We start from the raw sequence: 55,982 nt of genomic DNA, 5'->3' as shown, positions 1-55,982 counted from the left end.
GATCGACCAGTCGAAGCTTTTCAGCCGCGCGCGCACCACGGAGCAGACGAAGGCGAGATTGAAGACGACATGGGCCAGGATGATGGTGTGCAGGCCCAAGGTGAGATCAAGCATCGAGAAGAAGCTGAGCAGCGCGATCGCCAGCACGATGTCGGGAATGATCATCGGCGCAAAGATCAGCGCCTCGAGACCTTTGCCGTATTGCCGGCGTATTTCGACGCCGATCGCCAGCAGCGTGCCGAGCAGCGTGGCGATGGCGGTCGAGACAAGCGCCACGATCAATGTGTTGAGCGCGGCAGAAAGGATTGCGGCGTTTCCGATTAGCGAGACATACCATTTCAGCGAAAAGCCCGACCAGACGGTCGGCAGCCCGCCTTGGTTGAACGACAGCGCCACCAGCACGGCGATCGGGATGTAGAGGAAGGCCAGGACCAGTGAAAGCACGAGCCAGAGCGCGCGCCTCGTGGCGAGGGAGCGCTCAGCCATCGGCGCCTCCTCTCGCTTCGGCGGTACGGCCCGAGGCGCGATCAGCAGCCAGGGCCTGCGCCGTCAGCACCAGCAGCATGATGGCGATCAGCACCATTGCCAGTGCCGCACCGAAGGGCCAGTCATTGGCGGTCAGGAACTGCTCGTAGACGACATTGCCGATCATCTGGAAGCGCCCACCGCCGAGCAGAGCAGGGGTCACGAAATTGCCGATCGACAGCACGAAGACGAAAACAGCACCGGCGGCGATACCCGGCACGGTCACTGGCAGGATGACCCGGCGAAATGTGGTCACGGCCGACGCGCCGAGGTCGCGCGAGGCCTCTGCGAGCTCCGGATTGAGCCGCGACAGCGGCGCGTAGCAGGCCAGGATGACGAAGGGCAGATAGTTGTAGACCAGACCGGCGATGACGGCGCCTTCGGTATAAAGCATCGACGGCGGCTCGCCGGTGTAGCCGAACCAGCGCAGCAGTTGTGTGATCAGCCCTTCGCGGTTGAGCAGCACGATCCAGGCATAGGTACGGATCAGGTAGTTGGACCAGAAGGGCAAGACGGCAAAGAACAGAAACACCGGCTGCCGTTGCCGGGGTGCTGCCGCGATCGCATAGGCGGCCGCATAACCGATCACCACCGCGACCAGGGTTGCCGTGCCGGCAATGCGCGCCGAATTGAGGAAGATGCCGGCATAGAGCGGGTCGAACACCAGCCCGAAATTCTCCAGCGTGAAAGTGTAATCGATGCCGCCATAGATGCCGCGCCGAAAGAAGGCGAGCGCCAGCACCAGCGCGCATGGCACGACCATCAAGGCGGTGAGCCAGGCCAGCGCCGGCGTCATCAGCAAGAATGAGCGAAGTCTTGTTTGGGACAAGATTGCGGTACCGCATTCAACGGTCGGCGGCGAAAACCCCGCCGTCGACCGGGATTTCTGATTTTGATGTCGGTTATTGCGCGGCCTTGATTTCGCTGACGATCTTCGAGTAGTCGCGTTGGGCATCGCCGACATCGCGCAACTGCTCGAACTTGACCAACGCTGCCACCGGCATGCTCATATTGGGAAATTTGGCGAGAAAATCCGCCGGCAGGCTTTCCATGGCCGGCTTGTTCGGTACCTTGTAGTCGATGTTCTGGGCCGCCCAGGCGTGGTTCTTGGCGTCCAGCATGAAGTTGATGAACTGGAAGGCGGCGTCCTTGTTGGCCGATGCCTTCATCACGACCATCGTATCGACCCAGAGATCCGAGCCTTCTTTCGGTATGGTGTATTTAATTTGTGGATTCTCGGCGATCCCGTAATTGCACCAGCCATCCCAGGCCTGAACCATCAGCGCCTCGCCCGAGACCAGCTTTGAATAAAAGGTCGTGTCGTCATAGGCCAGCAAGGTCTTCTTGGCCGAGATCAGCAAGTCCTTGACTTCGCCGAGCTTTGCCGGATCGGTCTCGTTCACCGAATAGCCCTTGGCGAGTTGGCCGGCGGCAAGCAGCCAGCGGTCGGTCGCCAGCATCGTCGTCTTGCCCTTGAGCGCATCGGACGGGGCGAGAAGGTCGTTCCAGCTGACCGGCTCCGCCTTCACCAGATCCGAACGGTAGCAAAGGCCGGTGGTGCCCCAAGTGTAGGGCACGGAAAAATTGTTGCCGGCGTCGTGCGGCAGCTTCGCCGCCTCGGGATAGAGATTAGCGAGGTTAGGGATCTTGGCATGGTCGATCGCCTCGATCAGGCCGAGCTTGTTCAGCACTTCGGCGAAGGGCGAGGAGACGAAGACCACGTCATAGCCCTTGCCGCCGGACGCGACGAGCTTGCCCATGATCTCCTCGTTAGTGGCGTGAACCACGACTTCACCGGAGACACCGGTCGCCGCCTTGAAAGCTTTCATGGCATCCGGCGCCATGTAGCCGTCCCAGTTGGAGATAACGAGGTCGGAGGCAGCCGCCGGCGCTGACAGCGCCAGGCCAAGGCCAAGTGCGATCAAGGACTTCCTTAACGGACGGTGCCGCAGGTGGGTGGTGGTCATGACAGACTCCCATTCTGGTTGATCATCGAACTAGTCGTCGGACCAGCGCCTGCAGCCGTAGCCGCTTTGATCCTGTTCCCCGGTCTTTTATTGCCGATTGATCTCACAGTACTATTGCAGAAAAAAGTACGTCAATCCATAATTTGTCAAACTACGGTGAATCCCGGCCGATCGCATCCGCAAGGGCAATCGGCCAAATCTCAGCCGCCAAATCCTTCACGAGAATTGCCATGCAAGTTGCAGCTCGACGTCCCCGTACCAACCATCTCGACCTTGCACAGCGCATTCTCGATGTGGCCCGGAAACGCGGCTTTGAACCCGGCGCTCATCTCCCGGAGCAGCAGATCGCTTCGCTCTGCAACGTATCCCGAACTCCGGTGCGGGCCGCGCTGCGTCTGCTCACTGAAAAAGGCGTGGTTCGATGGGAGGCTGAGTCCGGCTATCGCTTGGCGGTAGACCTCACGAGCCAGGCGACCGTCGCCGCCGACCTGCCGAGCGCCGAGGAGGATGAACTTGCCGACATGATCCTGCGAGACCGCTCGGCGCGCCGGCTGGACCAGACGGTCACCGTCGGCGCGCTGATGCGACGGTATAATGCCGAGCGCAGGACGGTACTAAAATCGCTGAAGAAACTGGCCGAGGAAAATCTTCTGGACCGCGCGCCGGGGCAGTCCTGGCTTTTCAGGAGAGCGCCGGACGATCTTGGCGCACAAGGGGAGAGCTATGAATTCCGGCTGTTGCTGGAACCCGCCGCCCTTCTGGCGCCTGGATTCCGGCTGGATGGGACGCGCGCGGCAGCCTTGCGACAGGGCATGGAAATGCTGCTGGCTCTGCCCGACGCGGCATTCGATTCCAGAGAGTTCCAACGGCTGGACATCGATTTTCACGGGATGATCGCCGGTGGCTCCGCCAACCGCTTCGTCGCCGAGGCGTTGGCCGATCATCTCAGGCTGCGCCGGCTGCCGGGAACGTATGCCGGCGTCAATGTCTTCCGGCTGAAGCAATCATTGCGCGAGCATCTGACCATACTCGACCATCTGGAGAGCCAGCAGTACGAGGTTGCAGCCGATCTGCTTCGGGTCCATCTGCGGCTTTCACGCAGCCAGCGACCGCAGGCGGCTAGTCGCGGGGCGCCCGCGCTGTTCGGCATGATCAGCCGGCCGGAATAACGAGGATCATGCGCAAAGGCAGCCCGACCATCGCACTGTTTCCGGAAGCGAGCTTCGGCGCTGCGCTGAATTGCGTTGGCATAGCGCAGGCCCTGCGCGCTCGTGGCGCCCGTCCGGTGTTCATCTGCCATGCCGGCTTTTCTGGCGTGTTCGCCGACTATGGGTTTCAGGAATACCAGTTGCCGACTGACGATCCGTTGACCGACAGCGAACGCCAGAGCTACTGGCAGGCCTTCGTGCGCCGTCATCTGCCGCATTTCAGGCTGAGCCCCATCGATCAGCTCGAAACCTACGTTGCCCCGACCTGGCAAGCAATCGTAGACACTGCGGTCAACGCCGAGGCGCCGCTGCGCCAATTGCTGGCGCGGCTGAAGCCGGACGCCGTGGTGCTCGACAACGTCGTCATGTTCCCGGCATTGGCGACAGCCGGCTGCCCGTGGGTGCGCGTCGTCTCCTGCGCCGAAACCGAGCTTCCCGATGCCAATGTGCCACCCTATCTGTCCGGTCTCGCCGCCGACGACCCGAGCCGCGCGGCGTTCGAGGCGCGCTACCTGGCAGCGGTCGCTCCGGCCCATGACCGCTTCAATCGGCTTCGGACCGACGCCGGTCTTGCGCCCTTGCCGACGGGTCTTTTTCTGGAACCTTCGCCCGCCCTCAATCTGCTGCTGACCCCAACGATTGTGCGAAGGCAGCGCGCCGAGCCGCTCGACCCTGCCAGCTTCGTCTATCTCGAAGGCTGCGTTCGCTCGGAAGGGCCGTTCGACGTGCCGGTTTTTCCGCGCGATGGCGGACCGCTGGTTTATGTCAGTTTCGGTAGTCTTGGCGCCATGGATGTCGGCCTGATCCAGCGGATGCTCGCCGTTTTCGACAGGCTGCCGGCCCGCTTCATTGTCAATGCCGGAGGTCTGCGCGACAGCTATCGCGCCGTTCCGGACAATGTCTATCTCGATGCCTGGTTTCCACAGCCTTCGGTCGTGGCGAAATGCGACCTCTTCATTCATCATGGCGGCAACAACAGCTTTTGCGAAGCACTGCGTTTCGGTGTGCCGTCGCTGGTCATGCCCTATTGCTGGGACGGGCATGACAATGCGCAACGTGCCGAGGAAACCGGCGTCGGGCGCCACATCAGCCGCGATGGCTGGACGGAAGACGAATTGGCGCGAAGCATTCTCGGCCTGATGGCCGATGCTGCAATGCGCGCACGCCTCCGGGAGAATGCAGTGCATATGGCGCTGACACCCGGAACGGACGTGGCTGCCGAAGCCATTCTCGCTCTCGCAAGGACCCGACCTGATGCTTGACACCACAACAACGGATGCCTCGACCATGAACGGCACCAACGACCCGAAAGACTGGTTGGCCGCTCACGCTGTCAGCGAGGTCGAGTGCCTGGTGCCCGACATGAACAGCGTGCTGCGCGGCAAGGCCCTGCCAGCGGCCAAGTTCCTCAAGGCGATCGAGGACCGAGCACTCTATCTGCCGAGCAGCGCGTTCCTGGTCAGCATCGACGGCCGCTATTCCGGTTCCGTCGACGAGGGGTTCGCCTACCAGGACCCCGACATGCGGATGGTGCCGGATGTCGCAACACTCTGTCTGGCGCCCGGTGGCGGGCCAGGCAAGGCCTATGTCTTCGCCGATGCGTTCCACATGGACGACCGGCCGTGGATGGCTTCGCCGCGGCACGTGTTGCGGGCCGTGCTCGATCTATATCGCCAGCGCCGCTGGCGGGCGGTGGTGGCGCCGGAGCTTGAATTTTATCTCACCGCGCCCAATCCCGATCCCGATAGGCCGGTGACGGCGCCGGTCGGGCGCAATGGCCGCTCCGAAAGCGTGCAGCATCCCTACGACATGGCGGCACTGGAGCAATTCGAGCCGGTGATCCGGCGCCTCTATGACTATGCTGCGGCAGCCGGACTGCCGCTCGACACGCTCATCCATGAATCGGGCACGGCCCAACTGGAGATCAATTTCCTGCATGGCGACGCGCTGCCGCTGGCAGACAAGGTGTTGCTGTTCAAGCGAATGACGCGCCAGGCCGCGCAGGAAGGTGGCATGCAGGCGACCTTCATGGCCAAACCGATAGCCGCACAAGCCGGCAGCTCAATGCATCTCCACATGTCTGTCGTCGACGAGGCCGGCAACACGCTGTTTGCCGGGCGCGACGGCGCCGACACCGAGATGTTCGGGCATTTCATCGGCGGCCTGCAGAAATACATTCCCGAGGTGATGCCGCTGTTTGCGCCGAACGTGAATTCGTTCCGCCGCATCCGGCCGAACCACAGTGCACCCGCCAACATCGAGTGGTCGCACGACAACCGCTCCTGCGGCCTGCGTGTGCCGGCAGGCGGGCCCACCGCGCGGCGCGTGGAAAATCGGCTGCCCGGCGCCGATGCCAATCCCTATCTGGCGATAGCCGGCTCGCTGCTTTGCGGTTATCTCGGCGTCGAGGAGAAGATCGCTCGTTCGACGGAAGCGTCGGGCAATGCCTATCGCAGCAGGAGCACGCTGCCCAAAACCATGGAAGAGGCGCTCGACCGCTTCGCTGCGTGCGATCCGGTTCGGGCGGTGCTCGGCGAGGATTTCTTCCAGACCTATTTGCGCGTCAAGAGCGTTGAGCTCGACCTGTTCCAGAGCGTCGTCACCTCTTGGGAACGCGACCATCTGCTGCTCAAGGTGTGATGATGGGCTTCAATTCTGGGGGCTTCAACTCCGGCCTGGATATCGGCAAATCCTACTATGTCGCGACGGCCAATCCGGCTCCGGACCATCCGGCGCTGCAGGGCGACGTCGACGCCGATCTGGTGGTGGTCGGCGGCGGTTGTACCGGCCTCTCCGCAGCCTTTCATGCAGCCGAACGCGGCCTGAAGGTAGTGCTGCTCGAAGGCGGCAAGATCGGCTGGGGGGCGTCGGGGCGCAATGGCGGCCAGATGATCCCCGGCCTGCGCAAGGGTGCCAAGGGGCTGGTCAAGCTATATGGGCCGGAACGGGGGAGGGCACTGTTCGATCTCGCCTTCGAGGCGCGGGCCCTCGTGCTCGGTCTGATCGAGCGCCATGCCATCGATTGCGACCTCAGGCTCACCGGCCATCTGGCCGGTGCGGTCAACGGTTCCGACCTGCGCGACCTCGAAGAAGAAGCCGAGTGCCTTTCTACGGTGATGAACTTTCATGATGTCGAGATGCTGTCGGCAGCGCAGGCGCGCGGAATGGTGAACACACCTTATCACGGCGCGATGTACGAGAAGCTCGGTGGCCATATGCATCCGCTGAACTACACGCTCGGTCTTGCTCGCGCCGCGGCTGCGGCGGGCGTCACCATCCACGAGAATTCGGTGGCGCTGCGGCTGGAGCGGGAAGCTTCCCCCCGGGTTTCGACGGCCAAAGGCTCGGTCCGGGCCAGGCATGTCGTACTGGCCGGCGATGCGCTGCTCCACGGGCTTGAGCCGCGCGTCAACAGTCGCATTATGCCGGTCGGCAACTACATCATCGCCACCGAGCCGCTGGGCGACGCGAGCGACGTCATCCCAAGCAATGTGGCCGTCTCCGACACGCGCTTCGTCGTCAATTACTACCGGCTGTCGGCGGATGGACGCCTGCTGTTCGGCGGCGGCGAGCGCTATACGCCGTCGCCGCCCGCCGACATTGCCGGCTTCGTGCGGCCGCACATGGAAAAGACCTTTGCGCAATTGCGCGGCCGCCGCATCGATCACGCCTGGGGCGGGCTGGTCTCGGTGACGACATCGCGCCTGCCGCATGTCGGTCGCTATGGCGACGTCTATTTTGCGCATGGCTATTCGGGCAAGGGGGTGATCCTGTCGACGCTGTCGGGCAAGCTGCTCGCTGAGGCGATCACCGGTGATGCTTCGCGGCTCGATCTGTTTTCGACCCTAAGCCCGCTGCCGTTCCCCGGCGGCACGGCGCTGCGCGGCCCGCTCTATGTGCTCGGCATGCTTTGGTACGCAATGCGTGACCGCATCAAACATTGAGCGCAGGCATGCGCAATGAGGCCGAGCGCCGCCACCAAGCGATTAACGGCTGATTTCGCGGCGGCGTCCGACTTGATCGATGCTTGAATATGGTCCGCAGGCCATGGCCGCGAGTCGGTTCGTGCCCTGCTCCCGAAGCCTGAGCGCCGATAGACCTGCCTGTTATTTCCTCAGCTAATAGATCGATATGATTGCAGGATTAACCGTTTCATAGCCCAGGCGCGGCTCCGATTTGTCTTTCGAAATCGGGCTGGAGACAGTTCCGGTTGAACTGCAATCCAATTTTGTTTCCCTGTTTTTCTTGATCGTGCTGCCCGACAGGTCGGCACAGCACGACGTTACTGGTGTACTGACCACCCTCTTTTTCTCGTGCGCAACGGCGGCGGTGGATACGGCAATCACAATTGCCGCGCAAACAATCGTCAATCTCATTGTTTCCCCCTTAGAGCACCGCAAAAATGTGGTCGACTGCCTTGAGACGCCGGCGAAGGCGGTATTCGCGCCTGGCCGGCCCATGCAGCTTCCGACTGCACAAGATTGTAACTACATTAGCTGCAGCGCAAGTAACCATTTCGGACTAGGGAACGGTCCCCTTCGATCGAAAGCGCTGGGCTGCCGGCGAAAAAGCAGGCGTTCTAGCCGTTCTCGCCGCCGAGCGCCTTCCAATTTTGGGACAGAGGTTGGCTGATGCCCTTAAACTCACGGCTACGCATCGGTTGGATCTATGCAGCGACAAGGCCAACCTTGGCAAAGCCTCTACATAGTCACCTTCGGGCAGCACCAGTCTTGGAATTCACGCCGTCAAGCAAGGCGAGCAGGCCTTTCAGAATTTCGATTGGCGGCGGCGGACAACCTGGAATGTGCAGATCGACAGGCAAGGCCTCGGACACTCCGCGCACCACCGCATAGCTGCCGGAGAAACAGCCGCCATTGCCTGCGCAATCTCCCAGTGCGACCACCCATTTTGGGTTGGGGGTTGCGTCATAGGTCAGCTTCAATGCCTCGCGCATGTTTTTTGTGACCGGCCCGGTGACGAGCAGTACATCAGCATGGCGCGGCGATGCGACGAACCGGATCCCAAAACGCTCGATGTCATAGAAGGCGTTGTTCAGCGCGTGCATCTCAAGTTCGCAGCCATTGCAGGAACCGGCATCGACCGCCCGGATCGACAGGCTTCGCCCCAATCGTTTGTGAGCAGCCCCATCGAGCGCGCGTGCGAGTTCGTCGACTGCCGTGCTGCTTGCCAACGGCGGACGCTCGGTGAGAGGGGGGCGTATCAGGCTTTCAAAAAGAAGCTTGCGCATGACAGCGTGCCTTCAGAGATCATGGCCCGAATAAGAGCAGTTGAACGATTTGTTGCACAGCGGAAAGTCGGCAACGATGTTTCCTTCGATCGCCGCTTCAAGGAGCGGCCATTGAAACCATGACGGATCACGGAGGTGACAGCGCTCGACCAAGCCGCCCTTGCCAATGCGCAGCCAGGCCAGAATGTCGCCGCGGAAACCTTCGACGAGCGCCATGCCTTCATGCGATCGGTTTGTCTGCGCGAAATCGACACGGATCGGTCCGTCTGGCAGTTGTCGCAGGACTTGTTCGATCAGAGACAGGCTCTGTTCGACCTCGTGGATACGAATCCATACACGGGCGTTCACATCGCCTTCCTGGAGGAGAGGTACATCGAAGGCGAGTTCGCCATAGGGTGGATAAGCGAGATTGCGTCGGGCATCGAAGTCCCGACCGGAGGCCCGGCCAACGTAGCCTCCGGCGCGATATTGACGAGCGAGTTCCACCTTCAGCCGGCCAGTTGCGACAGTCCGATCCTGCAGCGATGCCGTGTTGTCGTAGAACTCGACCAGCGCGGGAAACCGCTGCCTGATCTCTGCGATCAGGGACCTGAGCGCTGTCGTGCCCTCATCGCTCAGGAAGCTTGCCACGCCTCCGGGCACGATGCAGTCGCGCATCAAACGATGACCGAAGGCAGCATCGCTTGCCCGCAATACGCGCTCACGCAGCACCCCACAGTGGGCATGCATAAGCGCGAAGGCGGCATCATTGCAGATAGCGCCTATGTCGCCCAGATGATTGGCCAGGCGCTCCAACTCGGCCATGAGCGCTCGCAGCCAGACCGCGCGTGGGGGAACCTGGACACCCAGCGCCGCCTCGACCGCGCGGGCAAAAGCGAGGGAGTATGCCACGGTACTGTCGCCAGAGGTTCTGCCCGCCAATTTGGCTGCACGGTCGATATCGGACCCCGCCATCAGGCCTTCTATACCCTTGTGCGCGTATCCGAGGCGCTGCTCCAGCCGGACGACCGTTTCACCGCTTGCCGTGAACCGGAAATGGCCCGGCTCGATGATGCCGGCATGCACGGGCCCGACCGGGATCTGATGCAGGCTCTCCCCCTCGGCAGGCAGGAAACTGTACGGGAAGGCAGTCGCAGCAGACGTCCGGACGCGGGTACTCAACGGATAGCTGACACCCCAATGGCCATGATCAAGCCACCGTCTCGTATCAGGCGCGCCTTGTGGCAGGAGCCCGAACAGGTCAGCAGCCGCACGTTCGAGCCGCAATGCGGGCGGATGCAGCCGGCCGACCGATGGGTAGCGGCCACTGGGGCATTTCAGGCTGACAACGCCGATGTCCCCGGCGCTTTCATCGAGAAGTGCCATGTGGACGGCGCCTGGCTCACCCCATAGGCCGAGCAAGCTCCAGTGGCCCTCGGCCAGTTGCTCGACGGCAAAGCCCCATTTTTTCGGAGTCACCACGGCGCGCGACCACGGGAAATGATTTTCGACACGTTGGCCAGCAAGGATGAGGTCGATCAGCGCAGGCATGCTCTTTTCTCTCCTCTGCTCACCCCAGGATACTTGCGACGTGCTGGAACCATGTGACCAGCGGTGGCGGCAGATAGATGCCGGCGGCAAACACCAACGCCAAGTGGGAATACATCGGAATGTAGGACGCCTCGGCGGGTGCAGTGCTGCCGCGCGGTTCGCCGAAAGCGACGCCGGTCAGTCGAAGCAGCAGGGCGCCGAAAGCGAGCAGAATCCCGAAAACCAACGGCATCGCCAAAAGAGGGTGTCTTGCAAATGTCGAACTCACGACCAGGAAATCGCTCATGAAGATACCGAGCGGAGGGAGGCCGGCAATGGCAACGACGCCGATGACGAGCGCCCAGCCAAGGGCAGGATGTGTTTCCGTCAGTCCCCGGATTTCGGCGATGTTCTGTGTCCCCTTGACCTGGGCAATGTGGCCGACCGTGAAAAAGATCGCCGACTTGGTCAGGCTGTGCATGACCATGTGCAGCAGCCCGGCAAAATTGGCGAGCGGGCCTCCTATGCCGAAGGCGAACACGATGATGCCCATGTGCTCGATCGAGGAGTACGCGAACAGGCGTTTGATGTCGCGGCGGCGGTAGAGCATGAAGGCCGCGAAGACAAGCGACGTCAGTCCCATCGTGATCATCAATGACCCAGGTGCGATCGCTTCCGGGCTTGCCGCGAGCAACAGCTTGAAGCGCAGCACGGCATAGAGTGCGACGTTTAACAGCAAGCCCGACAGCACTGCCGAAATCGGCGTTGGACCCTCAGCATGCGCGTCTGGCAGCCAGGCATGTAAGGGCGCAAGGCCGACCTTCGTCCCGTAGCCGAGCAGCAGAAAGATGAAGGCGACATTGAGCAGAGCCGGATCGAAGCGCGCGGCGTGAGCGATGAGCACCGTCCAGACCATCGCATTCGTCCCCTCGCCAACAACCGGCTGTGCAGCCATGTAGACGAGGATGGTGCCGAACAGTGCGAGCGCGATGCCGACGCTGCCCAGAATGAAATATTTCCAGGCGGCCTCCAGCGCTTCGTGCGTGCGGTAGATGCCGACCATGAGCACGGTGGTCAGCGTGGCAAGCTCCACCGCCACCCACATCAAGCCAATATTGTTCGACACGAACGCCAGGTTCATGCCGAACATCATGACCTGGTACATTGCGTGATAGAACCGCAAGTTCGGGACTGTCAGCCGCCCGCTCTCCAGTTCGTGGGCAATGTAGGAAGCGCTGAAGACGCTGGTGGTGAAGCCGACGAATGTGTTGAGCACGATGAAGACGATATTGAGATCGTCGACGAGCAGATACTGCCCAGGCTGCGGGCGGTCGGTGACAAGAAGCGACAGTGCGGCGAGCACGGTCAGCAAGCTCGCAGCGACATTGACGCCCGCCGATATCCGGTATTTCGGCAGCGCCGCCAGAAGTGCGGCCGAGAAGACCGGTATCAGCAAAATGGCGGCCACCGCATCGAGGGAAAACGCGGTCAACGGTGTTCTCCCCTGTAGTCGTCGAGCGCGCCGACATCCACCGAGTCGAACCTCTCGCGGATGCGGAACAGGAAGACTCCGATGACGATGAAGGCGATAAGGATCGAGAAGGCGACACTGATCTCGACGACCAGAGGCATGCCCTTGGCCCCCGTGGCGGCGAGGACCAGACCGTTCTCGAGCGACATGAATCCGACAACTTGGCTGACGGCGTTGCGGCGGGTGACCATCACCAGCAGCCCCAGCAAAATGATGGACAGCGCGAAAGCCAGGTCCTCGCGGGCGAGGGGATCAGCCTCGGGAGTGACGCGCAGCATCAGGACCATGGACAGGGTCACCAGGCCTATCCCCGCAAGCATCGTCGTACCGATGCCGACGGCGGTCTCGACGTCACGATGGATGCCGAGCCGCTGAATGATGCGATGAAGCCCGACAGGAATGACGATCGCCTTGAAGACGAGGGCGATCGCCGCCGTGACGTAGAGATGATGCGCGTCCTGAATGTATGCCTGCCAAGCTACGGACAGGGCCAGCACGATTGCATGAAGCGCAAAAACGTTGATCAGAGCAAAGAGGCGATCCTGATACAGCATCATGAAACTGACCAGCACCAGGCCGCCGGCGAGCAGGTGAGCGATGTCGAAGGTGAGGCCGTTCATCAGAGGCTCCGTGAGACGAACAGCAGGAGCGTGCCGAGCAGGGCCAGCATCAGCGCTGCCCCGAGGAAATCCGGGACGCGGAAGACGCGCATCTTGGCGATGGCAGTCTCAAACACGGCGAGGAGAACGCCACAGACGGCAAGCTTGCCGACATAGGCGACGACACCCGGAGCAAGGGATTCCAGTCCTGCCCCGGCGCTCGCCAGGCCCCAAGGTAGGAAGACGCAGGAAATCAGCGACACATAGAGCAGAAGCTTGAGGAAGGCGGCAAACTCGATCATCGCCAGATGGCGACCGGAATATTCCAGCACCATCGCCTCATGAACCATGGTGAGTTCCAGATGGGTCGATGGGTTGTCCACGGGTATGCGGGCGTTTTCGGCGATCGCCACCATCACGAGGGCGATGAGCGACATCCCGAGCGACACCCGCAAGCCAACCTCCGGTGACCCCATGAAGGCGGCGACCGTTGAGAGTTGCGTAGCACCCGCGACGAGCGCCAGGCTGAACACGATGAGCAGCATGGCGGGTTCGGCCAGCGAAGCGATCATCACCTCGCGGCTCGAGCCGATGCCGCCGAAGCTCGTGCCGACGTCCATGCCTGCCAGCGCCAGGAAGAACCGGGCGCTTCCCAGCAGTGCGACAATGGCTATGAGATCGGCGGTCCAACTGAATGTGAGGCCGGCGGCGAATGTCGGGATGAGCGCCGCGCCGACCCAGGTGGTGGCAAAGATCAGATAGGGCGTCACGCGAAACAGCCAGGATGCGTTGTCCGCCAGAACGACTTCCTTGCGCATCAGCCGCAAGAGATCGCGGTAAGGTTGGATCAGGGAAGGACCCTGGCGGCGCAAGAGCCGTGCCTTCACCTTGCGCACGAATCCGGTCAGGAGCGGCGCCAGCAAAAGCACCAGCGCCATCTGCGCGCCTTGAACGGCCAACTCGAGAATCACGGCCATAGTGCGAGCACCAGGAGCAGGACAATGAGAAAGAGAAAGACGAGGGTCAGGTAGCGCCTGATCGTCAGGAACTGCAGATGGTTGAGGTGGTCGGTCGCAAAGTCGAGGGCCCGGCCGATAGGCAGGTACAGCGTCTCCCAGATCACATCATGCATTTCGACATTCAGACGAGCCGGACCGGTCTCGCCAGGTGCCGGCATTTCGACGGTTTCCCTTGCACGGAATACGAACGTGCCGAAGACGCGGCGGATAGGCTGCGCGAAGCTGACGGCCGTGTACTGCGAGCTCGGGACCACATCCGGGAAGCCACAACCCCAGGCGGGACCCCGACGGAGTGCATGTGATGCAAAGCGATGGATCACATATGCCGCAGCGGATGCGGAAAAGGCGATGAACAGGAACACCAACAGGCCGTTGTAGGAACTGCGGCTCGCTGCAATCGGCACGATAGACAGCCAGGGCTGGGCCATCTGCACAGGCATCCGACTGCCGATCAGTGGCAGTGTCACCGATGAGAGGCCGTCTATCACAAGACCGGGCAGAATGCCGGCCAAGAGACAAAGGGCAGCGAGAATGAACATTGCCGCCAGCGAGTAGCGGTCGACCTCATGCGCCAGTTCCACCGCGGCCGAGCGTGGCCGGCCGAGGAATGTAATCCCGAACGCCTTCACAAAGCAGGCCGCGGCCAGTGCCGCTGACAGCGCCAGCAGACCGCCAACGGCGGGCACCATGACCTTCAGTCCCCATTGTGACAGATCGGGGCTCTGCAATATGGCCTGAAAGGCCAGCCATTCGGAGACGAAGCCGTTGAAGGGTGGAAGTGCCGAGATCGCGACGCAACCGACGAGAAAGGCAAAACTTGTAAAGGGCATGCGGTGGATGAGACCGCCCAGCTTCTCCATATCCCGCTCTCCGGTTGCCGTCAGCACGGCGCCCGCGCCGAAAAACAGCAGGCTCTTGAAAAAGGAATGGTTGAGGACGTGGAACAGCGCGGCGGTGAGCGCCAGCGCTGCAGCCGATGGCATGGCGTTCGCCTTGAAAGCGAGCGCGAGACCAAGGCTTACGAAGATGACGCCGATGTTTTCAATGGTGCTATAGGCAAGCAGTCGCTTCAGGTCCTTTTCCATCAGCGCGTAGAGGATGCCGAGAACCGCCGTCAGGCCGCCAAGGAAAAGCACGGCAACGCCCGACCACCATGCCGGCTCACCGAGCAGATCGAAAATAACGCGTATGAAGCCATAGACTGCGACCTTGGTCATCACGCCGCTCATGAGAGCCGAGACGTGGCTTGGCGCGGCCGGATGGGCGAGTGGCAGCCAGACGTGCAGCGGGACGAGTCCGGCCTTGGAGCCGGCGCCCAGCAGCATGAGAACCAGGACGAAAGCAGCGGCGAACGGGGTGGGATCGCCGGCTCGCATCGCGTCGAATGTGTAGGTTCCATCGGATCCGGCGAGCAGGCCGAACGCAAGCAGCAGCGCGAGTGTGCCGAAGCTCGCCATCACGAGATAGATGTAGCCCGCCCGCGCATTGTCCTGCTTGCGATGGTGCGCCATGACGAGCGCCCAGGAGGCGAGCGACATGAATTCCCAGGAAAGCAGGAAAGTGAAGGCGTCGTCGGCCACCACGACAAGGTTCATTCCGGCTAGGAAAGCCGGGAAGAACGGCAGCACCCGATGCGGCGCAGACTCATGCCTGCCGTAGCCGAGGCCATAAAGACTGGCCATGGAGCCGCCGAAGTTGACGACGATGAGGAAGAAAGTCGACAGCGCGTCCAAACGGAAATGAGCGCCAATCCATGGCAATCCAAGAGGCAACACCACAGTCGACGGGGTGACGGGATTGTCGGCGACGCGGCTCGCGAGAACCATGAGCACGGCCGCCGATATACCTAGCGTCAAGCCGTAGATCAGGCGTGTTCCCGAGTCGGATCTGCGGCTTTCCGCAATCGCAAGCACCGCAGTCCCCAGGAGCGCAGCGACGCCCCACAGGAGGACCGCGGCCCCCGAAATCACGCCACGCTCCTCACGGGGAGTTTGGCATCCGTATCGACTCCGCCAAGGATTTTGGCGGGGTCAAAATCCGCTTTCAGTCGCACGCCGCGCCCGCCGATTTGGCTGGAGGCGCCTTCAGCGATCAATTCCACACCGGCGAGGTCAAGTGCCCCGATCAGCTTCATGAGAGAATCGACGTTACCCCTAATAATCGACTCGCTGGCTTCCATGCGTTGAATTGTCGGCACGGAAAGACCGGACAATTCGGCAAGCCTGCGCTGGTCGATGCCAAGGAGCGCCCTCGCGGCACGCAACTGTGGAGCAGTTATCACGGTCGCATCCCCCTTTTGATCAGCTTTGAGATATTATCTCTACGTCTTGCAGCATATATTAAAATGCGGCGCATTCAATTAGTGATGCGTGACGCATCTGTCTTGAGGCTGTAGAAAACCGGGCGATACGCCCTGCCTCGAACCAAAGCCATGCGGCCATTCCCGTCACGGCCAGTCTTGTCGCCAGCCATCTTGGATTTGCGCGTGATGGGGCTGGCAATGGGCCCTTATCTCGGCCGGCCACTCGATTGGAGCCGCCGCGGGCGCGTCGGCTATCTCTTCGACCTCACTCTACGTTAAGAGTGGGTATGGCTGAGTTCGCTTGCTTTTGCCGTTGGGCCGGTCTCATCGTGTTCGTGCTTCAGGATCGGCCAAAACAGATAGCTGCCGAAATCCAGGAACAGCGCCTTCGCGAATGTGCTACCAAATCTGGCATGCGGCAAAGCTCTGCAGCGCTACTGCCAAAGCCGCCTCATGCGAACGGAGACGTCCTCCAGGACTGGCATGGAGGCCAGCACGAGGAGAATGGCCGCGAGAAACAACGTCGCCGCGAAGCCGACATGCTTGAAACCCACAGCGCCGACGACGCCGCCAGCAAAGAACAATGCTGGTCGTCACGCTCTCGCTTTATGCCATCCAGAACGCCCTGCTCAGCCGCAGCGGCGCCGGTCTGCGCTAGGAGGCCCGGATGTCCTCCCCGCGATCAACCACCACCAGCCGGCTTGGCCGCTTCGGCCTCGGGCTGACGGCCATGATGGTGCTGGCTTTCCTCATGGCGCCGCTGATCATCATCGTGCTGTTCTCGTTCAAGAGCAGCGGCGATTTCACCTTTCCCATCACCGGCTGGTCGCTGAAATGGTACAGCGAGTTCTTCTCGATGCAGACCTGGATGGATGCCCTGCGCAACAGCCTGGTTCTGGCTGTCTCGACGACACTTTTGGCGACGCCGCTAGGCACCATGGCCGCGCTCGGCCTCGCGGCGCCTAATCTGCCAGGTCGGCGCACGATCTCCGCCTTGCTGCTGGTGCCGATGATCGCGCCGGTGGTCATCGTCGGCGTCGGCATGTATTTCGTCTTCTCGATGGTCGGCCTGACCGCGACCCTTCCCGGCCTCATCCTCGGCCATACCTCGCTCGCCGTTCCCTTCGTCGTGGTGACCGTCTCGGCCGTTCTCACCGGTCTCGACAGGCGGCTGCTCTGGGCGGCCGCCAGCATGGGGGCGCCACCCTTCCTCACCTTCCGCAAAGTCACGCTTCCGGTCATTCTGCCGGGCATCGCGTCGGGCGCGCTGTTGCCTTCGCCACCTCGCTCGACGAAGTCGTGGTGACGATGTTCCTCGCCGGTCCCGGACAACGCACCTTGCCGCGCGAGATGTTCACCATCGCGCGCGACACGCTGACGCCGACCATCGCGGCTGCTGCCACAGTGCTGATCGCCGCCTCGATCGTTTTGCTGATTGCGTCCACAGCGCTCGGCCGCTCGAATCGATAGCGCCGGCCGTCCCGACGGCTTCTGGCCACGGGTTTGTCGATCAAACGCATGTTGCCCAAAACTGCACAGCGGCTCGGGACAGCGGCTCGGATTGAAACAGGAGCGCAAAAGCGCGTCAGCGGATCGTGGTCTATCGCGTAATAAAGCCTTTCAGGAACGCGGCCAGCGATGGAAGTCGAGTTAATCCTGATCGTCCAGCAAAGCGATGGCATCGAACGGTTGTTCGCGCGGCACCCGGATTTCGGCGCCGATACTTTGAAGGCTGGCAAGGAGTGCCGACACCCTTTCGGGCTCTTCCGGGTTCTGTTTCAGCACGCCGCCGGCAAGTCGGGTCAGCGGGCTATGGAGGAATTGCCGCTAGCGGGCAAAGGTGATGCGGATCGCTCCATAGGGTCCGAAATCGGCAGCGATAGTGTCACTGTGGCGACACTCCACGGGCCGGATGAACGAGCCCGACAGCACGGCCTGTCCGGCGGATATCTGCATGCCGTACTGATGCAGCCGGTTGGCCAGCCAGGCGATGCCCTTCGCCGGATGATCGAGCACCCCGGCGCCGAGCCCGGTCTCTTCGACCTCGCCATTGCGCGACAGGATGGCGCCGATCCAGCGCAGGTCGGCCTCGCGCGGTGCGGCACGACGGCCGCCGACGACGACGCCGGCATTGGCGGCATTGTCGGAGATGGTGTCGAAGAAGGTCCGTATCCTGCCGCTCTCCTTGTTGACGCGCTCGATACGGGTGTCGAGGATCTCCAGCGCCGGCGTGATGTAGTCGGTGGCGTCGAGCACGTCGTCGATCGACACGTCCGGACCGGCCAGCGACGCCTTCATTACGAAGGCGATCTCGGCCTCGATGCGCGGCTGGATGAAGCGGCCGGCTGGAACGGTGCCGCCGTCATCGAAGAACATGTCGTCGAACAGCACACCGGAATCCGGAATGTCGATGGCGAGCGCCGACTGCATCGCCTTGGAGGTCAGGCCGATCTTCCAGCCTTTGATCGTCAGGCCCGAGGCCACTTTTCGTTTCACCAGCGCCGCCTGGACGAGATAGGCGTCATCCATCGTCGCCCCGGGGAAATCAAGGCTGAGCAGCCTGATCTGGCGGCGGTCGCGCTCGGCCTCGAACAGCCTCGCGGCCGCGTCTTCGACCTGTTCTGGCGTCATCATCGGCCGGTCCCTTCGTCGACGACGCCGTTGCTGAGCAAGCCAATGCCGTCGGCCTCGACCTCGATCACATCGCCCGGCTTCAGCCAGATTGGCGGGTCGAACCGGGCGCCGGCGCCGGTCGGCGTGCCGGTGACGATGATGTCGCCCGGCGCCAGCGTGGTGAAGGTCGAGATGTAGTTGATGATCTTGCGGAAGGAAAAGATCATGCGGCCGGTGCGGTCCTGCTGGCGAACCTCGCCATTGACGCGCGTGGTCAGCGCGATGTCAGCGATCTGTGCCTCGTCGGTGAACGGCACAAGCCAGGGGCCGATAGAGCCGGTCCGGTCGAAGTTCTTGCCCTGGGTGACATTGAACTTGGCGTGGCGCACCCAGTCGCGGATGGTCCCTTCGTTGCAGAGCGAAAGTGCTGCGATATGGCCCAGCGCATCCGCCTCGGCGATCCTGCGGCCGCCCTTGCCGATGACGATGACGATCTCGCCCTCATAATCGAGCTGCGGCGATTCCCACGGCCGCACGAGGGGCGTGCCATGGCCGACGAAGGAGCGCGGGAAGCGGATGAACAGCGACGGGTTCGAGGGTGCGGCCTGTCCGTCCTTGTACTCCTCGTTGCGGTCCGGATAGTTGACGCCGACGCAGATGATCTTTTCGGGCGAGGGGACGGGTATCTCGTAGGCGATGGCGTCGAGCGGGAAATCGGCGGCGAAAGCGTCCGCCTCTTCCGTCAGCCGTCGCAGTGCGCCGGCCTCTATCACCTCGCGCAAACTCGGCCACTGTGCGTGTCGCGCCGACAGGTCGACGACGCCCTTGTCGGTGATTGCGCCGTAGCGCGTTTTGCCGCCAACGGTGAAGGTGGCGAGACGTGCCGCGCTCATTTGTTTCCCCTGCAGTTAGCCGACGTCACGGCGCGACGATCGGCGAGGCCGCCAGATCGGACTTGCGCGGCTCGACGCCGGCAAAGGTGCTGCCTTCCTCGAACCAGCTCTTCGGCGCCGGTGCGCCCCACAGCGTCTGGCGCTGCGGGTCCTTGAGGTCCCATTTGATCGGCTCTAGGTCGGGATCTACCGTCTGGTAGTCCGAGCAATAGATCTCGATGCGGTGATTGTCGGGATCACGGATATAGAGGAAGAAGGCGTTGGAGATGCCGTGCCGGCCGGGGCCGCGCTCGATGTTCGGCAGCCAGCCGGTGGTGGCCATCAGGTCGAGCAGATCGATGATGTTGAGCGGCGTCGGCACCCAGAAGGCGACGTGGTGCAGGCGTGGGCCAATGCCGTTGGTGAAGGCGATGTCGTGGACACCGCCCTTGCGGTGCGTCCATGCCGCCCAAAGTCTTCCGGTCGCGGCATCCTCCGTGTACTCGGTCACGCGGAAGCCGAGCTCGTTGTAGAACGCCACCGATTCATCGACATTGGGCGAGAAGCAGTTGAAGTGGTCGATGCGCAGCGGCTTGACGCCCTTATACAGCGCATACTTCTGATGGATCGGCGGCAGCCGCTCCATTCTGGAATAGAATTCGAGCGGAATGCCGTGCGGGTCGCGGGTGCGGAAGGTACGCGACTGGTAGGGCCGCTCGACCCATTTCACAGGCAGGCCCCTGGCTTTGAAGAAGTGCTCGGCCTTGTCGAGATCGTCGTCGGAAAACAGCTTGAAGCCGAGGTCGCGGGCTTCCGGCGCGGCACCTTTCCTGAGCACGATGCAATGGTGGCCGCGCTCTTCCATGGCGCGCAGATAGATGGCGTCCTTGGTCTCGTCGGTCACCTGCAGGCCGAGCGTGTCGACATAGAACGCGCGCGACTTACCGAGGTCCGTAACAGCCAGCTCGACGTGGCTGAGCCGCACGATGTTGAATGCCGGGTAGAGATTGGGTGTGGGCAAGGGCATCGTTGGGGTCTCCGGTCAGCCGCCGAGCTTCTGGATGGAATGCGGCGCCGTGGCGAACGCGATGTTCTTGGTTTCCATGTAGAAATCGAACGACCAGTCGCCGCCGTCGCGGCCGATGCCTGAGTTCTTGGCGCCGCCGAACGGCGTCGGCAGGTGGCGCACATTCTCCGAATTGACCCAGATCATGCCGGCGTCGAGCGCGTCGGTGAAGCGGAAGGCGCGGGTGACGTCCGAGGTCCAGAGATAGCCGGTCAGGCCGTATTGCGTGTCGTTGGCCAGCGCCAGCGCCTCGGCCTCGTCCTTGAACGAGATGGCGGTCAGCACGGGTCCGAATATCTCTTCCTGGGCGATGCGCATCTTGTTGGTGGCGCCGACGAACAGCGTCGGGCTGACATAGCAGCCGCCGCCCGGACCGGCGAACTTGCCGCCGCCGGCGGCGACGACAGCGCCTTCCGACTTGCCGATCTCGATATAGGACAGCACCTTTTCCTCATGCGCCGGATGGATCAGTGGGCCAACCACGGTTTCGGGGTCGAGCGGATGGCCTATCCTGATGCGCTTGGCCTTCTCCGCCACCAGCGCGGTGAACTTGTCGTAGATGCTTTCCTCGACCAGCAGGCGTGAGGACGAGGTGCAGCGCTCGCCGTTCAGCGAATAGATCATGAAGACGGCAGCGTCGGCGGCCCGCTCCAGGTCGGCATCGGCAAAGACGATGACCGGGTTCTTGCCGCCGAGCTCGAAATGCACGCGCTTCAGCGTGTCGGCACCCTGCTTCATGATCATCGAGCCGGTGCGGCTTTCGCCGACGAAGCCGATCGCCTTGATGTCGGGGTGTTCGGTCAGCGCTCTGCCGGCGTCCTCGCCAAAGCCGTTGACGAGGTTCCACACGCCCTTCGGCAGGCCGGCCTCCTCGGCGATCTCGACCAATAGCCGTGCCGTCAGCGGCGAGAACTCGGCTGGCTTGTGGACGATCGTACAGCCGGCGGCGAGCGCCGGCGCGATCTTCCAGGTCGACAGCATGAAAGGTGTGTTCCACGGCGTGATCACGCCGACCGGGCCGACCGGCACGCGCGTCGTCATGTTGACCTGGTTCGGTGCGCGGATCGCGTGGCCGTCGCGGGCCTCCGGCGCGCGGTCGGCGTAGAAGCGGAAGTTCTCCGCGCCGCGCAGCGCTGCCTTGGCCATGAACTTCAATGACTGGCCGGTGTCCATGCATTCGACGAAAGCGATTTCCTCGGCCCGCGCGACGATGGCGTCGGCTATTTTGTGCAACTGCTTCTTGCGGGCGTCGCCTGATATCGCCGCCCAGTCGCGGAAGGCAGCCTTCGCCGCTTTGGCGGCGCGGTCGATGTCGGCGGCCTTGCCGCGTGCCACCTTGGCGATCGGCTTCAGGTCGATTGGCGACAGCGTCTCGTATGTCGAGCCGTCGGCGGCCGGCACGGCTTCGCCGCCGATCTGGTTGAGCACGCCAGCGCTTCTGAAGCGCTCGAGATAGGCCTCGGCCTTTCTCAGATTGTCGTCCAATGCCGCCATGATATGGGTTCCTGTCACTTGCCGCCCAGGCGCGGGTGGATGGCATTCTTCTTCCAGCTTAGTTCGGCATCGATCTCGCGGATCTCCAGCGACAGCGCGAAATGCGGCGTCGTGAACAGAGATGCGAGATGATCCGAAACAGTAGTGAAGATCGCCTCGCCGGTGCGTTTCTTTTCCTCGGCGCTGCGGCCCTTGCCGATGCGGAAGTTCATGTCGATGAACCCGTTCTCCGGGAGGCGATCGGCGATCGCGTATGCCTCGGCGCAGAAAGCGCGTACCCTCACCGCGCCATGTTCGAACAGGCCGGTTTCGAGGATGGTGCGAGCGACCAGCGTGCAAAGCGCGCTGATGTCGACCTTGGCGTCGAGATTCGCCGAATATTCGATCGCCATATGTGGCAAGGTTTCCTCCACCTTGTAATTAACATGTGAATTACATCTTGACGGCGGAATGTCAAGTGTCGTTCTCTATGCAGGTACAGCTCCCGATGGTGGGATTGCCGCCCCCGGCAAAATCGCGGATATAGCTGCGATCCGAGCCTCATTGTGTGGTGCGAGTCGTACCGGAATTGGAATTTTTTGGAGACCTGACCTTGCTACCGCCCAGCACCCGCCGCTCCCTGCCCATGGCTCTGCTTCGCGCCCGCGAAGTGATCATGGCGCATTTCCGGCCGATGCTTGCCCGCCACGACATCACAGAGCAGCAATGGCGTGTGCTGCGTGTGCTTGCCGAAGCCGGGCCGCTCGAGGCAACCGAACTTGCCCATCGCGCCTCGATCCTTCCGCCCAGCCTGACCCGTATCATCAAGGCGATGGAGGAACGGCAGTTCATCACCCGCAACAAGGTCAAGGATGACGGTCGCCGGGCGCTGCTCGCAATCAGCCCGGCCGGGCTGGTGCTGATCGAGGATTTGTCGCCCGAGCGCATCGCCATCTACGATGCGATCGAGCAGCGCTACGGCGCCGAACAGCATGAGCACCTGCTCGACCTGCTCGAAAGCCTGATTCAGTCGGAATCATCCGAAAACCAGACCTGACAGCCTCTACCCGCCAAAACTGCCGAGTGCGCTCGGCTGCATGTAGTTGCGGCCGACATAGAGCAGCGCCGCCTCGTCGCTGCCGTGGCGGATGTCGACGACGCGGCCGAACATCACATTGTGCGTGCCAACCTTGTTCACGTCGCCGATCTCGCAATCGAAGCTGACGATGGCGTCGAGCAGCGCCGGCATGCCGGACGGCATGGTCTGCCATCTTGCCGCATTGTAGCGCTCGCTCATGTCGCGGATCGTGCCGGCGAACTTTGCCGCCAGATGGGTGTGTAACTGCGTCAGCACGTTGACGCAGAAACGCTGGTTGGCGAGGAACAGGCCGGTCTGCGCCGAGCGCTCGTTCATGCACACAAGCAGCGTCGGCGGATCGTCGGAAACGCTGCACATGGCGGTCGCAGTGAAGCCGCCGCGGCCGGCCGGACCATCAGTCGTGACGATGTTGACCGGCGCACAGACCCGCGCCATCGCCTCACGGAACTCCAGCCTTGCAACTTGTGGCTCCATGGCCGGGACCTCAGCTTGCGCCAGCCGGCAGCGGCGGCAGCCAGGTGTCGCCGGTCCAGCCCTTTTCGTCGTAGTCGGCCATGCAGGTGTCGACCAGTTCCTCCATCGCCCTCAGGCGCCCGCCGCGCTCAGCGCCCTTCAGCACCTGCAGCCGCACCTCTTCCGGCGCACCGGCATAGTTGAGCTCATAGAGAGCGCGTGGCGGCCGCCGAACTCGGTGCCGGTCGCATCCCACAGCAGCTTCATGATCTTGATGCGTTCGACATGGCCCATGTCATTGGAGCCGCGCACGTACTGGGCAAGGTACTTGTCGATCTCCGGATTGTCGAAATCCTTTGCCGAGGACGGCAGGTAGATCAGCCCCGAAGCGATGACTCGGCGCACCGTATCGATAACGCGCGGATAGGCCTCCGACATGAAAGTGCGATAGGCGAGCGCCGCTTCGAGATTGGGCAGCACGGCGCCGTTCGCCCATGGGATCGGGTTGTGCGCCATGGCGTTGGAAAAGCTCCAGAACATGTGGCGCAGCGCAATTACTTCGCCGAGGGCCGCCTGGTTGCCGCGGAAGGCATCCCCGCCCGTCGCGCGCAGCGCCTTCGCCAGCAGGCCTGCGAGGAAGTCGAGCTTGACAGCGAAGCGCGTGCAGCCCTGAAAACAATAGCCGTGCATGAAGCCCGACGCTGGGTGGAAGGAGAGGATCTTCTGCGCATCGCGCAGCACCAGCACGTCCTCCCAGGGGATGAAGACATTGTCCAGCACCAGGATCGCATCGTTCTCGTCGAAACGAGACGACAGCGGATAGTCGAAGGGATGGCCGACCGTGTTGGCCGTCTGCTCGTAAGAGACGCGGCAGAACATCTTTATCCCCGGCGCGTTCATAGGCACGATGAACATCACCGACAATGACGGGTCCTCGGTGACCGTCGCCGAGCTCTGCGCCAGGAAATTGTAATGGGTGAGCGCTGACGACGTCGCCACCACCTTGGCGCCGGACACCCAGATGCCGGCGTCGTTCTCCTTCGTGATGTGCACGAACACGTCCTTCACCTGCTCGGCCGGCTTGTGGCGGTCGATCGGCGGGTTGACGATGGCATGGTTCATGAACAGGGCCGCTTCCTGGGCGCGTTTGTGCCAGGCGAGTGCATTGTCCCTGAACGGGCCGTACCACTCGGCATTGGCGCCGAGCGTGTTCATAAGTGCTGCCTTGTAATCGGGCGTGCGCCCCATCCAGCCGTAGGACATGCGCGACCAGTCGGCGATGGCGGTCTGCTGTGCGGCGAGATCCGCGGCGGAATGGGCGACGCGGAAATATTTGTGCGTGTAGCCGCCAGAACCGGTGTCGGTCGGCGAGGTCAGCACCGCCTGCCGCGCCGGACCGTGCAAGGCATCGTAGAGGCGGGCCAGCGAGCGCGCCGAGTTGCGCATCGCCGGATGGGTGGTGACGTCGGCAATCCGCTCGCCATTGATATAGACCTCGCGCCCGTCGCGCAGGCTCTGCAAATATTCGGCACCGGTAAACGGCCGTTTCGTGTCGGCCCGGAAATCTTCCGATCGCATCATGATCCTCCTTTAACGCGTCAACTGTAGCGATCGTCGTGACAAAGGTTTATGGACGAAAGTATAGAACCACTTGGATTTTTTCGCCGTGATGAGCCAGACTGCCATTCCCGAATTCTTCGTCTACGGCGAACCGGCGCGTGCGCTCGACGTCGGATTCCTGCATGTCGAGACTGTTCTTGCACGTGCGTCCGTGCATCGCGGCCAGGTTCTCGCGCACAAGCACCCGCAAATGGCGCAGATCACCTTCTGGACCGGCGGCAGCGGCATTTATCGGATCGAAGACGAGACCTGGAGTTTTTCGGCGCCGACGGTGAGCTTCATGCCGAGCGGCGTGGTACACGGATTCAGCATCGAGACGGGCGCCGACGCCGTCGTTGTCTCGGTCGCCGATGCTGCCCTTGCGGCGATCGCTGAGCAGTCCGCGCTGCCGCTCGACCAGCCGGTCTTCGTCACCGGACGCGGTGAAACGGCCCTCTGGGAAAGGTTGGGTGATACGGTTACGATGATCCAGGCGGAATATGCCGACAGGTTGCCCGGTATGGAGAAAATCCTGCCGCCGCTGATCGCCGTGGCATTGTCGGGCATCGCCCGCCTCGATGCGCAGTCGCATGCTGTCGCGGTGCCGGCGACGGTGGCGCTGGGCGGCCGGCTGCGGCGTCTGATCGACCGGCATTTTCGCGACGACTGGCCGGTCGAGCGCTATGTCGCCGCGCTCGGCACCACGCGCCATCTGCTCGACAAGGCAGCGCGGCAGGTGCTCGGCGCGGGCGTACGCCAGGCGGTTGGTGAGCGGCGGCTGGTCGAGGCCAAGCGCCTGCTGCTGTTCACCGTGCGCCCGGTCGAGGACATCGCCTATGAGACCGGGTTCAACGACCCGGCTTATTTCTCGCGCTTCTTCCGCGCCGCCGTCGGCCTCTCGCCGGCGGCGTGGCGACGCCTGCGGCTCGGTCAGGACTGAGCGTCACCGTCGCTCAGGCGGCTGCCGTCAGTCCGGCGTCGAGAGCCTCGGCGATCTTTGCCACATCGGCGGACGAGATCACCAGCGGCGGCGACAGGATGATGGTGTTGCCGGAGACGCGCAGCATGACGCCGGCCTTGTAGGCGGCCTCTGCGGCGGCATTCATCGTCTTCTTGTCGGTCGGCTTCTTGGCGGCACGGTCGGAAACCAGTTCGAGCGCCGCCATCAGCCCTTGGTAGCGCACATCGCCGACCAGAGCGTGCTTCGTCTTCAGCGCTTCCAGCGCATTGCCGAGTTCGACACCGCGCGCCGCCGCATTCTCGTTGACGGCAAGCCGCTTGGTCTCGGCGAGTGTGGCCAGCCCCGCCGCGCAGCCGACCGGATGGCCGGAATAGGTGTAGCCGTGCCCGATCGAGCCGAAGCTGGTCTTGTCGGCCTCGAAGACGTCGGCAACCTTGGCGCTGATCAGCGTGGCGCCGAGCGGGAAGTAGCCTGAGGTGATCGCCTTGGCGATGCTCATGAAATCCGGCTTCACTCCGGAGAGCCGCGAGCCCGACCAGGCGCCGGTGCGACCGAAGCCGGTCACCACCTCGTCGGCGATGAGCAGGATGTCGTGACGGTCGCAGATCGCCCGCACCATCGGCATGAAGCTCTCATGCGGAACGATCACACCGCCGGCGCCGAGCACCGGCTCCATGATGAAGGCCGCGATGGTGTCGGCGCCCTGGAAGGCGATCTCGTCTTCGATCGCCCGCGCGCAGAGTTTCGCCAGCTTCGCCGGGCCGGTCTCGTCGAATGGGTTGCGGTAGGTCCAAGGCGCTGGCGTGTGGAAAACGCCGGGCATCAGCGGCTCGTAGTTGCGGCGGAAATTGGCGTTGCCGTTGACCGAGGCGCCGCCGAAATGCGTGCCGTGATAGCCCTTCTTCAGCGCCAGGAACTTCGTCCGGTCGCCCTGGCCCCTGATCTTCCAGTATTGCCGCGACAGCCGCAGTGCCGTCTCGACCGAGTCCGAGCCGCCGGAGGTGAAGAAGGTCCGTACCATGCCCTCGGGAGCGAACCAGTCGCACAGCTCATAGGCAAGCTCGATCGACGGTCCGGTCGAGGTGCCGCGAAAGCCGGAATAATAGGGCAGGGCGTCGAGTTGTGCTGCGATCGCCTTCTTGATCGGATCGCAGCTGTAGCCGAGGTTGACGTTCCACAGGCCCCCGACTGCATCGAGGACGGTGCGGCCTTCGGCATCGGTGACCGAGACGCCTTCGCCCTTCATGATGATCTTTGGCGGCGTCGCGCGCATCTCGGCCGGATGCGCCATCGGATGCCAGATCGGCTTGGCGTTGTTCTCGGTGAGGAAGTTGATGTCGCGCATCGGTGGGAACTCCGTTTCTTGAATTCTTAGGCCGCAACGCCGAAATGGCCGAGCGCCTCTGCATAGCCTTGCCCCGGTTGGGCGACGTCGAAATGCACGGCCAGCATGCCGGCGGCGACCGCGCCGTCGACGTTACGCTTCTGGTCGTCGACGAAGACGCAAGCCGCGGGCGGCAAGTGCAGTGCTTCGCTCACCATCGCATAAGCGCGCGGATCGGGCTTCAGGATATGCGTGTAGGTGGCGTCGATGATGGTCTCGAACAGCGACAGCAGCGGCAGGCGCTCGCGAAAGCTGTTGCCGTAGAACAAGTCGAGCTCGTTGGAGAGGATGGCGAGCCGGATGCCAGCTTCATGCGCCACACGGATCGCTCGTTCCGCCTCTGGCCGCACCACCGCTTGCGGGTCGGCGCCGCGCGCCCGCTGCACGAAAGTCGACATGTCGTCCCAGTCCTCGCCGACGAGACGGCCGACTTCACGCGTGCGCGTCTTCCAGTAGTCGCGCTCGCTGATCTCGTCGGCTTGCATGGAACGCCACAGCGGGTCGGATTCCGAATCGAACGGCCCGCGCCAGCCGAGCGTGCCGGGCGTCAAGTCCAACGCGCGTTCGGTCAGCGCGTGCGTCTCGAACAGCGTGCGGGTGACGACGCCGCCGAAGTCAAGCACCAGCGCCTTTGGCAATGGCCCGCTCATGCAGCTTGTGTTCCTTCCGGCGCGCCCAGCGGCACAATGCCTTCGGCGACCCAGCGGTCGAAGATCTCCAGCGCCTTGGCGCTGAAGGCGGCGTCGTTGATGTGCCCTGATATCTCGTGCAACTCGGCATTGCCGGGCACGCTCGAGCGCATCTCCTCGACAAAGGCCGACAGCGCCTCCGGTTCGTGCAGCGGCTCGCCCTCCTGGTCCCATTGCTGGATGCCGCCTGCCGGCAGGATGAAGGCGGTCGGCCCGGTTGCGGCGGCGAGCTTCTCGCCGATGGCGCGCGCGATCTCCTTGCGGGTTTCGCCGTCTGATGTCACCGAGGCGAGCAGGCGGTTGTGCGCATGGTACGGCCGTTCGAAGAAACGGGCAGGCACTGCTTGCCAGGTCGGAAAATCCACCATGTCGACGGCGCCAGGTGCCACGATCTGAGGGATGCCTTGCCGACCGGCATTTTCCAGCCGGTCGGAGCCCGAATTCACCACCGAGCCGGTCAGCTGGTTGGCGAGTTCCTGCAGGCTGAAATCCATCACCGCGACGAAGCCGCGCTGCGCGGCGATCGCCTCCAGCGCCCGGCCGCCCATGCCGGTGGTGTGGAAGACGATGACTTCATAGCCGCGCTTCTCCAGCTCCGGCTTCAGCGTCACCATATAGTGCAGGCAGCTTTTTCCCAGCGAACTCATGCCTATCCTGGGCCGCGTCGCGTCCGGCTTAACGACGGCGCGCGCGGCACCCACCACCGCTCCGCAGGCCTGCGACAGCACCGCCTTGCAGGCACTGTTGAGGCCATAGAGACCGCCCGCCCACAGGATCATCATCAGGTCTGTGGCGATCCGTTCTGGTGGCAGCAGATGTGAATAGGCAATGGTCGAGATGACGAATTTCGGCACGCCGAGCGGCAGCGCCAGCGCGACGTCAAGCGCAAGGTCGGTGCCCATCGAGCCACCGAGCGCGATGAAACCGTGGATTTCGCCCTTGTCGCAGAGTGCGCGGGCAAGCCGCGAGGCGCCGAGCGCCATCAGCGTCATCGCCGAATTCTCGTCGCCGCTGGCGATGATCGCCTCGATGGTCGTGTCGGCAGCTTGAGCCACCGCATGCTTGTCATGCGCCGGCTGGTAGGGCGGATCGCCGAGCACGCTCACATCCATCATCACGGCGACACCGCCGACCGCCTCGATGCGCTCGCGCATGAAGAGCAATTCGTCGGCCTTGGTGTCACCGGTGCCTATAACCAGGATTCGGCGTGTCTCCTCCACAGTCAATCTCCTTGCAGGGGTATTTGTTGTCATGCTCGCTTGAGGCCCGGCTGGCCCTGCCGTCCGAAAAGCCGCTCGCTGATAACGCGCGCAGCCGCCGCCACACTGGCGCCATAGCGCTCGATCTCGCCCTTCTGGACCCGCACCTTAGGCGCCGCGACGGCGATGATGCCAATGGCAAAACCGTCGGCGCCGAGGATCGGCGCCGCGACGCTGAGCACGCCCTCCTCGAAGCCTTGCGAGCCGGTCGAGTGCCCGCGCGCGCGGGCGGCGGCGACATGCTCGGCAAGTGTTTTCGCGTCGCGTATTGTGTGGGGCGTGAAGGCCGGCAGCGGTCCGGCCAGAACAGCGTCTCGGATACGCTCTTCCGTGAACGCCAGGAACGCAATGCCAGAAGCCGTCGCATGCATCGGCAGCACCTCGCCGAGTTGCACGCTGACGCGATTGGCCCTGGTCGATTCGACGACATGGACTGTGATCAGGCCGCGCTTCGAATATTCCGACAGGTGCACCGTCTCATCGGTTTCCGCCGCCAGCGCCTCGACCACCGGCACCGCCATGCGCAGGAAGGGGAACTGGGCTTCGCGCATCAGCGCCAGCCGCGCGACACCGGCGCCCAGCCGGTAAAGACGCGTGGCTTCATCCTGCTCGACCAGCCCATGCGCTATCAGGGAGACCAGCAGCCGGCGCGTTGTTGCCTTGTCATGGCCGGCGCGCCGGGCGAGGTCAGCCAACGCCGTCTCGGGCTCGCCGCGACCGAGCATTTCCAGGAGCGTGATGGCCTTGCTCACCGTACCCATGCGTATCTGATCCTCCATCTGATACTTAACGTGCGAATTAACTTGACAGGAAGCCGGTTCCTTTGCAAGTCTATATTCGAAATGTCGTTGCAAATAATGAAACGACAAGGCGGCCCGAAACAGGGCCTCGACATTTCAGGGACACTTGGCTTCCGCAGCGCGGAATTGGAGGGAAAGATGACGACAATTGAAGCCGGCGAAGCGAACCGGCTGAGGAAGAACAGCCTTGGCGTTGGCGCCATCACCTTCATGGTGATCTCGGCAGCGGCGCCTCTGACGGCTGTGGCTGGCGGCACGCCGCTCGGCATGCTGATGGGCAATGGCGCGGGCTTTGCCGGCACCTATCTGATCGTGACGCTGCTGCTGCTGTTGTTCGCGGTCGGCTATGTCGCCATGTCGCGCCATGTCGGCAATGCAGGCGCCTTCTATGCGTATGCGGCGCGCGGGCTCGGCGGTCTCGCCGGCGGCGCCACGGCGCTGATCGCAATCCTGTCCTACAATGCCATGCAGATCGGCGTCATGGGCCTTCTCGGTGCCGCGACCGCCGGGCTGTTCGCCGGCTGGGGCATCAACTTGCCCTGGTGGGCGTGGAGTTTCGTCGCCATCGCCATCGTCGCCGTGCTCGGCTACAGGCAGGTCGACCTGTCGGCCAAGATCCTGACCGTTCTGGTGCTTGCCGAATACGTCGTGGTGCTGATCCTCGACATGGCGATCGTCAAGACCGGAGGCGATAGTGGACTGTCAGCGGCGCCGTTCAGTTGGAGCCAGATCACCAGCGGCGCGCCGGCGATCGCCATCCTGTTCTGCTTTGCCGCGTTCATCGGCTTCGAGGCAACGACGATCTATGCCGAGGAGGCGCGCGACCCCAAGGTCACCATTCCGCGGGCGACATATTTCTCCGTCATCCTGATCGGCGTCTTCTACATGGTCACCGCATGGCTGATGGCGGTCGGTGCCGGCGTTGACAAGCTGCTGCCGGCGCTGCAGGGGCTTCAGGATCCGACCACGTTCCTGTTCGGCCTGTCCGACCGCTACGCCGGAACGATGCTCTCGCACGCCATGAGCATCCTGTTCGTGTCGAGCCTGTTTGCCGGCGTACTGGCGTTCCACAATGCGGTCGCCCGCTACATCTATGTTTCCGGCCGCGAGAAGCTCCTGCCGCGGACCATCGGCGTGACCCATTCGACGCACCAGAGCCCGCATGTCGCCTCGGTCATCCAGAGCGTGCTTGCCGCTGTCGTCGTCGGGCTCTTCGCCGTGCTTGGCCTTGACCCGGTGCTGGCGCTGTTTTCGTGGCTGACCAACGTTGCCACTCTCGGCGTCATCGTGATGATGGCGGTGGCCTCGCTCGCCGTCGTGATGTTCTTCCGTGCCAACCCGTCCAGTCAGGAGAACGCGGTGAAGACCACAATCCTGCCGGGGCTGACCTTCATCGCCTTCGTCATCATCATCTACCTGATCGTCATCAATTTCGGCGGCCTGTCCGGTGCTGGCGGGTTCCTCGGCGTGTTCCTGCCGGCGCTGGTGCTGATCGCGGCCGTGGTTGGCCTTGTGCTGGCGAGCGCGTTGAAGAGCCGGGATCCGGTGGCCTTCGCCGAGCTTGGACAGCCTTTGAAGGACTGAGATCAAGAGGGGCGGCGCATGACGCCGCCCCCTTCTTCACCCTAGGGGAGTAGCGGCGTTGAGCTTTGCCGAGAGCATCACCGTTGAGGCGCTGGAAGCCGATCCGTATCCGATCTATGCTGAACTGAGGCGCAACGCGCCGGTCGCTTTCGTGCCGGCGGTCAACCTCTGGTTCGTCACCCGCTGGAAGGATGTCGAAACGGTCGCGAAGTCGCCCGACATCTTCTCCGCGGTTGTCGGGACATCCCCGGTCGAACGCTCCTTCGGCAAGCCGACCATCCTGACCACCGACGGAGACGTCCACAAGGATCTGCGCCAGGGCGTCGACCCGAAATACCGGCCGCGCACCGTCGCTTCCTATGCCGGGGATCTCGTGCGCTCGATCGCCGGACCCTATCTCGACCGGATCGCCGAGCAGGGTGCGGCGGAACTGATGGCCGAGTATTTCGAGCCGGTGTCGACGCTCAGCCTGGCGCGCTCGCTCGGGCTGGCCGACATCGACATGCCGACCTTGCGGCGCTGGTTCTATGGCCTTGCCCAGGGCGCCATCAATTTCGAGAACGATCCGAAGCGCCAGGAAATCGCCGATGCGATCAGCGCCGAGGTTGGCGCCGCCATCCTGCCGACGCTGGAGAGGCTTGTCCACGCGCCTGACGACTCCGCCCTGTCGCACATACTGCATGACGGCATGCCGCAGGGTGCGACCCGCGCCATCGACTTCGTGATGCCGAGCATCAAGGTCATCCTGCTCGGTGGCATGCAGGAGCCCGGCCATGGCGCCGGCTCCATACTTGCCGGCCTGCTTTCGCATCCCGAGCAGATGCGGCAGGTGCTGGACGATCTGGAAACCTTGGTGCCGAAGGCGGTCGACGAGGGTTTGCGATGGGTCGCGCCGATCGGCACGCAGACGCGCCAGACGACGCGCGCGGTCGAGCTCGGCGGCGTGACCATCCCGGCGGGCGCGCCAGTCGCCGCGCTCGTCTCCTCGGCCAGCCGCGACGAAATCCGGTTCTCCGATCCCGACCGTTTCGACATCCTTCGTGATGAAGGCAACCACGCTGCCTTCGGCTTTGGCCATCACTTCTGTTCGGGTCGGTTTTTTGCGCGCGAGCAGATGTGCCTCGCGGTAAGGCTTCTGCTGGAACGGTTTCCGGATCTGCGGCTGGTGCCAGGCAAGGAACCGGTGTTCCGGGGCTGGGAATTTCGCGCGCCAACCACCCTGCATGTCGCCTTCGGAGCCGGTACCCAATGATCAACCAGAACACCATCGATATGCTGCGCAAGGCCGAGGTCGGTGTGCGAAACCTCTTCATCGATGGTGCGCAGACCGCAGGTGCAAGTGGCGCCACGCTGCCCGTGATCTCGCCGATCGATGGCCGCCCGTTCGCCAGCATCGCCGACGGCAACGCCGTCGATGTCGATCGCGCCGTGGCGTCGGCGCGCAAGGCGTTTGAGAAGGGCTCGTGGTCGCGCGCCGCCCCCGCCTTCCGCAAGAAGATTCTGACGAAGTTAGCCGAGCTGGTCGAAAAGCATGTCGATGAACTGGCGGTGCTTGGCGTCCGCGACAACGGCACCGAGATCGGCATGGCCTACAAGGCCGAGCCGTTATCGGCCGCGGGCACCATCCGCTACTACGCGGAGGCTATCGACAAGGTCTATGGCGAGATCGCGCCGACGGCCGAGAATGTGCTCGGGCTGATCCACAAGGAGCCGCTCGGCGTTGTCGGCGTCATCGTACCCTGGAATTTCCCATTGATGATCGGCGCCTGGAAGATCGCGCCGGCGCTGGCTGCCGGCAATTCCATCGTCGTCAAGCCGCCCGAGGTCGCTTCGCTGACGCTTCTGCGGCTGGCTGAGCTCGCTGCCGAAGCCGGGCTTCCCGCCGGTGTGTTTAACGTCGTTACCGGCCGTGGCGCGGTTGCCGGCGAGGCGCTCGGCCTGCACATGGATGTCAACGCCATAGCCTTCACCGGCTCGGGGCCGGTCGGCCGGCATCTGCTTGAGTATGCGGCGCGTTCCAATCTGAAGCGCGTCTTCCTCGAACTCGGCGGCAAGTCGCCCAACATCGTCTTTGCCGACGCCCCGGACCTGAAACAGGCCGCAATCGTCTCGGCCAACGGCATTTTTCGCAATTCCGGCCAGGTCTGCGTTGCCGGCTCGCGCCTGCTCGTCCAGGCGTCGGTCTACGACCGCTTCATGGACGAGCTCCTCGCAGCGACCACGCGGCTGAAGGTCGGCGATCCGCTCAATCTGACGAGCGACGTCGGTGCGGTATCAAGCGCCGAGCAGCTGGACAAGAATCTCGGCTTCGTCGAACGGGCGACAGCTGAAGGCGCCCGTCTGGTCACCGGCGGCGGACGGATCCTGGCCGAAACCGGCGGCAGCTACATGGCGCCGACGATCTTCGAGAACGTGACGCAAGAGATGCAACTCGCCCGCGAGGAGGTGTTTGGGCCGGTGCTCGGCGTGATGCGCTTCGAGACCGAGGAAGAGGCGGTGCGGCTTGCCAATTCGACGGTCTATGGCCTTGCCTCGGCGGTGTGGACCGCCAACCTCTCCACGGCGCATCGTATGGTGCGCAACATCAATGCCGGCGTCGTCCACGTCAACACCTATGGCGGCGCCGACATCACCGTGCCGCTCGGCGGCGTCAAGCAGTCCGGCTTCGGTCGCGACAAGTCGATGCATGCGCTGGACAAATACACCGATCTCAAAACGGCCTGGATTTCTCTCGGCTGACCGTTTCTCGCTAAGCGCTGCCGAGGATGAAATCGGCACAGCGGTCGGCGATCATGATCACCGGCGCGTTGGTGTTGCCACTGATGAGCCTGGGCATGACCGAGGCATCGCAGATCCGCAGGCGCGGCACGCCGCGGACGCGCAACCGCGGATCGACCACGGCACTGTCGTCATTGCCCATCCGGCAGGTTCCCGATGGGTGGTAGACCGTCTTGGCGTGTTCGAGGATGTGGCCGACGATCGCCTGGTCAGGAAGATCCGCGGCCGCGCCCGGCGAAAGCTCCTCCGCCACCATGGCCTGCAGCGCCGGCTGGCGCAGGATGGTGCGGGCGATCTTCATGCCGGCCAGCAGCAAGGCGAGATCGTCCGGATCGGACAGGAAGCCGGTGGTGAAGCGGATCGGATCGGCCGCATCGCGCGAGCGCAGCCTGACCGTGCCGCGCGACTTCGGCCTGAGCACACAAGGATTGATCTCCATGCCGTGCCGCTCGATCGAGCCGTGTTCGGCGCTCTCGATCATCACCGGCAGGACGTGGAACTGGATATCGGGACGGCCATCGCCATCGGCGTCGAAGAAGCCGCCGCTCTCGACCACATTCGAGGTGAGCAGGCCGGTGCGGAACATGAGGTACTGCAGGCCGTGGCGCAGCGCCCGCAGGCCACGGTCCTCACCAAGCAGCGAGATCGGCTGGCGCGTCAGCGCATAGACGGGAGCCGCGACGTGATCCTGCAGGTCGCGGCCGACCGCGGGCATGTCGCGGATGACGGGAATGCCCAGCGCGGTCAGATGTTCGGCTGGCCCCAGTCCCGACAGCATCATCAGCTTCGGCGTCGCCAGCGCGCCTGATGTGAGGATCACTTCGGCTTCCGCCGTCGCTGTATGGGTCTGTCCGTCCGATGTGGTGTAGGCGAGGCCGCTTGCCGCACCGTTTTCCAATGTCACGCCGGTGACAAGCGCATCGGTGACGACGGTGAGGTTGGCATTGCCTGCCAACGGCTTCAGGAACACCTTTGCCGCCGATTGTCTTTCGCCATTCGCGGTCGTCGTCTGGTAAAAGCCGACGCCTTCCTGCCTGTCCCCGTTGAAGTCGTCATTGAAGGGATAGCCGGCCTGTTGCGCGGCCCTGACATAGGCCAGAGACAGCGGATGGCGATGGCGGGGATCGGAGACGGGCAGCGGTCCGGTGGTGCCGTGGCGATCGCCGGCCAGCCGCTCGTTGCGCTCCAGCCGCCTGAACACCGGCAGCACCTCGTCCCAGCCCCAGCCGGGACAGCCAAGGTCGCGCCAGTCATCATAGTCCTGCGGCTGGCCCCTGACATAGAGCATGGCATTGATCGACGACCCGCCGCCCAGCGTGCGGCCCTGCGGCACCGGTAGCCGGCGGCCGCCGACGCTGGGTTCGGGATCGGATTCGTAGATCCAGCTGCGCGCCGTGCCGATCACCTTGGCGAAGGTGGCGGGCATGTCGATGAAGCGCGAATTGTCGGCCGGCCCGGCTTCGACGATCAACACGCGCTTGCCGGTATTGACCAAGCGGTTGGCCAGCGTGCAGCCGGCCGAGCCGGCGCCGGCGATGATGTAGTCGTACGCAGCGTTCATGGCGTCAGGCGTAGCGCATGATGACGGTCTTGGTCTCGAGATAGCCGTCGATCGCCGCGCGGCCGTGTTCGCGGCCGATGCCGGACTGCTTGAAGCCGCCGAAGGGTGCCGCAGGGTCCAGCGTGTTATGCGAATTGACCCACACCGTGCCGGCCTTGAGGCCGTGGACGGCGGTCATCGCCTTGCCCATGTCGCGGGTCCAGATCGAGGCCGACAGGCCATAGCGCGTGTCGTTGGCGATATGGATCGCCTCGTCGAGATCGGCGACCGGCATCGCCGCTACCACCGGACCGAACACCTCCTCACGCGCGATCTCCATGTCGGGCCTGATATTGTGCAGGATGGTCGGCGCGACATAATGGCCCCTGGCCGGTACCGACCGCGCGCCGCTGACGCGTTCGCCGCCGGCCGCCAGGCTGCGCTCGACAAAGCCCTCGACGCTCCTTCGATGCTTGGCCGAGACCAGTGGGTTGATCTGGGCTTCGGCATCGCGGCCGGCGCCCAGTGTCATGCCATCGGCGATCTCGGCCAGCCGCGCCAGCGTGCGGTCATAGATAGACTTTTCGATCAGCAGCCGCGAGGCCGAGGTGCAGACCTGGCCCTGGTTGAAAAACATGCCGAGCCCGGCGACCAGGGGCTCAATACCTTCTTCCATGTCGGCAAGCAGGATCATCGGCGATTTCGACCCGAGCTCCAGCGTGAAGCGGGCGACGCGGTCGACGGCCGCGTGGCCGACGCGCTTTCCCACTTCCGTCGAACCGGTGAAGGTCAATTTGTCGATGCCGGGATGACGGATCAGCGCCTCGCCGGTGACGCTGCCGCTGCCGGTCACGATGTTGATGACGCCGGGCGGGAAGCCTGACGCCTTGATCAGTTCTGCGAGCCTGAGCAGGCCGAGCGGCGTCTCCTGCGGCGGCTTCAACACCACGGTGCAGCCGCAGGCGAGCGCCGGCGCGATCTTCCACATGCCGATCAGCAACGGGAAATTCCACGGCACGATGGCGCCGACGACGCCGACCGGTTCCATTATGGTCATCGCTTGATGCCTGGCGCCAGGCGGCACCGGAATGGACACCTGGAAGGTCGAGCCCTCGATCTTGGTCGCCCACCCGGCATAATAGCGCAGCCAGTCGACGCTGCCGCCGGCGCTAAGCATGCGGGCGACACCTAGCGACTTGCCGTTCTCGATGCTTTCGATCTCGGCCAAGAGATCGGCATCGGCCTCGATGGCGTCGGCGAGCTTCAGCATCAGGTTCTGGCGGTCGACCGGCCGCATTGAGGCCCACGGGCCTTCAAGGGCTGCACGCGCAGCACGCACCGCCTGGTCGACCAGTTCGGGACCGCTCTCGGGCACATGCGCGACGATCTCGCCGGAGGCGGAATCATCGACAGCGAGGCCATTTCCCGCCAAGCCGTCAACAAAGCGTCCATTGATGAAGGGCCGGTGCGGACGCGCCAGGAAAGCGGCGGCAGCAGTGCTGATCGGCGGCACGGTTCTCTCGTTCACGCCATCCTCCTCGATTGCTGGTGAACACGTTGCATCAGGGTTATGGAGCGTGTCGGCTGGCTTCAAGCGGCTGATGGTGCCAGTGCACGCTCAGTCAAAACAAAGTTCCCGCTTGGACAAGACGCCCCGCAGTCGACTGGCCTAGACCAAAGTCGCATCGAGCAGCGTGTTTTGCGCAGGCTTCCCGGTTGTCAAAGAGGTGTCGACGATTGAGTGCGTTGCTGGGCAATCCGATGGTCACCACTGCTGCGCTGCCACTCGCGCTCGGCACGGTGATGGCGCTGTTGGCAAGGGTCGCACTGCCGGGATCAGTGCTTTCTCTGCTGTGGGCCGCTTTGATTTTGTTCTTCTATTGGGACACGCTCGGGCCGCCTGTGGTGCCGCCGGTCGCCGCCAGCCAGAAGCTGATCTATCTCGCCTCTGGCGGCATCGTCGTGGGCCTGTTGCCCGAACGCCTGTTGAGCGCTGCCGTTGCGGGCAAGCTTGTCGCCGCCGCGCTTGCGGTAGCCTTGCTGTGGCTTGGCTGGCGCCGCCTGGCCGGCGGTTCACTCGACCTGCAGATGGTCGCCGCCCTCATCGCCGGCCTGTTGGCGATCGTCGGCGCCGCGATGCTGCTGTCGGCGCGGTCCTCGCCATCGTCGTCCGCCGAAGCGCCGTTCCTGGTGCCGGCGGCGATGCTCGCTTTTTGCCTGGCCGGCGCCATCATCTCGGTGCTTGGCGCCTCGATCGTCACCGGGCAATTGCTGGGATCGCTTGCCGCGCTCGCCGGCGGCTGGTGTCTTGTCCAGTACATCACAGTGCTGCGCGGAGGCTCCGCCGTTGCCTGGAGCAAGGGCACTGAACTGCTGCTTATCTACGCCGCAGCCACCGTGCAGATCCAGGTCGCGCTGCTGGCGCCGAAGGCTAATCCGGTCGCGCTGGTGCTTTCATCCTTGCCGCTGATCGTGGCCATGCTGATGCCCGGTCCGCTGCGGGGCCTTGTTCCCGGCGTCCGGCCGTTGCGGCCGCCGATTGCCGGTCTGCTGATCGCCACACCGGCGATATTGGCCATCCTGACGGCGATCCTATGGGCGCCGCATGGAGCCGCCCTCGGCTTTTCCTGAGCCAAAGAACGACAACCAACAATGGGGAGAGTTACGTGACGATGAGAAAACTGACGGCCGCGTTGGCCTTTGCCTCGGTGTGCGCATTCGCATCGGCAGCACATGCCGACACTTACGAGATCGACGGCCAGCACGCCTGGATCACCTTCACCATAAAACACGGCATCTACGGCATCGCGCATGGCCAGTTCGATGCGGTGAAGGGCGCCATCGTGATGGACAAGGCCGATCCATCGAAAAGCAGCGTCAAGGCCGAGATCGATGTCGGCTCGGTGCACACCGCCTATGACCAGCGCGACAGCGATTTGAAAGGCCCCGACTTCTTCAACGCCGCCGAATTCCCGGCGATCTCCTTCGAAAGCACCAAGGTAGAGAAGGTCAGCGACAAGACCGGCAAGGTCACCGGCAATCTCACCATCAGCGGTGTGTCCAAAGAGATCACCCTCGACGTGACGCTGATCAACGAGGCGCCGGCGCCGTGGGATGCGACGCTGACCAAGGCGGCGTTCAGCGCCACAGGCAAGGTCAGTACGGCCGACTTCCCGATGGCCAAGGCCGCGGCCGGCTTCGGCCTTGGCCCGGATGTCGACATCGTCATGGATTTGGAAGCGGTGAAAAAGTAATCCGGCGAGCGAGTGCCGCGCGCAAGGTCGCGCGGCACTTCATCGGACAGGGCGCAAAGTGCGCACTCAGTCAAAACAAAGTTCTCGCTCGGACAAGACGCAGATTGGCCCGTGCCGCATTATTCCCAGCGAAGATCGGCACATAGCCGGCGCGCTTACCAATCGGGATGGAACAATGCGATTTTCGGGAAAGACGGCTTTCATTACCGGCGGCGGCACCGGGATCGGCGCGGCGGTGGCCAGGCGCATGGCGGCCGACGGCGCCAAGGTGGTCCTGATGGGCCGGCGGCGCGAGCCGCTGGAAGCTGTGACCAAGGATATTGGCGGTCTGGTGGTGCAGGGCGATGCCGCCGATCCGAAGGCGGTGCGTGCGGCGCTTGCCGAAGTGCATGAAAAAATCGGACCTGTCGACATCCTCGTCGCCAATGCCGGCGGCCATGGTGTCGGCCCGACGATTTCGATGAGCGACGAAACCTGGAGCCTGGCGACGCGCACCAATCTCGACACCGCTTTCGTCTGCGCCCGCGAATGCCTGCCGGACCTGATCGCGCGGAAGGGCAACATCGTCGTCGTTGCCTCGATCGCCGGCCTGTTTGCCGGCCCGGACGCCGCCGGCTACGTCACCATGAAGCATGCCTGCATCGGCTTCGGCAAATCGCTGGCGCGCGACTATGGCCGCAAGGGCGTGCGCACCAACATCATCTGCCCGGGTTGGGTCTCGACCGACATGGCCGACGAACAGATGGCGGTGATCGTCGAGAAGCACGGACTTGGCTCGATCGACGATGCCTACCGGCTGGTGACCAGGGACGTCCCGCTCGGCCGGCCGGCGACACCGGAAGAGGTTTCCAACGTCGTCTGCTTCGTCGCTTCGAGCGAGGCGGCCATGATGAACGGTTCGATCCTGACCGTCGATGGCGGCGCCACCGTCGTCGACCTGCCGACATTAGCTTTTGTCGATTGATTGGGGGAGTGCGATGAACGACCAGAACAGGCCGGCGGACTGGAAGCATTTCGACGATTTCGCCGCCGGCATCGCCACCAACCGGCTGGCGACGACATCAGCGTTGCGCGGCCAGACCTTCAAGATCACGCTCGACACGGGGCGCACAATCGACCTTGCCTTCACGTCGCCCGACACGGTGGCGTGGAGCGAGGGCAGCGAGGCCGGCGCGGACTGGTACGAGGCGCTCGAAGTCGCCGCCAACGTGTTCTTCATCAACATGACTTTCGCCGCCCGGCCGACCGAGGATGAGGCCTACATCGTCAACACAAGCACGCGCCGGGTGCTGTCGGTGCGCGAACGGGTGCGTGAAGCAGGCGAAGCGCCCGGCGAGCCGCGCGTCGCGCAGACCTGGTCGGCCGGCGTGCTCGGGGATCCCAGCAACGCGCCGACCGGTATCAAGCCGGCGCCGACCCGGGACCTGATCGGGCTCACCGCGCACTACACATACAGCCCCAACCACGTCTACGAGCACATCTATCTAAGCTCCGAGCGCTATGCCTGGCAGAACCTCGTCGGCATCCAGCGTGGCCATGGCGACGTCGACCTGGCGACCACCTGGAAGTTTGCCGACAACCAATATGTGTTCGGCTTCCGCGAGTTCATCATCCCGGTCGCCTCGCTGTTCTTCTACAATTGGGACGTCATGCGCTCGACCGGGAAATTCCTCGGCGTGACCAGCCTGGGCAAGGTCGAGAACAAGCCGGCCGGCGCTCACATCGAGAAGAAATCCAGAACCGTCTACGACGAAGGCAAGGCGCCGGTCTGACCGCGCGGGAGAACGCGATGAACAAGAACTACGAAGCGATCAAGGCCCATTACGCCGGTTCCGATGCCAAGGACCTATCTGCGATGATGGCGCCAATCACCAGCCGCACCGCCTGGACCGAAATGGCGGGCTTCCCCTATGCCGGCACCTATGTCGGCCCCGACGCCATCATAGCGGGGGTCTTCAAGCGCATCGGCGAGGAGTGGGACGGCTACACGCTGAAGCTCGAAAGACTGGTCGACGGCGGCGCCACCATCGTCGGCATCGGCACCTATTCGGGCACCTACAGGAAGACCGGCAAGCAAATGTCGGCGCGCGTCGTCCATGTCTGGGAGATGGACGACGGTAAAGCCGTGAGTTTCGAGCAGTTCACCGATACCAGGCTGGTCGCGGCAGCGACGGTCTGAGGCATGCGGGCGGGCGCCGATGCGTCCGGCCGATGAAACAACCTGGGAGGATGCAATGGGAAACAATCTGAAGGCAATGCTGGCGGGCCTGGTGCTGTCGACCGCACTTGCGGCCGGCGGCACAGGAGTCGCGAATGCCGCCGGCGACGAGATCGTCATCGGCGCTCCGATCTCCTTGACCGGGCCGCTGGCCGGCGACGGCAAGGAGCAGAAATGGGCCTATGAGCAAGCGGTGGCCGACATCAACAAGGCCGGCGGCATCATGCTCAAGTCGGCCGGCAAGAAGCTGCCGGTGCGCCTCGTCGTCGCCGACGACGAAAGCTCGGAAGGCAAGGTCGCCTCGGCGCTGGAAAACCTCATCAAGGTGCAGAAGGTCGACGCGCTGCTATCGACCCATTCCGGGCCGATGAACATCGCCGGTGCCATCGTCGCCGAGAAATACAAGAAGTTCTACATGATCACGACGGCGTTCCCGTTCGAGTGGCAGCCGTTGAAGCTCAAATACTCGGCCCTCTTCTTCTTCCACCCGGGGCCGGGCGCCGAGGTGCCATTCGAGATCTGGAACAAGCTGCCGGCCAATGAGAAGCCGAAGAACCCGGCACTTGTCACCGAGGATTCGCCCGACGGCAAGGGCTTTGGCGGCGCCTTCGAGGCGGCGGCCAAGAAATATGGCTACACTTTCGCGGTCGACGATCCCTGGGCGATCGGGGCCACCGACTATTCGGCGCTGATCACCAAGCTCAAGGCCGCCAATGTCGACGCCATGCTGGTGTTCGGCTCGCCGGCCGACACGGTGACGCTGCTGCGCCAGATGAAGGAGCTCGGCTTCTCCGTGCCTTATCTGCATGGCTGGAAGGGCACCTGGACGGGCGAGTTCCACGAAGCGCTCGGAGCGGATTCGGACTACATCATGACCGACGGTTTCTGGTCGTCGAGCTATCCCTATCGCGGCGCCAAGGAACTCGGCGATCGCTACGAGGCCGAATTCAAGAAGGACTCCGTCACAGTCGGCGCCTTCTACGCTAATGCGCAGGTGCTGGCGCAGGCGATCGAAAAGGCGGGAACCACCGATGCCGCCGCGCTGCATGACGCGGTCTTCAACCAGGAATTCAAGGACACCGTCGTCGGCGATCTCAAATTCGACCAGACCGGCTTTGCGCTGATCCCCAGCGTTGCCACGCAATGGTGGCAAGGCAAGCACCAGCTGATCTTCCCGAATGGCAACTGGACCTACAAGCCGGCGCCGGCCTGGGACAAGCGCTGAGCGGCGAGGGCACGGGCTCCGACGTTGCCGCCTGCCCTTCTCCCCGTCCTACTCGGGGAGAAGGCCGGCAGGGCGATGAGGGCGGCGCTGACCTCGATAGATTGCGCGGATAGCTTCCCCTCGAGAAACGGAAACACACGATGCAGCCTGACGAAACCTTGCTTCGCCTCGAGGCGATCCAGAAGCGGTTCGGCGGGCTTGTCGTGCTCAACAACATCGACATCGCCGTCGGAGCCAATGAGCTGATCGGGCTGATCGGTCCCAACGGCGCCGGCAAGTCGACACTGTTCAACGTAATTACCGCGCTCTACACCCCAACCCAGGGCCGTATCCGCTTCCGTGGCGAGGACATCACCGGCACGGCCCCGCATCGCATCTGCCGGCTCGGCATTGCCCGCACCTTCCAGCTGGTGCGCACGTTCCTGACCATGACGGCCTTCGAGAACATCATGGTAGGTGCCGTCTATGGCTCGGGCGGCCGCGTCAAGCATGCGACGGCAGCCGCCGAGGAGGCACTTGAACTGGTCGGGTTGACCGCCAAGCGCGATGTCCGCACCGCGCATATGACGTTGTCCGACCGGCGGCTGCTGGAGATCGCGCGAGCCGTTGCCTCCAGCCCGGGGCTGCTGTTGCTGGACGAACCGATGGCGGGGCTGAACCCGACCGAGATCCAGCGCACGGTCGATGTCATCCGCCGCGTGCGCACAGACAAGGGGGTCTCGATCCTGTGGGTAGAGCACAAGGTCGATGCCATCATGAAGGTATGCAGCCGGGTGATCGTGCTGGACCATGGCGAGAAGATCGCCGACGGCACGCCGCGCGAGATCGTCGCCAACCGCAAAGTGATAGAGGCCTATCTTGGCGAACCGGCTGCTTGACGTCACCAATCTGGAAGTCGCCTATGGCGACGTCGGAGCGCTGTGGGGCGTGTCGATCCACGTCGACGCCGGCAGCATCGTCGCCATTGTCGGCGCCAACGGCGCGGGCAAGACGACGCTGCTGAAGACCATCTCCGGTCTGCTGAAGCCGAAGCGCGGCGAGATCTTCCTCTCCGGCGCGCCGCTGGCCGGCAAGGCGCCGGAGGAGATCGCGGCGATGGGCATCGCGCATGTACCGGAAGGGCGCGGCCTGTTCCGGCAGATGACCGTGCTGGAAAACCTCGAGCTCGGCGCCTTCCAACCCAAGGTGCGGAAGCGCTTCAAGCAGTCGCTGGAGAAAGCCTACACGCTGTTTCCGCGGCTAAAGGAGCGGGCAGGGCAGAAGGCCGGTTCGCTCTCCGGCGGCGAGCAGCAGATGCTGGCGATCGCGCGCGCCACCATGTCGGACCCGTCGCTGCTCATCCTCGATGAGCCGTCGCTGGGGCTCAGCCCGATCGTGGTGCAGCAGATGTTCGCGCTGATCGAGACCTTGCACAAGCAGGGCGTCACCATCCTCCTGGTCGAGCAGAACATCCATCAGGCACTGAAGGTCGCCGACTATGCCTTCGTGCTGAAAACCGGCGAGCTTGCCATGCAAGGCACTGGTGCCGAGCTCATCGCCGATCCCGAAATCCAGAAGGCCTATATGGGCGTCTTGGAGGTGCAATGATGCAGAACATTCCGCCTCCGGAAATCCTGCTGCAGCTGTCGCTCAACGGCGCGCTGGGCGGCGCCATGTACGGCGTTGCGGCGGTGGGCCTCAGCCTCATCTTCGGCACCATGCGGCTGATCTTTCTGGCGCAGGGCGCGATGATCATCCTGTCCGCCTATTTCGTACGGGCGCTGTTCTACGGCGTCGGCATCGACCCTTTCGCGTCGCTGCTGATCGTCGTGCCCGTCGGGCTCGTCGTCGGCTGGCTGGTCTACCAAGGCCTGTTTCGCCGCGCGGCGGCAGCGGAGGACCGCAACATCTCACTCTTGATCGCGGTCGGTCTGATGTTCCTGATCCAGAACCTGATGACGGTTATCTGGGGCGGCAACACCGCGGCCATCGTCACCTCCTACACGGCGAGCGGCATCGAGATTTTGGGCGTGCGCACCTCCTTCACCCGCTCGATGGGCTTCGTGATTGCGCTCGCCGGTACCGGCCTGGTGGTGCTATTCCTGCGCAAGACATTGGTTGGTAAGGCGGTGCGCGCGGCCTCCGAGGACATGGAGGCGGCGACGCTGATGGGCATCAGCCCGCACCGCGTCAACGCCGTCGCCTTCGCGATCGGCATCGGACTCGCCGGAGCGGCCGGCGTCGCGGTGGCGACGACTTTCCCGTTCAACCCGTTCGCCGGCTTCATCTTCAGCCTCAAGGCGCTGGTGGCGCTGGCGCTGGGCGGGATCGGCAATGTCGCGGGCGCACTTGCCGGCGGCATCATCCTCGGCCTGATCGAAGCCTATGTGCAGTATTTCATCTCGGGCGGCTGGACCAACGCCATCGCCTACGGCGTGTTCCTGGCGGTGCTGATGTTCAAGCCGGAAGGCCTGTTCAGCCGGCCCTACAAGAAGGCTTGAGCGTCATGATGATGAAAGCCTTGCCGGAACAATTCTGGATTGGGATCGCAATTGCCGTGGTCGCTGCCCTCGCGCTGGTGCCGCTCCTGCCCGGCGCGATCGATTCTTATGCCTTCTCGTTCCTGTTCTTCGTTTTCATCTACGCCACTATGGCGCAAGGCTGGAACCTCGTTGCCGGCTTCGGCGGCCAGATCAGCCTCGGCAACCATGCCTTCTTCGGGCTCGGCGCCTACACCACCGCCATTCTGTGGAGCGGCAATTATCTCTGGGGCACGTTCTATGACGCCTATCCGCGGATCTACTATTTCGACCCGGTGACGATGATGCTGGGCGGGCTGGTCGCGGCCGTCGCCGCCATCATCATCGGCCTGCCGCTGCTGTCAAAGCTGCGCGGCGACTATTTCGCGCTCGGCACGCTCGGCTTCGGCGAGATCATCAAGGTGATGTTCATCAATGGTGGTGATTTCACCGGCGGCGCATTCGGCGTCGTGGCGCCCGCCGGCACCTTCGATACGCTCTTGCCGCACTATCTGGTCGGGCTCGGCCTGATGGTGGGCACGGCGCTTGCCATCCGCTTGCTGATGCGCTCGCGCTACGGCCTGGCGCTGATCGCCGTGCGCGATGACGAGATGGCGGCTTCGGCCAACGGTATCGACACGCTGAGGGTCAAGGTCGCCGCCTTTGCTGGCAGCGCCTTCATCGCCGGCGTCGCCGGCAGCCTCTATACCTACTACATCTTCCATGTCGGCCCGGACTCCGTCTTCGACCTCGACTGGATGCTTTTGCCGCTGATGATGACGGTGGTCGGCGGCACCGGCACCCTGCTCGGCCCGATCCTCGGCGCCTTCGTCATGTACGCGGTGTTCGACCTGGCGCGCATAGTGGTGCCGGATTACCACCCGGTGATTTCGGGGCTGACCATCATCTTGGCGATGCTGTTCTTGCCGAAGGGGCTGATGCGGAGTTTTGCGGGCAGGGCGCGGACGGCTTGAGGTCTGGGTAGAGCCCTGTTGAAGCGTCAGCGCTGCAAGTCGGGAGTGAGAGCCCTCGAAAAATTATGGAAGGTGAGGATACAATGTGCCTCATACGGGCGCAAAACAATTTGCTGTATCCGATAAAGGTACGGCTAACAGCACCTTCCTAATGCACCACCATACGCACTCGCTCCCGCAAATCTCTCGGCGCCACGTCATACTTGCTTCTGAACGCCCGCGAAAAATGTGCGCTCGAATTGAACCCGCAGGCAAACGCGATTTCCGAGATGGAGGCTGAGGCGCGGGCGGGCGACAGCAGCTCCTCCTTGCTGCGCTCCAGCCGCCTATCCCACACGAACCGCTCCAGTGTGGTGCCTTCGCCTTCGAAGGCGCGGTGCAGATAGCGGCGGGAGCAGCCCATGTGGCGGGCTATGTCCTCGGCCGACAGGTTTGAGCGCGCCAGGTTGGCGTCGATATAGGCGACGATGCGTTCGCGCAGCGCTTCCAGCGGCGAGCGGCGGAAGTCCGGCGCCGTCGGCTTTGCCTGGATCAGTCCGTTGACGAGTTGTATCAAGCTTTCTCCGACACGGCGGCAGCCGGCCTCGTCGAGCTTGTGAGCGGTGCCGATCGCCATCTGCATCAGACCGGAAACGATATGGGTGAGGCTGTCGTCGTTGCCGGGCAACGGCACCGGCGCCGAGAGCCGCGCCAGCGTCCCGTCGCCGAAGGTCGAGCGCGGCACCTGCAGGATGAGCTGGTCAACATCCGACAGGTTTTGCAGCGAATAGCTGCGCATTGGATCATAGATGATCGCAGCGCGTGGGCCGAGATCGACCGCGACCTCCTGCTGCTCGAAGCGGCTGTGACCGCTGAGCTGCATCAGGATCTTGATCGCGTCGGGATCGAAGCTGCGCCAGAAGGTACGGTCGCTGACGACCAGATGCGACTTGGCCTTGATCTCGGAAAGCCGGCAGGAGCCGAGATGCACGGAAACGAGCTTCGGCAGCGACGGCGCCTCGCCGCGTGAGAAACGCTGGGTGATCGGGCCGAACAGCATCCGCGACGCAGATAGGAAAGCCTCGCCGTCGGCGACGCTCACGTGGTGGGCGATCATAGTCTCCTCCACATTCTCGTTGTTCCCGTCTTGTCGCGGGATTGTGACGCAGCGGCAGCGCCACGTCATCCTTAACATGATAAGCATCTTTGCCGCAACGGCGGAGGTGCTTCACGCCGCGCCGGACGAAGTCGGCCGGCATCCTGGTGTCCGCGTTACTGAAGGGCCCCATGCCGCTGCCGTGCGGAAAGGCCCGATCTTGCGGTCGAGCCGTTTCAAAGGCCGGTACCCGGTCGCCGTCGGCGAGATAGCCGTGGACGTCGGCGCGATAGCCGGTCCGCTCGGTGGCCAAGCACTGGAAGACACATTCATCAGGGCGTCCATGCCGGCACAGGGAAGGCGTTCCGCCTCGGTCTATTCGACTTCGGACGCGCGAGCACGGCGAGCAGATCGCCGCCGTTCTCCTCGGAGAGGACCCTTCATAGGTCCTCCGGATCAGATCGAATTGGCGCTCATCTCAGCCCCACTTCATCTCGCCCTTCGCGACCTTCGAGCCGATGTCGAGGGCGACGCCCATGCCGAGGCCTGGGAAGCGGGCCTCCATCGCGCTCTTCAGCGCCGCGGCGTCCGCGGCCTTGGCGAGTTCCTGCTCGAAGGCCAGAAGATAGGTCTTGGTGTATTCGACAGCGGAGATGTCGACCGGCGACTCAGGCGTCATGTGCCCCGGCACGACGACGGTCGGTTTGCGCGCTGCGATCTTGTCGAGATTGGCAATCCAGACCGCGCGTGATTCCCTGGTCGGGGTGTCGGCGGTCCAAACATGAACGCCGGCGAAGACCAGGACGCCGCCAAACACCGCGTTCAGCGAGGGCGCCCAGAGATAGCGGCGATTAGCGAGGCCCTCGGCGGCGACGAACTCCACCGTCTCACCATCCACAGTCAGTGACGGACCGTCAAACGCATCGGGCAGGACGATGTCGGCCAGCGTCTGCGGACCGTTCTCCTTCAGTTGGGGTCCCCATACATCGAGCTTCTTCTTGACCGACGCCTTGATCGCGGCAACCGTGTCCGAGGCGGCGACGACCTTGGCCTCGGGGAATGCCTCACGCACCGGCTTCAGGCCGAAATAGTAGTCCGGGTCCGACTGGCTGACATAGATCGTGGTCAGTTTCTTGCCGCTGGCCTTGATCTCTTCGGCCAGCGCGCGGCCGTCCGGATAGGTGAAGCCGCCGTCGATCAGCAGCGCCTCGGTGGCGCCGGAAAGCAGGACGGGGGCGCGGAAAAAACCGTTTGGGCCGGCCGGGAAATGCTTCCAGGCAAGTCCGGTTCCAGCCGCACGGCCGATATCGGCAGGGGCGAAGACGGCAGCGGCGCTGATGGCAAATGTGGTTTTCATGACTTGTCTCCTCGTAAGCATGTGGGTGTCCTCTCGGATTGGATGGCGCTGAAGAAATCGGGGTGCGCGCGATATTGAGATCGAGTCGGCCGGGTCCAGCCGCCGGATAAATTCAGGAAGCTCAGATAGGGCCGAGTGATCGTGGTGTGGACGATACCGTTCTCGCAGTCCCCGACATGGACCCACGGTCGTCCCGGCAACCTCGGTCCAGACCATGAACACCCTTGGCCGAACTTCCAGCGCCCGGTCGCGGACGGCCTCCGCCTTGGCGAACTTGGCCGCCTCCGGAGGCAAGCGCATGAAGGTGCCTCGGCATCGAACTGCAGATGGAAGGCGAGGTCGCCGAAGCGAGCCTCGTAGACGTGGCCCATTGCGGGAAAAGCCTCGATCGTCACTCTGCTTTTCCTCCTGCGCGGACCCGGTTGCCCGACGCACAGAAGGATGGACCGTTTCGATTGGACGATAAATATCGATGAATTGGATTCAATGTGAGGTATAAGCGCACAATCGGAGCAGGCGAGCATGGAAGCGATCAACCTCAACAGACTGGCGTACTTCGCGGCCGTGGTGGACATGGGCTCGTTCACTCGCGCGGCCGATCGGCTAGGCGTCAACAAGACAGTCGTCAGCCAACAGGTTGCGCGGCTTGAAGCGGAATTGAAGACAAGCCTGCTGCTGCGCACGACGCGCAGGGTCGAGCCGACCGAGGCAGGCCGGCAGCTTCACGCGCGATGCGTGATGATCCTGAGCGAGGCAGAAGAGGCCTTCGCCGAACTTGCCCAGACCAATGCTCAGCCGTTGGGCGTACTGCGGATCACCGCGTCCAACGATTACGGCGCGATCACCGTCGCGCCACTGGCAGCCGAGTTCTGTCGAATCTATCCGGCATGCCGGGTCGATCTCATCCTCTCGGACGCCAGGATGGATCTGGTCGCCAACCAGATCGACCTTTCGATTCGCGTAGGTTGGCTTACCGACTCCAGCCTGCAGGCGCGCCGGATCAGCTCATTCCGGCAATTTCTGGTCGCCGCGCCCGACATAGCCGGAGACTTGTCCCCGAGCGAGCCCGAGGAACTGTCCGGCCTCCCCTTTGTCGCGAATGTCGCGCTGAAGGAGCCGCTGGTGTGGCGGTTTACCCGGGGGGATCATGAACTGCGGACAGTCCGCATGAAGCCCGGCATGACGATCAACAGCACCCCGGCCGTGCTGGAGGCAACCCTAGCGGGCGCCGGTATGTCGATCCTTCCCGATTTTCTTGTCGGCGATCATGTGGCGGCTGGCCGGCTGGTGCCGATTCTGCCTGCCTGGACGCTGCCTACCGGCGGCATCCACGCCGTGTATCCGGCCGGCCGGTTCCGCCCGCCCAAGGTTGCACGGTTCGTCGAGATGCTTTCTCAGAACGGCAGGCAGCGGCCTCGAAACCTCTTCCGCAACGGCTGATGTCTGCTCGCGGGCGTCGTCTCGCCACCGTGTACAGCGAAGTCGCCCCGAGTTCCTCTTTCGAGAAAGTCCGTCCAACGCCCTGAGCGTGTTCCGACCAGCCGGTCGAACCGATCGGAAACTGATCTTTGGGCAGCAGAAATCTGACCGCCGGCTATATGAGCCGCTCGCGGCATTGCGCGAGCGTCTTCGCTCTGCGGATATCCGGGCGGAGGGCAGCCGCTCGTTCCGCCCGATTTTGCGAGATTATGGCGCAAGGGCATGCCCGATGCATCCGTCGCGGAGATGCAAGGCTAAGGTTCGCCGGTGAGACGCGCCGTGATCAACCGTGCTGCCTTGATTGCTGCCCTGCCCTGTGTGGCTGCGGTCGCGTCGTCGACGCGTGAGACGGGTGAAGCCACCGCCAAGGTGCCGATCGGCTGGCCGTCAGCGCCGAGGATCGCCGCGGCGATGCTGTGCACGCCTTCCTCATAGCCCTGTGCGCTGCGAGAGTAACCGCGCGTGGCGGCAAGCCGTATCGCCTCCACAACCTTGTCCGGCCGCGTCACCGTATGCCGGGTGAACACCTGCAGCGGCTTTTTGAAATAGGCGCCGACCACATCCGGGCTTGAAGCGGCCAGGAAGGCGACGCCGGACGCTGTGCCGTGCAGCGGCAGCACCTGGCCAACATCGACATTGACGCGGTTGGCCTTGGTGGAAAGCTCAACATGGACGGTCAGCAGCGCCCCGGCGCTGAATTCCGACAGATGCACGGTCTCGCCGGTTTCGAGCGAAAGCTCTCGCGCCACAGGCGCCGCGACGCGGACGAAGGGGAAATGTGCGTCGCGAATGCGGGCCAGCCGCGACAGGCCGGCGCCCAGCCGGTAGCGGCGACTCTTCGGCTCCTGCTCGATCAGCCGGTGGTTGGAAAGCGCTACCAGCAGGCGCCTTACGGTGGCTTTGTCGAGACCGGCCTTGCGGGCGAGGTCGGAGAGGCCGATCTCCGGTTCGCCGAGCGTGAACAGCTCGAGCAACGAAACCGCCTTGCCGACTGTGCTCATTATCGATTCTCCGAGATACTTCGCATGTGAATTAACTTGACAGCAGCCGACCGACCTTGCAGTCTATAACATACAAAATGCTGGTTCAAATAGTGAACCAGATTGGAACGCGCGCGCGCCCCAAAATAATCGCGCGGCAGGGAGAGTTAAGCGCTGTGATGGCTGCCAGCAGAAGCGATTCGCATTCAACGACCATTGGTGAGCTGCTTGACCGCGAGCAGGCGCGCTTCAGTGACACGCATCCGCGCTCAGCGGCGGCCTGGGAAGAGGGCAAGCAGCGTTTCCTCTATGGCGGACCCTCGCACTGGATGCGGCGCTGGGCCGGCGGCTTCCCGGTTTATGCCGCGTCGGCCAGCGGCGCCCATATAGGAGACATCGACGGTCACGACTATGTCGACTTCGCCCTTGGCGACACTGGCGGCATGTGCGGCCACGCGCCGGAGGCGGTGACGCGCGCCGCGCTCCGCCAGTTGCAGAACGGCACAACGATGATGCTGCCGACGCAGGACAGCCTGTGGGTTGGCACTGAGCTGCATCGTCGCTTCGGACTGCCCTACTGGACGCTGACCACCTCGGCCACCGACGCCAATCGCGGCGCCATCCGCATCGCCCGCATGATCACCGGCCGCGACAAGGTGCTGGTCTTTTCCGGCTGCTATCACGGCGGCGTCGAGGAAGCGCATGTCGAGATCCGCGACGGCCGTGTCGGCCTGCGCAACATGATCCATCCCAACGGGGTCGACCATTCGGCCGTATCGAGGGTGGTCGAGTTCAACGATGTCGCTGCGCTCGAAACGGCACTCTCGGCCGGCGACATCGCCTGTGTGCTGACGGAGCCGCTGATGACCAATTTCGGCATGATCCCGGTCGCCGATGGCTTTCATGCAGCCCTTCGCGAGATCACCCGCCGCACCGGCACGGTCTTGATCATTGACGAGACGCATACGATCTCCAGCGGACCCGGCGGTTATTCGTCCGAGCATGGGCTGGAGCCGGACATTCTGGTCGCCGGGAAGGCCATCGCCGGCGGCATTCCGGCCGGCATCTTCGGCGTCTCGCAGGCGATCGCCGAGCGGTTGTGGGCCATCGTGCCGATGGTCAATCCGCGCGTGCGCCAGTCGGGGCATCTCGGCATCGGCGGCACGCTGGCCGGCAACGCACTCACCGTAGCCACGATGCGCGCTGTGCTGGAAGAGGTGCTCACGCCCGCCAACTTCGAAATCATGATCGGCAGAGCCTCGCGGCTGGCGGAGATGGCACGTGGCATCATAAACGCCAATAAGTTGCCGTGGCATGTGACGCAGATCGGCGCCCGCGCCGAGATCATGTTCATGCCCGATCCGCCGCGGAACGGCGCCGACGTCATCGCCGGCCGGCGCGGCGATCTCGAGACGCTGCTGCACGCCTTCTACATGAACGAGGGCATATTGGTGACGCCCTTCCACACCATGTTCCTGATGTGTCCGGCGACGACCGAGGCCGATGTCGACCGCCACGCCGAGGTCTTCACCCGTTTCATTGATCTCGTGCGTGGCGCCGGAGTCGTCTGAGCGATGGCGAAACCATTCGATCTCAGCGGCAAGGTGGCGCTGGTGACCGGCGGCGGACGCGGCATCGGTGCTGCGATCGTGACCCGCTTCGCCGTGGCCGGTGCTAGTGTCGTCATCGCCAATCGAACGTTCGATATGGCAAAAGCGCTGGCCTCCGAATTGTCCGCCCGCAAGCTTGATGTGCGTGCGGTTCCGCTTACTGGGCTCGACCGCGCCAGGCTGCACGCACTGGTCGGCGACATCGTACGTCAGGCGAGCCGGCTCGACATCGTCGTCCACAATGCCGGCGGCTGTCCCTGGGCCTCGATTGAGGATCTTGACGAGGACAAGCTCGATGAAGCGCTGGCGCTTAACCTCAAGCCTTGCTTCTGGCTGGCGCAGGCAGCAATTCCGGTGATGCGCAAGAACGGCTTCGGCCGCATCCTTGTCACCTCTTCAGTGTCGGCGCGCTTGGCGATGGCCGGCGGCGCGCATTACTCGGCCGCCAAGGCCGGCGTCAACGCCTTCATTCGGGGTGCCGCCTTCGAATTCGCGCGCGACGGCATTACCGTCAACGGTGTCGAGCCGGGCTTCATAGCCAAGCCGGGTAGGGGCACGATGAGCGCGCCGGAAGTCGCCGGGCGCCTCGGCCAACACATACCCGTTGGCCATCTCGGCGAGGCGGACGACATTGCCTATGCCATGCTCTATCTCGCCTCGGAGCAGGCCAAATACACCACCGGCCAGACGATCGTCGTCGACGGCGGCTCAACGTTGCCGGAAACCGGCTTCGCCGTCGAGCGCCATTGGGGGCTGACATGAGCCGATGCCTCGAAGGCCGCAAGGCGCTGATCACCGGTGCTGCCACCGGAATGGGCCGCGCCACTGCCGAATTGTTCGGCCGGCACGGCGCCGAAGTCATCGCCTTCGGCCTCGGCGGTGAGGGACTGGACGGCGCCGTCAAGGCGAGCGACGGTGCCGCCGTGCTCGGCGACATCACCAGCGCAGGCGATGTCGCACGTGCTATCGACGCCTGCGGCGGGTGTCTTGATATCGTCGTAAACGCCGCCGGAGTGATGATCCTCGACGAGCCGGAGAGCCTGAGCGATGAGACCTGGGCGCGCAGCTTTGCGGTCAATGTGACGGGCGCCATGATGGTCTGCCGCGCCGCACTGCCGCTCATGAAAAAGCGCGGCGGCGCGATCGTCAACATCGCCTCCGTCGGCGCCTTCAACGCCAGCGGCCAAAATGCCGCCTATTCGGCCAGCAAGGCAGCACTCGTCTCCTACACCCGCTCGCTCGCCTTTGCACATGGCCCCGACGGCATCCGCGCCAACGCGTTGGCGCCTGGCTGGGTGCGCACGCCGATGAGCGTCTACGAAATGGAAGTGGCGGCAGCGGCCAACGGCTCGACGCCCGACGAGGAGTTCACCGCGCTCACCGGCCGTATTGCGCTCAGGCGTGTCGCCGAACCGTCTGAGATCGCCAACTGCTGTCTGTTCCTGGCTTCCGATGCCGCCTCCTTCGTCACCGGTGCTGTGCTCGTCGCCGACGGCGGCGGCCGTGCACCAACGCAAAACAGGGCAGTGTGATGCGACCTGACCAGTGAGGCTTGTCACAGGCGAATGGCCAGGATACCGGCGCTCTGATAAGCGGCGCCACTTGTCTCACGCTGCTGCCTCTACCGACATTCAGATAGGGAAGACCGCGTTGATTTGCCCCGCCGCGCTTTTGGCTGCAATTCAGGCAGCCACGATGGCGCCAACGGTCGAACAGGCCAGGACTTGCTTTACACCCGCGTTCATAAACACTCAGAACGCGCGGCGATGGCAGGAATGGTCGATATGGTCGCGCGGATTGCCGTGCGAATACATGCACAACGCGCGTTTCGCTTTGCCTTCCGCGGTAATCGAGGCATCTGAACAGAAAGCATATCCGACAATATTGCCGCGGACTGCCTTCCGGACGCCCACATAGGTGAACAAGTACGCTCCCGTGGTGAACCCGACCCAAAGCGCTTCTCCCACTGGCGAAGAGACTGCACCATCAAGGTCCGGTGTCAAACACCCAGTTTCGAACCGGCTCTCAGACCGCCTGCTGCTTGAGCCGCATGTTCTCGCGGTACAGGCTGATGTGGTCCTTGAAAATACCGCCGACATAATCCTGGAAGGTCGGCAGCGTCGCGATGTCGATGGCGGCGCCCTTGGCAAACCAGGCGATGATCTCGTCGGATTCCGTCATATACTGTCCCGGCGTTAGCTCGACAGTTGGAAAGCCGACCTTGGGCAGGTGCGCGGCGAGCTTCTCTGTGATCTGGCACTTCTCTTTGCTGCCCTGTTCGACCAGCCGGATGTCGACCTGGTCGAGCAGTCTCGCCTCAAGCAGGAACACGCGAACCTTCATGCAGAACGGGCAGCCATGGAGCAGGTAGACGAGGGCTTGAACACGGTATTGGTCATGGCAAATGCCTTTTGCCGGATGCACTGCGGGTTGGCCGTGGGGCGGCTATGCGCGCTCGAATATGCCGCCGCATGACCCCGTTCGGCCGCCGGCGTTGCAAGCGCACCGGCAGGCCGATATTCAGACATGCGGAAAGATCAAGCCAAAACAGCGATTTCCGCTGCGAAGTCGCGATAGGAGCGCAGCGGGCGACCCAGCATGCCGGTCAATCGATCAACATCCCCTGCCTCAGGGACCATGCCAACTACAAGGAAGCGCTCGGCCATGAGACGCATGTCGAGCGCCATCCAGCTCGGTGCGTAATTTCGGAGGTTTTGCTCGAATCCAGCGGTATCGTCGCCGCCATAGTGGATCGTCCGCCCAAGAACATTCGACCAGATGGCGGCGACATCGGCACCGGTCAGCGTGTCGGGACCAACGACATTGATCCGCTTGAGAGGAAGCGGCTCGCTTGCCTGCTCACGGCGAACCAGCTCGATGGCTGCGATCTCACCGAGATCGCGCGCGTCGACCATCGCGATGCCTTTGTCACCGATCGGCATCGGATAGACACCGTGACCGAGCACCACGTCCTTCACCGAATAGTCGTTGTTGATGAAGTATGCAGGCCGCAGGATGGTGGCGTTGAAGCCCAGCTGCTCCAGCATGCGTTCGACACTGAACTTACCGGCGAAATGCGGCACGTTCACGTAGATGTCGCTGTGAAGCACGGACAGATAGACGATCCGCTTGATCCCGGCCTCATGGGCCAGATTGAGGGCGATCAGCGCCTGGGTAAACTCGTCGGGCACCACGGCGTTGAGCAAGAAAAGGGTGGACACGCCCGAGAAGGCC

The 55,982-nt window shown here is 63.5% G+C and carries 53 protein-coding genes and 1 pseudogene (2 of these 54 cut by a window edge); 25 read left to right on the top strand and 29 right to left on the bottom strand.

All coding sequences use genetic code 11. The features are described from left to right. The 3 genes from NKH90_RS05815 to NKH90_RS05805 form a co-directional block, all read right to left on the bottom strand. Nucleotides 1–486 carry the 5' portion of an ABC transporter permease gene (locus tag NKH90_RS05815; protein ID WP_352454154.1) on the bottom strand. Its footprint begins 309 nt before the window's first position, so the window shows 486 of its 795 coding nt (coding positions 1–486); its start codon is at nucleotides 484–486; its stop codon lies off the left edge, out of view. Then, entirely contained in the window at nucleotides 479–1,321 is an 843-nt protein-coding gene (locus NKH90_RS05810; RefSeq protein WP_352818434.1) for an ABC transporter permease, read from the bottom strand. The genes NKH90_RS05815 and NKH90_RS05810 overlap by 8 nt, the downstream gene beginning before the upstream one ends. A 106-nt stretch (nucleotides 1,322–1,427) precedes the next feature. Beyond that, nucleotides 1,428–2,492 (bottom strand): polyamine ABC transporter substrate-binding protein, encoded by a 1,065-nt coding sequence (locus tag NKH90_RS05805; protein ID WP_352817998.1) that lies wholly within the window; start codon nucleotides 2,490–2,492, stop codon nucleotides 1,428–1,430. Between the two features lie 230 nt (nucleotides 2,493–2,722). Between NKH90_RS05805 and NKH90_RS05800 the strand changes: the two genes are divergently transcribed. The 4 genes from NKH90_RS05800 to NKH90_RS05785 are packed head-to-tail and all read left to right on the top strand — an operon-like array spanning nucleotide 2,723 to nucleotide 7,644. After that, the gene (locus tag NKH90_RS05800; RefSeq protein ID WP_352817994.1) at nucleotides 2,723–3,661 is read left to right on the top strand and encodes a GntR family transcriptional regulator; all 939 of its coding nucleotides are present in this window, start codon (nucleotides 2,723–2,725) and stop codon (nucleotides 3,659–3,661) included. Nucleotides 3,662–3,666: 5 nt separating this feature from the next. Next, nucleotides 3,667–4,962, top strand: a complete 1,296-nt coding sequence (locus NKH90_RS05795) for a nucleotide disphospho-sugar-binding domain-containing protein (RefSeq protein WP_352818431.1) — start codon at nucleotides 3,667–3,669, stop codon at nucleotides 4,960–4,962. Continuing rightward, the gene (locus NKH90_RS05790; protein ID WP_352817991.1) at nucleotides 4,955–6,340 is read left to right on the top strand and encodes a glutamine synthetase family protein; all 1,386 of its coding nucleotides are present in this window, start codon (nucleotides 4,955–4,957) and stop codon (nucleotides 6,338–6,340) included. Before NKH90_RS05795 ends, NKH90_RS05790 begins: the two co-directional genes overlap by 8 nt. Further along, nucleotides 6,340–7,644, top strand: a complete 1,305-nt coding sequence (locus NKH90_RS05785) for an NAD(P)/FAD-dependent oxidoreductase (RefSeq protein ID WP_352817988.1) — start codon at nucleotides 6,340–6,342, stop codon at nucleotides 7,642–7,644. Before NKH90_RS05790 ends, NKH90_RS05785 begins: the two co-directional genes overlap by 1 nt. Nucleotides 7,645–7,818: 174 nt before the next feature. On the opposite strand, the gene NKH90_RS05780 is transcribed toward NKH90_RS05785, so the two are convergent. The 8 genes from NKH90_RS05780 to NKH90_RS05745 form a co-directional block, all read right to left on the bottom strand. Further along, nucleotides 7,819–8,076 (bottom strand): hypothetical protein, encoded by a 258-nt coding sequence (locus NKH90_RS05780; protein WP_352817985.1) that lies wholly within the window; start codon nucleotides 8,074–8,076, stop codon nucleotides 7,819–7,821. Nucleotides 8,077–8,408: 332 nt separating this feature from the next. After that, nucleotides 8,409–8,948 (bottom strand): NADH-quinone oxidoreductase subunit B family protein, encoded by a 540-nt coding sequence (locus NKH90_RS05775; RefSeq protein WP_352767237.1) that lies wholly within the window; start codon nucleotides 8,946–8,948, stop codon nucleotides 8,409–8,411. A 12-nt stretch (nucleotides 8,949–8,960) separates the two neighbouring features. Then, nucleotides 8,961–10,478, bottom strand: a complete 1,518-nt coding sequence (locus tag NKH90_RS05770; RefSeq protein WP_352817982.1) for a hydrogenase large subunit — start codon at nucleotides 10,476–10,478, stop codon at nucleotides 8,961–8,963. Nucleotides 10,479–10,497: 19 nt separating this feature from the next. Then, on the bottom strand, nucleotides 10,498–11,949 hold the full coding sequence (locus tag NKH90_RS05765; RefSeq protein ID WP_352817980.1) for a hydrogenase 4 subunit F: 1,452 nt from the start codon (nucleotides 11,947–11,949) through the stop codon (nucleotides 10,498–10,500). After that, nucleotides 11,946–12,608, bottom strand: coding sequence for a hydrogenase-4 component E (locus NKH90_RS05760; RefSeq protein ID WP_023675519.1), 663 nt, complete (start codon nucleotides 12,606–12,608; stop codon nucleotides 11,946–11,948). Before NKH90_RS05760 ends, NKH90_RS05765 begins: the two co-directional genes overlap by 4 nt. Further along, nucleotides 12,608–13,564, bottom strand: a complete 957-nt coding sequence (locus NKH90_RS05755) for a respiratory chain complex I subunit 1 family protein (RefSeq protein ID WP_023675520.1) — start codon at nucleotides 13,562–13,564, stop codon at nucleotides 12,608–12,610. Before NKH90_RS05755 ends, NKH90_RS05760 begins: the two co-directional genes overlap by 1 nt. Then, on the bottom strand, nucleotides 13,555–15,573 hold the full coding sequence (gene hyfB, locus NKH90_RS05750) for a hydrogenase 4 subunit B (protein ID WP_352818427.1): 2,019 nt from the start codon (nucleotides 15,571–15,573) through the stop codon (nucleotides 13,555–13,557). Before hyfB ends, NKH90_RS05755 begins: the two co-directional genes overlap by 10 nt. Beyond that, nucleotides 15,573–15,887: a helix-turn-helix domain-containing protein gene (locus tag NKH90_RS05745; protein WP_023675522.1), complete on the bottom strand. Its 315-nt coding sequence runs from the start codon at nucleotides 15,885–15,887 to the stop codon at nucleotides 15,573–15,575. The genes hyfB and NKH90_RS05745 overlap by 1 nt, the downstream gene beginning before the upstream one ends. Nucleotides 15,888–16,575: 688 nt before the next feature. On the opposite strand from NKH90_RS05745, the gene NKH90_RS05740 reads away from it, so the two are divergent. Both NKH90_RS05740 and NKH90_RS05735 read left to right on the top strand, forming a co-directional pair. Beyond that, nucleotides 16,576–17,214: an ABC transporter permease gene (locus tag NKH90_RS05740; protein ID WP_352817977.1), complete on the top strand. Its 639-nt coding sequence runs from the start codon at nucleotides 16,576–16,578 to the stop codon at nucleotides 17,212–17,214. Then, nucleotides 17,211–17,378 (top strand): ABC transporter permease subunit, encoded by a 168-nt coding sequence (locus tag NKH90_RS05735; RefSeq protein WP_352817974.1) that lies wholly within the window; start codon nucleotides 17,211–17,213, stop codon nucleotides 17,376–17,378. Before NKH90_RS05740 ends, NKH90_RS05735 begins: the two co-directional genes overlap by 4 nt. 357 nt (nucleotides 17,379–17,735) lie before the next feature. On the opposite strand, the gene hpaH is transcribed toward NKH90_RS05735, so the two are convergent. From hpaH to NKH90_RS05710, 5 genes are read right to left on the bottom strand one after another with little or no spacing between them, the layout of a single operon-like run. Beyond that, nucleotides 17,736–18,542 (bottom strand): 2-oxo-hept-4-ene-1,7-dioate hydratase, encoded by an 807-nt coding sequence (hpaH, locus tag NKH90_RS05730; protein ID WP_352817970.1) that lies wholly within the window; start codon nucleotides 18,540–18,542, stop codon nucleotides 17,736–17,738. Continuing rightward, the gene (locus NKH90_RS05725) at nucleotides 18,539–19,414 is read right to left on the bottom strand and encodes a fumarylacetoacetate hydrolase family protein (RefSeq protein ID WP_352817968.1); all 876 of its coding nucleotides are present in this window, start codon (nucleotides 19,412–19,414) and stop codon (nucleotides 18,539–18,541) included. The genes hpaH and NKH90_RS05725 overlap by 4 nt, the downstream gene beginning before the upstream one ends. Before the next feature lie 25 nt (nucleotides 19,415–19,439). Further along, the gene (hpaD, locus tag NKH90_RS05720) at nucleotides 19,440–20,420 is read right to left on the bottom strand and encodes a 3,4-dihydroxyphenylacetate 2,3-dioxygenase (RefSeq protein ID WP_352469637.1); all 981 of its coding nucleotides are present in this window, start codon (nucleotides 20,418–20,420) and stop codon (nucleotides 19,440–19,442) included. A 15-nt stretch (nucleotides 20,421–20,435) separates the two neighbouring features. After that, nucleotides 20,436–21,953, bottom strand: a complete 1,518-nt coding sequence (gene hpaE / locus NKH90_RS05715; protein ID WP_352767526.1) for a 5-carboxymethyl-2-hydroxymuconate semialdehyde dehydrogenase — start codon at nucleotides 21,951–21,953, stop codon at nucleotides 20,436–20,438. A 14-nt stretch (nucleotides 21,954–21,967) separates the two neighbouring features. After that, nucleotides 21,968–22,354, bottom strand: a complete 387-nt coding sequence (locus NKH90_RS05710; protein WP_352817966.1) for a 5-carboxymethyl-2-hydroxymuconate Delta-isomerase — start codon at nucleotides 22,352–22,354, stop codon at nucleotides 21,968–21,970. Nucleotides 22,355–22,578: 224 nt separating this feature from the next. Here NKH90_RS05710 and hpaR point away from each other — a divergent pair, with 224 nt between their 5' ends. Next, complete coding sequence (gene hpaR, locus NKH90_RS05705) at nucleotides 22,579–22,989, top strand: homoprotocatechuate degradation operon regulator HpaR (protein WP_352818422.1); 411 nt, start codon at nucleotides 22,579–22,581, stop codon at nucleotides 22,987–22,989. Nucleotides 22,990–22,995: 6 nt separating this feature from the next. Here the strand turns inward: hpaR and NKH90_RS05700 are convergent, their stop codons facing one another. Both NKH90_RS05700 and NKH90_RS05695 read right to left on the bottom strand, forming a co-directional pair. Continuing rightward, complete coding sequence (locus NKH90_RS05700; RefSeq protein WP_352469640.1) at nucleotides 22,996–23,505, bottom strand: flavin reductase; 510 nt, start codon at nucleotides 23,503–23,505, stop codon at nucleotides 22,996–22,998. Nucleotides 23,506–23,515: 10 nt separating this feature from the next. Next, nucleotides 23,516–25,062, bottom strand: a pseudogene (locus tag NKH90_RS05695) (4-hydroxyphenylacetate 3-hydroxylase N-terminal domain-containing protein). Between the two features lie 91 nt (nucleotides 25,063–25,153). On the opposite strand from NKH90_RS05695, the gene NKH90_RS05690 reads away from it, so the two are divergent. Continuing rightward, nucleotides 25,154–26,023, top strand: a complete 870-nt coding sequence (locus tag NKH90_RS05690; protein ID WP_352817963.1) for a helix-turn-helix domain-containing protein — start codon at nucleotides 25,154–25,156, stop codon at nucleotides 26,021–26,023. A 13-nt stretch (nucleotides 26,024–26,036) separates the two neighbouring features. Here NKH90_RS05690 and NKH90_RS05685 read toward each other — a convergent pair whose 3' ends face one another. From NKH90_RS05685 to NKH90_RS05670, 4 genes are read right to left on the bottom strand one after another with little or no spacing between them, the layout of a single operon-like run. Continuing rightward, on the bottom strand, nucleotides 26,037–27,389 hold the full coding sequence (locus tag NKH90_RS05685; RefSeq protein ID WP_352817961.1) for an aminotransferase class III-fold pyridoxal phosphate-dependent enzyme: 1,353 nt from the start codon (nucleotides 27,387–27,389) through the stop codon (nucleotides 26,037–26,039). A gap of 26 nt (nucleotides 27,390–27,415) precedes the next feature. After that, nucleotides 27,416–28,066, bottom strand: coding sequence for an HAD family hydrolase (locus NKH90_RS05680; protein WP_352818419.1), 651 nt, complete (start codon nucleotides 28,064–28,066; stop codon nucleotides 27,416–27,418). Nucleotides 28,067–28,074: 8 nt separating this feature from the next. Beyond that, complete coding sequence (locus NKH90_RS05675; protein WP_352685375.1) at nucleotides 28,075–29,370, bottom strand: Tm-1-like ATP-binding domain-containing protein; 1,296 nt, start codon at nucleotides 29,368–29,370, stop codon at nucleotides 28,075–28,077. Continuing rightward, a complete protein-coding gene (locus NKH90_RS05670; protein ID WP_352817958.1) occupies nucleotides 29,367–30,137 on the bottom strand; it encodes an IclR family transcriptional regulator in 771 nt (256 codons plus the stop codon). Before NKH90_RS05670 ends, NKH90_RS05675 begins: the two co-directional genes overlap by 4 nt. A 177-nt stretch (nucleotides 30,138–30,314) precedes the next feature. On the opposite strand from NKH90_RS05670, the gene NKH90_RS05665 reads away from it, so the two are divergent. From NKH90_RS05665 to NKH90_RS05655, 3 genes are read left to right on the top strand one after another with little or no spacing between them, the layout of a single operon-like run. Continuing rightward, on the top strand, nucleotides 30,315–31,760 hold the full coding sequence (locus NKH90_RS05665) for an APC family permease (RefSeq protein WP_352469646.1): 1,446 nt from the start codon (nucleotides 30,315–30,317) through the stop codon (nucleotides 31,758–31,760). A 58-nt stretch (nucleotides 31,761–31,818) separates the two neighbouring features. Next, nucleotides 31,819–33,012, top strand: a complete 1,194-nt coding sequence (locus NKH90_RS05660) for a cytochrome P450 (RefSeq protein WP_352469647.1) — start codon at nucleotides 31,819–31,821, stop codon at nucleotides 33,010–33,012. Further along, the gene (locus NKH90_RS05655) at nucleotides 33,009–34,499 is read left to right on the top strand and encodes an aldehyde dehydrogenase (RefSeq protein ID WP_352817956.1); all 1,491 of its coding nucleotides are present in this window, start codon (nucleotides 33,009–33,011) and stop codon (nucleotides 34,497–34,499) included. The genes NKH90_RS05660 and NKH90_RS05655 overlap by 4 nt, the downstream gene beginning before the upstream one ends. Nucleotides 34,500–34,509: 10 nt before the next feature. Here the strand turns inward: NKH90_RS05655 and NKH90_RS05650 are convergent, their stop codons facing one another. Together NKH90_RS05650 and NKH90_RS05645 are read right to left on the bottom strand one after the other, a co-directional pair. Next, nucleotides 34,510–36,099 (bottom strand): GMC family oxidoreductase, encoded by a 1,590-nt coding sequence (locus tag NKH90_RS05650; protein WP_352767508.1) that lies wholly within the window; start codon nucleotides 36,097–36,099, stop codon nucleotides 34,510–34,512. Nucleotides 36,100–36,103: 4 nt separating this feature from the next. Further along, nucleotides 36,104–37,606 (bottom strand): aldehyde dehydrogenase family protein, encoded by a 1,503-nt coding sequence (locus tag NKH90_RS05645; RefSeq protein WP_352817953.1) that lies wholly within the window; start codon nucleotides 37,604–37,606, stop codon nucleotides 36,104–36,106. A gap of 209 nt (nucleotides 37,607–37,815) precedes the next feature. Between NKH90_RS05645 and NKH90_RS05640 the strand changes: the two genes are divergently transcribed. The 10 genes from NKH90_RS05640 (at nucleotide 37,816) to NKH90_RS05595 (ending at nucleotide 46,247) form a co-directional block, all read left to right on the top strand. Then, a complete protein-coding gene (locus NKH90_RS05640; protein ID WP_352469651.1) occupies nucleotides 37,816–38,709 on the top strand; it encodes a hypothetical protein in 894 nt (297 codons plus the stop codon). Nucleotides 38,710–38,750: 41 nt separating this feature from the next. Continuing rightward, on the top strand, nucleotides 38,751–39,332 hold the full coding sequence (locus NKH90_RS05635; RefSeq protein ID WP_352539477.1) for a YceI family protein: 582 nt from the start codon (nucleotides 38,751–38,753) through the stop codon (nucleotides 39,330–39,332). Between the two features lie 175 nt (nucleotides 39,333–39,507). Beyond that, nucleotides 39,508–40,296: an SDR family NAD(P)-dependent oxidoreductase gene (locus tag NKH90_RS05630; RefSeq protein ID WP_352469653.1), complete on the top strand. Its 789-nt coding sequence runs from the start codon at nucleotides 39,508–39,510 to the stop codon at nucleotides 40,294–40,296. Between the two features lie 13 nt (nucleotides 40,297–40,309). Beyond that, nucleotides 40,310–41,104, top strand: a complete 795-nt coding sequence (locus NKH90_RS05625; protein ID WP_352469654.1) for a MoaF C-terminal domain-containing protein — start codon at nucleotides 40,310–40,312, stop codon at nucleotides 41,102–41,104. 17 nt (nucleotides 41,105–41,121) lie between these two features. Then, on the top strand, nucleotides 41,122–41,511 hold the full coding sequence (locus NKH90_RS05620; RefSeq protein ID WP_352469655.1) for a nuclear transport factor 2 family protein: 390 nt from the start codon (nucleotides 41,122–41,124) through the stop codon (nucleotides 41,509–41,511). A gap of 55 nt (nucleotides 41,512–41,566) precedes the next feature. After that, nucleotides 41,567–42,775, top strand: a complete 1,209-nt coding sequence (locus tag NKH90_RS05615) for an amino acid ABC transporter substrate-binding protein (RefSeq protein ID WP_352539272.1) — start codon at nucleotides 41,567–41,569, stop codon at nucleotides 42,773–42,775. Nucleotides 42,776–42,915: 140 nt separating this feature from the next. After that, on the top strand, nucleotides 42,916–43,653 hold the full coding sequence (locus tag NKH90_RS05610) for an ABC transporter ATP-binding protein (RefSeq protein ID WP_027027454.1): 738 nt from the start codon (nucleotides 42,916–42,918) through the stop codon (nucleotides 43,651–43,653). Then, entirely contained in the window at nucleotides 43,634–44,362 is a 729-nt protein-coding gene (locus tag NKH90_RS05605; protein WP_502893727.1) for an ABC transporter ATP-binding protein, read from the top strand. The genes NKH90_RS05610 and NKH90_RS05605 overlap by 20 nt, the downstream gene beginning before the upstream one ends. Then, nucleotides 44,359–45,255 carry a branched-chain amino acid ABC transporter permease gene (locus tag NKH90_RS05600; protein WP_352469658.1) on the top strand — a complete coding sequence of 299 codons (897 nt, stop codon included), beginning with the start codon at nucleotides 44,359–44,361 and terminating at the stop codon, nucleotides 45,253–45,255. The genes NKH90_RS05605 and NKH90_RS05600 overlap by 4 nt, the downstream gene beginning before the upstream one ends. 5 nt (nucleotides 45,256–45,260) lie before the next feature. Beyond that, complete coding sequence (locus NKH90_RS05595; RefSeq protein ID WP_352469659.1) at nucleotides 45,261–46,247, top strand: branched-chain amino acid ABC transporter permease; 987 nt, start codon at nucleotides 45,261–45,263, stop codon at nucleotides 46,245–46,247. A gap of 148 nt (nucleotides 46,248–46,395) precedes the next feature. Here NKH90_RS05595 and NKH90_RS05590 read toward each other — a convergent pair whose 3' ends face one another. Further along, nucleotides 46,396–47,343: a helix-turn-helix domain-containing protein gene (locus NKH90_RS05590; RefSeq protein WP_352767497.1), complete on the bottom strand. Its 948-nt coding sequence runs from the start codon at nucleotides 47,341–47,343 to the stop codon at nucleotides 46,396–46,398. A gap of 457 nt (nucleotides 47,344–47,800) precedes the next feature. Next, complete coding sequence (locus NKH90_RS05585) at nucleotides 47,801–48,700, bottom strand: MBL fold metallo-hydrolase (RefSeq protein ID WP_352539269.1); 900 nt, start codon at nucleotides 48,698–48,700, stop codon at nucleotides 47,801–47,803. Between the two features lie 501 nt (nucleotides 48,701–49,201). Here NKH90_RS05585 and NKH90_RS05580 point away from each other — a divergent pair. Then, the gene (locus NKH90_RS05580; RefSeq protein ID WP_352817948.1) at nucleotides 49,202–50,119 is read left to right on the top strand and encodes a LysR family transcriptional regulator; all 918 of its coding nucleotides are present in this window, start codon (nucleotides 49,202–49,204) and stop codon (nucleotides 50,117–50,119) included. Nucleotides 50,120–50,412: 293 nt separating this feature from the next. Here the strand turns inward: NKH90_RS05580 and NKH90_RS05575 are convergent, their stop codons facing one another. Beyond that, a complete protein-coding gene (locus NKH90_RS05575) occupies nucleotides 50,413–51,159 on the bottom strand; it encodes an IclR family transcriptional regulator (RefSeq protein ID WP_352817945.1) in 747 nt (248 codons plus the stop codon). Nucleotides 51,160–51,317: 158 nt separating this feature from the next. Here NKH90_RS05575 and NKH90_RS05570 point away from each other — a divergent pair, with 158 nt between their 5' ends. Genes NKH90_RS05570 through NKH90_RS05560 form a run of 3 tightly spaced genes read left to right on the top strand, consistent with a single transcriptional unit; the run spans nucleotide 51,318 to nucleotide 54,280 of the window. After that, on the top strand, nucleotides 51,318–52,709 hold the full coding sequence (locus NKH90_RS05570) for a transaminase (protein WP_352817940.1): 1,392 nt from the start codon (nucleotides 51,318–51,320) through the stop codon (nucleotides 52,707–52,709). A gap of 3 nt (nucleotides 52,710–52,712) precedes the next feature. Next, entirely contained in the window at nucleotides 52,713–53,510 is a 798-nt protein-coding gene (locus NKH90_RS05565; protein ID WP_352817938.1) for an SDR family oxidoreductase, read from the top strand. Continuing rightward, nucleotides 53,507–54,280: an SDR family NAD(P)-dependent oxidoreductase gene (locus NKH90_RS05560; RefSeq protein WP_352817935.1), complete on the top strand. Its 774-nt coding sequence runs from the start codon at nucleotides 53,507–53,509 to the stop codon at nucleotides 54,278–54,280. Before NKH90_RS05565 ends, NKH90_RS05560 begins: the two co-directional genes overlap by 4 nt. 493 nt (nucleotides 54,281–54,773) lie before the next feature. Here NKH90_RS05560 and NKH90_RS05555 read toward each other — a convergent pair whose 3' ends face one another. Together NKH90_RS05555 and NKH90_RS05550 are read right to left on the bottom strand one after the other, a co-directional pair. Beyond that, nucleotides 54,774–55,091 carry a glutathione S-transferase N-terminal domain-containing protein gene (locus tag NKH90_RS05555; RefSeq protein ID WP_352817933.1) on the bottom strand — a complete coding sequence of 106 codons (318 nt, stop codon included), beginning with the start codon at nucleotides 55,089–55,091 and terminating at the stop codon, nucleotides 54,774–54,776. Nucleotides 55,092–55,285: 194 nt separating this feature from the next. Then, nucleotides 55,286–55,982: the 3' portion of an NmrA/HSCARG family protein gene (locus NKH90_RS05550; protein WP_352469670.1), read on the bottom strand. It continues 173 nt past the right edge of the window; the window shows 697 of its 870 coding nt (coding positions 174–870); the start codon falls outside the window, past its right edge; the stop codon is at nucleotides 55,286–55,288.

It is taken from the genome of Mesorhizobium sp. M0898 (assembly GCF_040319695.1).
GTDB lineage: Bacteria > Pseudomonadota > Alphaproteobacteria > Rhizobiales > Rhizobiaceae > Mesorhizobium.
This window is presented reverse-complemented; position numbering and strand designations above follow the sequence as displayed.

What these genes read in the sequence shown, in the direction of transcription:
- NKH90_RS05650 (WP_352767508.1), bottom strand. Translation starts at nt 36,099, where the DNA reads ATGAACGCTGCGTACGACTACATCATCGCCGGCGCCGGCTCGGCCGGC.
- NKH90_RS05565 (WP_352817938.1), top strand. Translation starts at nt 52,713, where the DNA reads ATGGCGAAACCATTCGATCTCAGCGGCAAGGTGGCGCTGGTGACCGGC.
- NKH90_RS05665 (WP_352469646.1), top strand. Translation starts at nt 30,315, where the DNA reads ATGACGACAATTGAAGCCGGCGAAGCGAACCGGCTGAGGAAGAACAGC.
- NKH90_RS05655 (WP_352817956.1), top strand. Translation starts at nt 33,009, where the DNA reads ATGATCAACCAGAACACCATCGATATGCTGCGCAAGGCCGAGGTCGGT.
- NKH90_RS05580 (WP_352817948.1), top strand. Translation starts at nt 49,202, where the DNA reads ATGGAAGCGATCAACCTCAACAGACTGGCGTACTTCGCGGCCGTGGTG.
- NKH90_RS05595 (WP_352469659.1), top strand. Translation starts at nt 45,261, where the DNA reads ATGATGATGAAAGCCTTGCCGGAACAATTCTGGATTGGGATCGCAATT.
- NKH90_RS05620 (WP_352469655.1), top strand. Translation starts at nt 41,122, where the DNA reads ATGAACAAGAACTACGAAGCGATCAAGGCCCATTACGCCGGTTCCGAT.
- NKH90_RS05555 (WP_352817933.1), bottom strand. Translation starts at nt 55,091, where the DNA reads ATGAAGGTTCGCGTGTTCCTGCTTGAGGCGAGACTGCTCGACCAGGTC.
- NKH90_RS05610 (WP_027027454.1), top strand. Translation starts at nt 42,916, where the DNA reads ATGCAGCCTGACGAAACCTTGCTTCGCCTCGAGGCGATCCAGAAGCGG.
- NKH90_RS05615 (WP_352539272.1), top strand. Translation starts at nt 41,567, where the DNA reads ATGGGAAACAATCTGAAGGCAATGCTGGCGGGCCTGGTGCTGTCGACC.
- NKH90_RS05635 (WP_352539477.1), top strand. Translation starts at nt 38,751, where the DNA reads ATGAGAAAACTGACGGCCGCGTTGGCCTTTGCCTCGGTGTGCGCATTC.
- NKH90_RS05600 (WP_352469658.1), top strand. Translation starts at nt 44,359, where the DNA reads ATGATGCAGAACATTCCGCCTCCGGAAATCCTGCTGCAGCTGTCGCTC.
- NKH90_RS05785 (WP_352817988.1), top strand. Translation starts at nt 6,340, where the DNA reads ATGATGGGCTTCAATTCTGGGGGCTTCAACTCCGGCCTGGATATCGGC.
- NKH90_RS05760 (WP_023675519.1), bottom strand. Translation starts at nt 12,608, where the DNA reads ATGAACGGCCTCACCTTCGACATCGCTCACCTGCTCGCCGGCGGCCTG.
- hpaE (WP_352767526.1), bottom strand. Translation starts at nt 21,953, where the DNA reads ATGGCGGCATTGGACGACAATCTGAGAAAGGCCGAGGCCTATCTCGAG.
- NKH90_RS05630 (WP_352469653.1), top strand. Translation starts at nt 39,508, where the DNA reads ATGCGATTTTCGGGAAAGACGGCTTTCATTACCGGCGGCGGCACCGGG.
- NKH90_RS05810 (WP_352818434.1), bottom strand. Translation starts at nt 1,321, where the DNA reads ATGACGCCGGCGCTGGCCTGGCTCACCGCCTTGATGGTCGTGCCATGC.
- NKH90_RS05805 (WP_352817998.1), bottom strand. Translation starts at nt 2,492, where the DNA reads ATGACCACCACCCACCTGCGGCACCGTCCGTTAAGGAAGTCCTTGATC.
- hpaH (WP_352817970.1), bottom strand. Translation starts at nt 18,542, where the DNA reads ATGATGACGCCAGAACAGGTCGAAGACGCGGCCGCGAGGCTGTTCGAG.
- NKH90_RS05725 (WP_352817968.1), bottom strand. Translation starts at nt 19,414, where the DNA reads ATGAGCGCGGCACGTCTCGCCACCTTCACCGTTGGCGGCAAAACGCGC.
- NKH90_RS05685 (WP_352817961.1), bottom strand. Translation starts at nt 27,389, where the DNA reads ATGCGCGACATCAACTTCCTCACCGAGAACAACGCCAAGCCGATCTGG.
- NKH90_RS05670 (WP_352817958.1), bottom strand. Translation starts at nt 30,137, where the DNA reads ATGGGTACGGTGAGCAAGGCCATCACGCTCCTGGAAATGCTCGGTCGC.
- NKH90_RS05775 (WP_352767237.1), bottom strand. Translation starts at nt 8,948, where the DNA reads ATGCGCAAGCTTCTTTTTGAAAGCCTGATACGCCCCCCTCTCACCGAG.
- NKH90_RS05575 (WP_352817945.1), bottom strand. Translation starts at nt 51,159, where the DNA reads ATGAGCACAGTCGGCAAGGCGGTTTCGTTGCTCGAGCTGTTCACGCTC.
- NKH90_RS05625 (WP_352469654.1), top strand. Translation starts at nt 40,310, where the DNA reads ATGAACGACCAGAACAGGCCGGCGGACTGGAAGCATTTCGACGATTTC.
- NKH90_RS05800 (WP_352817994.1), top strand. Translation starts at nt 2,723, where the DNA reads ATGCAAGTTGCAGCTCGACGTCCCCGTACCAACCATCTCGACCTTGCA.
- NKH90_RS05675 (WP_352685375.1), bottom strand. Translation starts at nt 29,370, where the DNA reads ATGACAACAAATACCCCTGCAAGGAGATTGACTGTGGAGGAGACACGC.
- NKH90_RS05770 (WP_352817982.1), bottom strand. Translation starts at nt 10,478, where the DNA reads ATGCCTGCGCTGATCGACCTCATCCTTGCTGGCCAACGTGTCGAAAAT.
- NKH90_RS05755 (WP_023675520.1), bottom strand. Translation starts at nt 13,564, where the DNA reads ATGGCCGTGATTCTCGAGTTGGCCGTTCAAGGCGCGCAGATGGCGCTG.
- NKH90_RS05780 (WP_352817985.1), bottom strand. Translation starts at nt 8,076, where the DNA reads ATGAGATTGACGATTGTTTGCGCGGCAATTGTGATTGCCGTATCCACC.
- NKH90_RS05590 (WP_352767497.1), bottom strand. Translation starts at nt 47,343, where the DNA reads ATGATCGCCCACCACGTGAGCGTCGCCGACGGCGAGGCTTTCCTATCT.
- NKH90_RS05700 (WP_352469640.1), bottom strand. Translation starts at nt 23,505, where the DNA reads ATGGAGCCACAAGTTGCAAGGCTGGAGTTCCGTGAGGCGATGGCGCGG.
- NKH90_RS05570 (WP_352817940.1), top strand. Translation starts at nt 51,318, where the DNA reads ATGGCTGCCAGCAGAAGCGATTCGCATTCAACGACCATTGGTGAGCTG.
- NKH90_RS05585 (WP_352539269.1), bottom strand. Translation starts at nt 48,700, where the DNA reads ATGCTTACGAGGAGACAAGTCATGAAAACCACATTTGCCATCAGCGCC.
- NKH90_RS05690 (WP_352817963.1), top strand. Translation starts at nt 25,154, where the DNA reads ATGAGCCAGACTGCCATTCCCGAATTCTTCGTCTACGGCGAACCGGCG.
- NKH90_RS05560 (WP_352817935.1), top strand. Translation starts at nt 53,507, where the DNA reads ATGAGCCGATGCCTCGAAGGCCGCAAGGCGCTGATCACCGGTGCTGCC.
- hpaR (WP_352818422.1), top strand. Translation starts at nt 22,579, where the DNA reads ATGGCTCTGCTTCGCGCCCGCGAAGTGATCATGGCGCATTTCCGGCCG.
- NKH90_RS05740 (WP_352817977.1), top strand. Translation starts at nt 16,576, where the DNA reads ATGTCCTCCCCGCGATCAACCACCACCAGCCGGCTTGGCCGCTTCGGC.
- hpaD (WP_352469637.1), bottom strand. Translation starts at nt 20,420, where the DNA reads ATGCCCTTGCCCACACCCAATCTCTACCCGGCATTCAACATCGTGCGG.
- NKH90_RS05790 (WP_352817991.1), top strand. Translation starts at nt 4,955, where the DNA reads ATGCTTGACACCACAACAACGGATGCCTCGACCATGAACGGCACCAAC.